Source organism: Rhodanobacter sp. OR87 (assembly GCF_000473345.1).
In the GTDB taxonomy this organism is placed as follows: domain Bacteria; phylum Pseudomonadota; class Gammaproteobacteria; order Xanthomonadales; family Rhodanobacteraceae; genus Rhodanobacter; species Rhodanobacter denitrificans.
The window spans coordinates 1-55455 of sequence record NZ_AXBJ01000023.1; the positions used below are offsets into that span (position 1 = coordinate 1).

Genomic DNA, 55455 nt, shown 5'->3' on the forward strand with positions numbered 1-55455 from the left:
GTCCGCTGAGCTGAGCGAAGGCCATGCACAAAAACTGGTCGAGGCAGCCAAAGCGTTTCACGTAGCGATCGCCGTCGTACTTCGCGACGAGGCGTCGGAACGTATGCATAGGCAGATGCCGCATGAGCTGCGTGAACACAAACTGGCCTTCGTGCATGGCGACGCCCTCCCCGTGAGGTCGTCCAGGTTGAGGCCTGCATGGTTGAAATCGCTAACACCCCGGAGCTGTCATTTTTTATCGCATGATCAATCGTTTACTGAGATCGCCGAGCAATTTCCCCGGACAGTACTGGCTTGCCCAAAAGAGAAGTACCCAAGAGAAAACGACACCCCGCTTGGCGCTTGCCGCCCATCCATGGGCGGCAAGTCCGTGAGGCGGGCCGGGCTTTTCGACAGAACATTCCTGTGCTGGTGAAAAGGAATCGGCATCCTGCCGATTCCCCCTGCGGGGCCTGTCGTCCCCACCTCACTCCCGCACAGGGGCCTCGGGTAGAGCAGCGCGCCATCCTGGCGCGCAACTTGGTACGCCACCGCTGCGCGGTGGCGGAAGAGCCGATCGCCAGAGCCTCTCCCTTGAACGCCATTCCCAAGTGTACGGATATCTCGATTCGGCCAAGAATGGTCGTTGGTAACTCCAACCTGGCCCCGTTCACTCCCGGGATAGAGCCTCGTCGGCGGCTGTGCGTGCGTGAATGGCGGTAGTGTCGAACAGAGGGACCTCGGAGTCTTGCTGGTTGACCAGAAGCGATATTTCCGTACACCCAAGAATGATGGCTTGTGCGCCCTGGGACGCGAGTATTCCCATGATTCTTCGATATTCGCCGCGAGACTCCGACTTGATGTTTCCCAAACACAGCTCTTCGTAAATGATGCGGTGAATAGTCTCACGGTCCTCCGCATCGGGAACGATGACCCGAAGGCCGTGACGCATACTCAAGCGGTCACGGTAGAAGGCCTGTTCCATGGTGAACCGCGTACCGATTAGGCCAACGGTTGAATGGCCCGCCCGTCTGATTTCGGCGGCCGTTGGATCGGCAATGTGAAGCAGTGGGATGGAGACGGCCGCCTCAATGGTGGAGGCCACCTTGTGCATCGTATTTGTGCACAGTATCAAGAAGGCTGCACCAGCTGCCTCAAGTGAGCGAGCAGCAGCGGCCAAAATGACTCCGGCAGCTTCCCAGTCACCGGCGCGCTGAAGTCGCTCAATCTCGTGGAAGTCAACACTGTAGAGGACGACCTTTGCCGAATGCAGACCGCCCAAGCGCTCTTTGATCGTATCGTTGATCTGACGGTAATAGGTAACGGTCGATTCCCAACTCATACCGCCGATAAGGCCAATCGTCTTCACGAACACTCCTGTACGAGAGCTTGTGATGCCCGACTCTGGAGTCAAGCGGCAAAGAATAAAGGGGCCAAGTTCATTTAAATCGTCGACTTCACGCCGCCTGAATCACAAATTCGCTGGCCGTGGCGATGGGCTGCACGTTACGCAGCGTGCGGCGCATTTCGACCAGACCATAGCGTTCCATCGTCTTGAGCGTCCGTGAAAGATTGCTGGGCGCGCGCCCGGTGAACTCGGCGAGCTGGCTCAGTGATTCGGGCTTCTGCTCCCTGATCACACGCAGCAACGCGCGGTTGTCGTCGGACAGCACTTCGGCCAGCGAGCGCATGGAGGTGAACCAGATCTTCGGCTCGTTGGGGCGTGGCTGATGATCGCCGCGCGCTATGGCCAGTGCGCGGGCGCGGATGGCTTGTTGGGATGCGATGCCGATGACCAGCTTTTTCATGATTTCGTTTCCTCAAGTACGCGATCGACTTCGTTGAAGAAGTCCTCCAGCAATTGCTGCGGGCTGGTGAATTCGTACGGTATGCCCTTGTCGCTGACGTGACGATGTCGATGGTCGTAGGCCAGACGCCGGCCTGCATGGCGCTTGCGCTTCGGTGGCTTGACGACATGCGCATTGTCGAAACCGAGCAACCGCGTGCCGTAGCGATCATGCAATGTCAGCGCGTAGCGTATGCCGTGTGGCACATGCTCGTTCGCCTCGATACGCCATGCCTCGATCTTGATCCAGTAACCGTTTCCCTGATCGTAGATCTCGCCGTTGAGCAACAGCAGCGTTTCCAGTCCCACGTCTTCCTTTGACATGACTATATATCATCCGATGATAACTTGAATGAATTCCGCCGAGGTTCGTGGCGGCTGGTCGCATGCCGCTCCATGAGCACGGAGTCAGGTTCGGCCGTTCCGACATTTGTCCGAGATCGGGAGCCGGCATGACGCCGGCTCTGCCAGTTACGTCACTTCGCCAACTGCACCAACACCCGATGCCAGAACTCCAGCCCGGCTTCGACCTCCGAAGCGGGCAGCTTCTCGTTGAGCCCGTGGGCAAACGTGTCGTCGGGCTTGGTGAAGGCGGCATCGATGCCGTAGCTGGGCACGCCGGCGTTGCGGAAGTACATGCTGTCGGAGGCGCCGGCGGACATGCCGGGTACCACTTCGACGCCGGGGAAGCGGGCGTGCACGGCGGCGGTGACGGCGGCGATCACGTCCTGGCGCAGTGGCGAGGCGGGGCTTTCCACCGGCGGGGGCGGCAGCACGGTGACGGTGGCGGACTGGTCGTTGATCACCTTGACCAGCGTGTCGCGCACGCTGTCGACCGGCGTGCCCGGGAAGATGCGGCAGTTGATGTTGACGCTGGCGCTCTGCGGCAGTGCGTTGAGCGCGTGGCCGCCGTTGAGCATGGTCGCCACGCAGGTGGTGCGGATCTGGCCGACGTAGGCGGGATCGGCGGAGATGGTGGCCGCCGCGGCGGCATCGTCGGGGCGGGCGGCGAAGCGGGTCATCGCCGCGCCCAGCGGGCCGGGCGTGTGGGCGCCGAGCGCACGCAGCGAGGCGAGCGTGATCTCGTTGCTGAGCGGCGGAAACTGGTAGCCGGCGACGCGGTCGATGATGCGCGCCAGCCGGTAGATCGCGTTGTCGTTGTTCGGTTCGCTGGAGTGCCCACCGGCCGAGGTCAGGCCGATCCGGAAGTCCGCATAGGTCTTCTCGGCGGCCTGGATCTGGTACAGCGCGGGCTTGCCGGTATCGGGATTCAGGGTGCCGCCGCCGGCGTCGGCGTTGAGCAGGAATTCGGCGTCGTGATAGCGCTTCGCCAGCTCGCGGGTCGAGGCCATGGTGGTCTCTTCGTCGCCGGACAGCAGCAGGATCAGGTCGTGGCGCGGCTTGAAACCCTCGCGCTTGAGCCGGATCAGCGTTTCGACCAGCACCACCACCGCGGTTTTCATGTCGGCGGTGCCGCGGCCGTAGAGGTAGCCGTTCTCCTCGATCAGGGTGAACGGGTCGCGGGTCCAGTCCGCGCGCTTGGCCGCCACCACGTCCATGTGCCCGGACAGCAGGATCGGCCTGCCTTCGCCGGTGCCGCGGTAGCGCGCGACCAGCGCGGCGGTTTCGCCCACCGGGATGATCTCCACGTCGCCGGCAGGGAAGCCGGCGGCCTTGAGCTTGTCCGCCAGATAGGCGGCCAGCACCGGCACCTGGTGCTCGCCCTGAACGGTGTGGATGCCGATGGCGTGTTTCAGCATGGCCATGGTTTCCGGCCGTGCCTCGGCGGCGCTGCCGGCGTGGGCCATGCCGATGCCGGCGCAGAAGACCAGCGCGGCCGCGGCGGCGGGCCCGAGTGCTCGTGGTGCTTTCATACAAGATCCCCTGTCGACGTCATGAACGAAGCACCGAGTATGCGCGACGTCTCGCACGCCTGCATCTGCCGCGCGGGTACCGCCTGCGCTGCTGTGCTAACCTTGCCGCCGCGCTGGCGGTGCTGCCGCCAGCGCGACACCCCTTGGGGAGTAGCCTGCCTCGCTGCGGCGGGGCGTCTTCGTCAACATGCTCGGCCCGTGCGGCCGTGGCGAAGACACCGATCCTGGTTGGCGAGACCAACGGCTGACGGCGCCACGGCGGTGGGGCGCGCCGTCGTGCCGTTGCGCCTGGCCCGACCGAATGGCAACCCATGAATCCCATTTCCATCCTGCTGCTCGGCTTTGCCATGTCCACCGACGCGTTCGCCGCGGCGATCGGCAAGGGCGCCGCCATGACCAAGCCACGGCTCAGCCAGGCCATGCGCGCCGGAGCGATCTTCGGCGTGATCGAGGCAATCACGCCGGTGCTCGGCTGGCTGCTGGGCAAGGGCGCCGCGCGCTACATCGAGGCCTGGGACCACTGGATCGCGTTCGGCCTGCTGCTGGTGCTGGGCCTGCACATGGTCTGGGCCGGACTGAAGCCGGATTCTGGCGAGCCGGTCGACGAGGCGAAGCAGCACGGCATCGTCGGCCTCGCCATCACCGGCCTGTCCACCAGCATCGACGCGCTGGCGGTGGGCGTGGGGCTGGCCTTCGTCAACACGCCGATCGCGGTGGTGGCGCTGGTGATCGGCCTGTGCACGTTCGGCATGGTCACGCTGGGCATCATGCTCGGCCACGTGCTGAGCGCGATGGTCGGCCGGCGCGCGGAGATCATCGGCGGCGTCATCCTGGTCGGGGTAGGCGCGGTGATCCTGTACGAGCATCTTTCCGCCTGACGGACGCCCATGAAAAACCCGGGGATCGCTCCCCGGGTTCCATGGTCCTGCCGTGTTGCCGGACGGCCTACAGCTTGTAGTTCACTCCGAGCATCACCGTGCGGCCCCAGGTGTCGTACTCCAGCGGGCGTGTTACCTGCACGCCATTGGGCAGGCCGGAGATCTGCACGCTCTTGTCCGCCGTGTTGCTGAGGTTGCTGACCTGAAGCAGCAGCGACAGGCCGTTCAGGCTGCCCTCGGAGAACGCATAGCCGAGCTGCAGGTCGGTCTGCCGGTTGGCCAGGATCTTGGTGTAGCCGAGCTGGTCGAACAGCGCCACCGCCTCGCCGGTGAAGGACGAGCGGTAGCGTTCGGCCACGCGCACCGACCAGCCGTACTTCTCATAGTACAGCGCCAGGTTGGCGACCTTGCGCGACAGGCCGGGCAAGGTCGAGGGACCGCCGGGGATCGACGAGATCGAATTCTTCGGAATGTTGCTGTTGGTCAGCGAGAAGTTGGCCTGCACGCCGAAGCCGTCCAGCGCCTGCGCCAGCAGGCCGCCTTCCAGCGCACCGGACAACTCCAGGCCCTGCATCTTGCCGCCGGTGCCGTTCAGCGGCATGGTGAACGAGCCCTTGTCGCTGGTCGCCGTCAGCGTGGGGTCGTTGTTGATGTAGTTCTTGAAATCGTGGTCCAGTACCGTCTGGTTGTAGATGTAGTTCAGCAGGTTCTTGTTGAACACCGCCGCGGCGAAGTAGCTGGACTTGCCAAAGTAGAACTCGTAGGAGAGGTCGGTGCCCACCGCCACGTACGGCTTCAGCTTCGGGTTGCCGCCGCTGCCGGACCACAGCACCTGGCCGGCGGCCGGGCCGTTCTGCACCTTCGACAGGCCGGCCGAGGTGGCGACCTTCTCGTCGTCGATGCGCCCGCGCGCCATGGTCTTGGCGAAGCCGAAGCGCAGGTACTGGCGGTCGGTAAGGTGCGCCACCAGGTTCAGGCTGGGCAGCACGTTGTTGTACTTCGTGCCGTCGTTGATGCTGCCGACCAGCGTGTCGCCATTGGTCTGCAGCGCGGTGGAGGACTGGTCGGTGCGCACGAACTGCACGCCCACGTTGCCGGTCAGCGGCACGCTGCCCAGCGTGGTCTCGATGTTGAACTTGGCGTAGGCCACCGGGACCTTCTCTTCCACCGTGTAGTTGCGGCTCCAGTCGCCCTGGCCGTTGCGCTCGGTCAGGTAGAACTGGTTCGCCAGCGCGCCCAGCACGTCGTAGCTGAGTATGCCGGGAATGCCGCCGTAGCCGAGCGAGGTCGGCGCCCACAGGAAGGCCGGGTTCACCGGCGCGCTGAAGTGGTTGTCGTAGGTGTCCCTGGTGGAGCCGTTGCCGTTCAACCAGGCGAACTGCACGTCGGCCTGCTTGGTCTTGGTGCGGTCGGAGTAGTTCACGCCCAGGTTCATGCTGCTGAAGATCCAGCCCAGCGGGTGGCTCACTTCCAGCCGCACCGCCTTGATGGTGTCCTTCTGGGTATCGAACTCCTGGCGGCCGTTGTAGCCGTAGCCATCCGGGTCGGTGAACACCACCTTGGACGGGTCGGCCAGGTTCACCGCCGGCGAGAAGTACGGGTAGCCGTTGCCGGCCGGGGTGCGGAAGTCGACGCTGGTGAACGCGCCGCCGGCCAGGCCGGTGAACAGGTAGGCGTCGTGCAGCTTCTTCTTCGCGCTGGAGTACGACAGGTCGGCGGTGGCGGTCCAGCCGTTGTCGAAGTCGTACTGGTTGTTCCAGCCGGCGGAGAACAGCTTGTCGTGTTCCTTGGTGTACTGGTTCTGCAGGATCGGCGCGATGCCGCTGATGGTGCCGGAGGTGACGATCGGGTAGGGCTGCGCCGGCGTGACGCCGACGTTAGAGTAGCTGACGTTGTCCCACGGGTTGCTCGACCACTGCGCGCCGTTGGTGAACTTCTTCTCGCCGAAGATGGAGTGGTACAGGTCCAGGGTGGAGTGGTAGTGGTCGCCCGGCGCCCACTCCAGCACGGCCATCAGGCCGCTGCGTTTCTGGTTCAGCGACTGCGCGCGCAGCTGCATGCCTTCCTGCGAGATCACGCCGTCGGGCATGCCGGGCGTGTGCGGCGCGCCCCAGTTGTCCTCGGCGCTGCCTGGGCCGTTGTTCATGCTCCACCACCAGGCCTGGTACTGCTTTTCCTGGATCGGCGAGTCGAGGTGGGCGAAGCCCACCGCCAGGCCCAGGGTGTGGTCGAAGAACTGGTTGATGTAGGAGATGCTGGCGCGGTGGCCCATGTCGCCGACGCCGCTGCCCGGGTTGAGCTTGCCGTTGGTGGTGTGCTCGCCGCGCAGGTTGACCGCGAAGGCGGGACCGGGCAGGTCCAGCGGCTTGATCGTGTGCAGGTCGACGGTGCCGGACAGGCCCTGGCCGATCAGGCTGGCATCGGGCGTCTTGTAGATCGCCACGCCGCTGATCAGCTCGGACGGGTACTGGTCGTACTCGACGCCGCGGTTTTCGCCGATGGTCGCCTGCTCGCGCCCGTTCAGCGTGGTGCCGGCAAAACCGGGGTCCAGGCCGCGGATCGAGATCATGTTGGCGCGGCCGTTCAGGCGCTGCGTGGCCAGGCCCGGCACGCGCGACAGGCTTTCGGCGATGCTGGCGTCCGGCAGCTTGCCGATGTCCTCGGCGGAGATCGCCTCGATGATGTTGTCCGAGTTCCGCTTGGCCTTCAGCGAGTTCTCGATGCTGGCGCGGATGCCGGTAACGATGACCGCGTCGAGGTTGCTGACCGTGTTCTCGGATTTCTTGTTCTTCTTGTCGGCGACCTTGGCGTTGGGACTGGCCGGTGCGGCCTGGCTGTCGGTCGGCTGCGGCGCCGGCTGCGGCGGCACCTGCTGGGCCGAGGCCGGAGCGCTCAGTGCCAGGCCGAGCAGCACGGCGGCGCAGGAGGCGGCCAACGGCCGCTGACGGAAACGGACGAACGGCGCACGCGGCGCCTGCGACATGCGGCAAGAATTCATGGAGTCCCTCGATCGAGATGGCGAGTGCCCCACCCGGCACTCGGGTGCCCGCGGAGGCGGATCTACGGGCAGGCTTATGCTACCGCTCGATCGTGCCCGGGTGTGCGTGCCTGTTTTTCCTGCATACATGTTCGAGGGAGTAGGCGGCGGGCGCTGCGATGCAGCATTCCGCGGTGCGGAACGTGCCAAGGCGTGAAGCGCTATTTCGCCTCCTTCTCCATCAGTTTCTCCACCATGCCGGCCGGTACCTCCTGGTAGTGGTCGAACTCCATGCTGAAGGTGCCGCGGCCGCGGGTGGCCGAACGCAGGAAGTTGATGTAGCCGAACATCTCGGCCAGCGGCACGAAACCCTGCACGAAGGCGGAGCTGCCCTTGTGGCCCTGGTCGCTGACGCTGCCGCGGCGGCGGTTGATGTCGCCGATGACGTCGCCGAGGTAGTCCGCCTCCATCACCACTTCCAGGTGCATGATCGGTTCCAGCAGCTTCGGCTTGCTGAGCTTCTGCGCCTCGCGGAAGCACTGCCTCGCGGCGATCTCGAACGCCAGCGCGGAGGAGTCGACGTCGTGGTACTTGCCGTCGATCAGGCGCGCCTTGAAGTCGACCACCTCGTAGCCGGCGACCTGGCCCTCCTGCGCTTCGGCCTTGACCGAGTGCTCGACCGCCGGGATGTACTCGCGCGGTACGCGGCCGCCGACCACCTCGTCGGAGAACACCACGCCCGAGCCCGGCTCGCCCGGCTCGAAGATCATCGTCACTTCGGCGAACTGGCCGGAGCCGCCGGTCTGCTTCTTGTGCGTGTAGGTGTGTTCGACGGTCTTGCCGAACGCCTCGCGGAAGCTGACCCGGGGCTTGCCCATGTTCGCTTCCACGCCCAGCTCGGTGCGCATGCGATCGATGGTCACCTCCAGGTGCAGTTCGCCCATGCCCTTGAGCACGGTCTCGCCGGTTTCCTGGTCCACTTCGAGCTTCAGCGACGGGTCGGCCTTGACCATCTTGTAGAGCGCGCTGGACAGCTTGTCGACGTCGTTGCGGTTCTTCGGTTCCACCGACACGCTGATCACCGGCTCGGGGAAGCGCATGCGCTCCAGCAGCGCCGGGTGCGCCGGGTCGGCCAGCGAGTCGCCGGTCTCGGTGTCCTTCATCGAGACGAAGGCGCAGATGTCGCCGGCGCGCACCTCGTCGATCTCCCGGGTGTCGTCGGCCTGCACCTCGACGATGCGGCCCACGCGCTCCTTCCTGCCGCGGGTGACGTTGAGCAGGGTGTCGCCCTTCCTGATCACGCCGGAATAGATGCGGCAGAAGGTGAGCGTGCCGAACTGGTCGTTGATCACCTTGAACGCCAGCGCGCGCGCCGGCGCGTCGTCGGTGACGGCCTGCTCGCCGACGACGTGGCCGTCCTCGTCGACCATCGCGATGCCGCCGTTCTCGCCCGGGTAGGGCAGGTAGTCGACCACCGCGTCCAGCAGCTGCTGCACGCCCTTGTTCTTGTACGACGAGCCGCACAGCACCGGCACCAGCGCGCCGGTGACGGTGCCCTGGCGGATGCAGCGCTTGAGCACCGCCGGGTCGAACTCGCCGGTGTTCAGCAGCCGCTCGAAGGCGTCGTCGTCCAGCGCCAGCGCGGTTTCCAGCAGGTCCTGGCGCAGCTTCGGCAGGTCGGCGATCCATGCGGTGTCGGCGCTGGCGCCGAACGTCAGCCGGGCCTTGAGCTGCTCCAGCGGCACGCTTTCCCACACGCTGTCCTTGTCGTCGGAGGCCCACAGATAGCCCACGCCGGCGACCAGGTCGGCCATGCCGACGAATTCGTCGCTGCTGCCCAGGGGGATTTGGCACAGCAGCGCGTTGGCGCCCAGGCGCTCGCGGATGCCCTTCACGCAATGCGCGAAATTCGCGCCGATGCGGTCCATCTTGTTGACGTAGCAGATGCGCGGCACCTTGTACTGGTCGGCCAGGCGCCAGTTGGTCTCGGTCTGCGGCTCCACTCCGGCGACGCCGTCGAACACCACCACCGCGCCGTCGAGCACGCGCAGCGAGCGGTTCACCTCGATGGTGAAGTCGACGTGTCCGGGCGTGTCGATCACGTTGATCTGGTGGCCCTTCCACTCGGCGGTCACCGCCGCCGACTGGATCGTGATGCCGCGCTTGCGCTCCTGCTCCATGTAGTCGGTGGTGGTGGAACCCTTGCCGTCCTTGGTGTCGTGCACGTCGACGATCTGGTGCTTGCGCCCGGTGTAGTAGAGGATGCGCTCGGTGGTCGTGGTCTTGCCCGCGTCGATGTGGGCGATGATGCCGATGTTGCGGTACAGGCTCAGGGGTTTCTTGCGGGCCACGGGCTGGACTCCGGAGAGGGGCTGCGCGAAGGCAGCGAGGGGATCGTTCACATGTTGCCCGGCGCGGGCTTTTTCAATGAGGAAACGGAGGGTTCCGGCCGCCGGTTTCCGGTAGGGAGCGGGCGCGTTACGCCGTCAGCAGATCCTCGTGGAACGCGCCGAACGGTTCCGTCGGGTGTGCGATCTGGATTTCCAGTATCCACAAACCGCCCGATGGCGATGCTTCCAGGTCGCCGAGATCGCCGCCCTGGTGGATCGCGTGCGGGAAGTCACCGACGCGGTGGCCCTTGATCGCGTGGTTGAGCCGCCAGCCCATCGCCTCGGCGCGTTCGCCGGCAAACGCATACAGCGCGTGGCCGCTCAGCTCTTGCGAGCGCCATGCCGTGGCCACTTCGCCGAACAGCGCACGCGCCGCCTCCGCGCAGGCCTGCCGCCCGGGAGCGTGGCCGACTATGAAGGTGTCGCCCACGTCGCCCTCGTGGCCGTCGAAGACCAGGCCGAGGTCGATGAAGTAGCTGTCGTTCTCGCCCAGCCGCACACCGGGGTCGGACGCCTGCCGGTAGGTTTTCACGGTGTTGGCGCCGATGCGGATGATCACCGGATGCCACAGCCGCTCGCAGCCCAGCGCGCCGAGCACCTCGCGCGCGGCAGCTTTCGCCTCGATCTCGCTGATGCCCGGATGCATGCGCGCGCGGATGCCGTGCAGCGCGGCCCAGCTCTTCTCGCGGGCGCGCTGCATCAGGGCGGGGTCGAAGCGTGCGCCGACGATTTCGCGCGGAAGGGAAGTCATCGGCCGGCGAGCCGTCAGGCGAGGTGGATCAGCACCAGGGCGATCGCCGCGGGCAGGGCCTGGAACAGCAGGATCTTCCGTGCCGCGGTCAGTCCGCCGTAGATGCCGGCGAGCAGCACGCAGCCGAGGAAGAACAGCTTGACGCTGAAGCCGGCGCCGCCGTTGCCGAGCAGCAGTCCCCACACCAGGCCGGCGGCGAGGAAGCCGTTGTACAGGCCCTGGTTCGCGGCCAGCGCCTTCGACTGTTCGGCGAACTCCGCCGTGGTGCCGAACGCGCGGCGGCCGGAGGGCCGCGTCCACAGGAACATCTCCAGGATCAGGAACCAGACGTGCAGCAGCGCGATCAGGCCGATCACGAGGTTGGCGGCGACGGACATGCGGTCTCCAGTGTGGTCGAGGCACGCGCCAGCGTAGCGCAGCTCGGAGCCGGTTCCCTATCTCCACGGGTTACGCGGAGACAGGGAGGGCTCAAGCAGCCTTGAACGTCACCACCAGCACGTCGCGGTGGGCCGGCCGGGTGGGGTCGAGCGGCGTGACCGGGGTGACCCCGTGGAATACGCGGCGGTCGTCCACCAGCGCCGCGTCGAAGGCGTGGGCGAGGGTGAAGCTGCCCAGCTCGCGGCCGTCCGACGCGTGGATGGTGGTGGTGCCGCGCTCGATGTTCTCGCGCTCGATCAGCAGCACCAGCACGTAGTCGACGCCGTCGCGGTGCACGCCTTCGGGGGTGGGCTCGCCGGCCTCGCCGGCACGCGCCTCGATGCGGAACTGGTGCACCTCGACGTGCCAGCGGAGCACGGCCGGCGCCAGCGCGCCGAAGCAGTCGCGGCAGAAGCCGAGGATGCGGCGCAGGCTGGCGCCGTCGGCGAACGCCGGCAGCACCGGTTCGAACCAGCGCTGGATGTCGCCCTGCAGCGGGTTGTACTTGAGGCTCTGGTAGTGCGGCTGATGCGCTTCGCGCCGGATGCCGCCGTCGGCATCGGCGGAGAACGTGGCATGCCGGCGCCGCCGGTGGCGGCCGCTGGCGGCGAGATAGGTGTCCGGCGCCAGCTCGTTCCAGCTGGCGGCGAACGCAGGCCAGTCGGTCAGGGCCTGCGCTTGCAGCAGGTCGCGCATGATGTCGGCGGTGACGAAGGCAAAGCCGTCGCGCTGCAGCCGGGTGTGCAGCGCGGACGTGTCGGGGTGGGGAGTCATCTGATCACGTTAGCAGGACGCGCATGAAGCGGCGATGGCTGCGTGCTTGCAGGATTCGCTTGTGTGGGAGGCGTTCGGGTGCAACAACAGCACGCGTAGGTTGGGGTGAGCGCAGCGAACCCCAACGACCCACCCGTGAAGGTACGCGTTGGGGTTCGCTGCGCTCACCCCAACCTACGGCGCTGGAAACGCCCGCGCCAGCCAGTCCGGCACGGGGATGCCTTTCCCGCGCAGGAAGGTCGGGTTGAACAGCTTCGCCTGGTAGCGCGTGCCGGCGTCGGCGAGCACGGTGACGATGGTGTGGCCGGGGCCGAGTTCGCGCGCCAGGCGGATCGCGCCGGCCAGGTTGACGCCGCTGGAGCCGCCGGTGCACCAGCCTTCCTCGGCCAGCAGGCGGTGCAGCAGCGGCACCGATTCGTCGTCCGGGATCGACCAGGCCAGGTCGATCGGCGCGCTGTCGAAGTTCGCGGTGACCCGGCTGGAGCCGATGCCCTCGCTGATCGAGTTGCCGCTGGCGATGAGCTCGCCGGTGTTGACGTAGCTGGCCAGTGCCGAGCCGGCCGGGTCGGCCAGCGCGATGCGCACGCGTGGGTTACGCGCCTTCAGCGCGCGGCCCACGCCGGCCAGGGTGCCGCCGGTGCCGGCGGCGCAGACGAAGCCGTCGACGCGGCCGCCAGCGCCCTGCCAGATCTCCACCCCGGTGGTGGCCTCGTGCCAGTCGCGGTTGGCGGTGTTGTCGAACTGGTTGGCGAACCACGCGCTGCCCGGGTCGGCCGCATTCGCCGCCTCGGCATGGGCGCGGGCCTGGTGCGCGTAGTGGTTCGGGTCCTTGTACGGCACCGCGGGCACCAGCCGCACCTCGGCGCCGGCGATGCGCAGCGCGTCGATCTTCTCGCGGCTTTGCGTCTCCGGCATGAAGATCACCGTGCGATAGCCGCGGCTGGCGCCGAGCAGGGCCAGCCCGATCCCGGTATTGCCGGCGGTGCCCTCGACGATGCTGCCGCCGGGGCGGATCCGGCCGCGCCGCTCGGCATCCAGCAGCAGGCCCAGCGCGGTGCGGTCCTTGATCGAGCCGCCGGGGTTGAGGAACTCGGCCTTGCCCAGGATCTCGCAGCCGGTCAGGGCGGAAGCGTGGCGCAGGCGCAGCAGCGGGGTGTGGCCGATGGCGGCGGAGAGGTCGGGCTGGATGCTCATGGATGAAGGTTTGGCGGAGGAGTGCCGATTCTGCTCCCTTCCTGCCGCATCCCAAAGGGATTTCCTTGGGTCTCAGGGTCGCCGCGGCGGATGACACGATCGAATAAACATATATACGCCTAGACGTTTAGACGTCTATTGACACGGCCACGTGAAGCCATCACTATCCGTCCCACTCATCGAGACCGGCTGAGGGACAGGCCCTTTGAAGCCGGGGCAACCTGCGGAGCGTTTCCGCCACGGTGCCAACTCCTGCGGAGGTGCTTCGGCATCCACCGGAAGATGGGCGTCATCCGGCTCGCGGCGGTCTGCCGCCGAATCCGCGGTTGGCGACCTCTCCGGTACTTCGCAGGGCGATGCCGACCGGAGAGAGTTCCATGACGTTCCTGCCCGAAACCCGCCGTACCGAAGCCAGCCAGGCCGCCTTTCCCGTTCTTCCCGAGCCGCGCGTGCGGCTGACCGCCCAGCGCAGCACGCGCCGGCTGCGGCTCAGCCCGAAGTACGGCAGCGGTCCGCGCGAGGTCGAGGTGAGCTACCTGTGGTGCGGCGCGGCGGGTGCGCCCACCGTGATCGTGCAGGGCGGCATCTCGGCCGACCGCGACGTCACCGCGCTGGACGGCGATGCCGCGCCGGGCTGGTGGCAGGCGCTGGTCGGCAGCGGCGCGGCGGTCGACCTGGAGCGCTGGCGCGTGCTGGCGATCGACTGGCTGACCCCCGACCAGCTCGGCGCCGGCTCGGTCTCCAGCGAGGACCAGGCCGACGCGCTGGCCGCGCTGCTGCGCGAGCTGGGCATCGCGCAGGCACACGCTTTCATCGGTTCGTCCTATGGCGCGATGGTGGCGCTGGCGTTCGCGGCGCGGCATCCGCGCAGCGTCGAGCGCCTGCTGCTGCTGGCCGGCGCGCACCGGCCGCACCCGCTCAGCACCGCGCAGCGCAGCGTGCAGCGCGGCATCGTGCGGCTGGGCCAGGCCAGCGGCCAGGCCGACGAGGCGTTGGCATTGGCGCGCCAGCTGGCGATCACCACCTATCGCGGCAGCGCCGAGTTCGGCCGGCGTTTCGCCGGCGGCCCGGAGTGGCGCGAGGAGCGTTTCCATTTCCCGGTCGAGGACTATCTGGCACACCAGGGCCGCCGCTTCGTCGAACGCTTCGACGCGGACCGCTTCCTCGCCCTGTCCGAGTCGATCGACCTGCACGACATCAAGCCCGAGCAGATTCCCACCCCGGCCACGCTGATCGGTTTCCCCTCCGACCGGCTGGTGCCGCTGGCCGACCTGTGCGAGCTGCAGCGCCGCCTGCATGGGCCAGCCACGCTGGAAGTGGTCGAGTCGCCGTACGGCCACGACGCCTTCCTGAAAGAACCCGAACAGCTCGCGCCGCTGCTGCGCGAAGCGCTGGCCTGATTCCCCGTCCCCGCACAACAAGCACCGGAGATCTCCCGATGACCGAGCCCGCCCCCTGTACCCGCGCCGTGCGCGCCGGGATCGAGAGCGACACCCAGCACGGCGCCGTGGTGCCCGCGCTGCACCTGTCGACCAACTACAGCTTCGCCGGCTTCGGCCGCAAGCGCGCGTACGACTACTCGCGCAGCGGCAACCCGACCCGCGACCTGCTCGGCGACGCACTGGCGGAACTGGAGCAGGGCGCCGGCGCGGTGGTGACCTCCAGCGGCATGTCGGCGGTAGCGCTGGCGCTGGAACTGGTGCCGGCCGGGGCCACCGTGCTGGCCGCGCACGACTGCTACGGCGGCACCTGGCGGCTGCTCGATGCGTGGGCGAAGAAGGGCCGCTTCCAGGTCGAGTTCGCCGACCTCACCGACAGCGTGGCGCTGGCTGCCGGCCTGGCGCGCAAGCCGGCGCTGGTGTGGGTGGAGACGCCGTCGAACCCGCTGCTGCGGATCACCGACATCCGCCATGTGGCGCAGGCCGCGCACGCGGTGGGCGCCTTGATGGTGGTCGACAACACCTTCCTGTCGCCGGCGCTGCAGCAGCCGTTGCTGCTCGGCGCCGACGTGGTGGTGCACTCCACCACCAAGTACATCAACGGCCACAGCGACGTGGTCGGCGGCGCGGCGGTGGCGCGCGACGCGGCGGTAGCCGAGCAGCTGAAGTGGTGGGCCAACTGCAACGGCCTCACCGGCGCGCCGTTCGACAGCTACCTCACCCTGCGCGGCCTGCGCACGCTTGGCGTGCGCTTGCGCCAGCACCAGGAGAACGCTGCGCGCATCGCCGAACAGCTGGACGCGCACGCGGCCGTGCGCAAGGTGTATTACCCCGGCCTGGCCGCCCACCCCGGGCATGCGCTGGCGGCGCGCCAGCAACAGGGTTTCGGCGCCATGCTGAGCTTCGAACTGGACGGCGACGTGGCGCAGATCGAGGCGTTCGTCGACGGCCTCGAATACTTCTCGCTGGCCGAATCGCTGGGCGGGGTGGAAAGCCTGATCGCACACCCGGCCAGCATGACCCACGCGTCGATGGCGCCGGAGGCGCGCCGCACCGCCGGCATCGCCGACAGCCTGCTGCGCCTGTCGGTGGGCATCGAGGATGGCGACGACCTGCTGCGCGACCTCGACGCGGCGCTGGTCCGAGCAGTAGCTGTACAGACGTCCAAACGCCGGGTGCTCGCATGAGTGCGGTACTGGCCGAACGCGCGGCGAGCGCCAGGAGCGAAGCGTCCTCCGCCATCGCGATCGTGCTGCTCGGCACCGGGGTGGTCGGCGGCGCGCTGCTGAAGCTGCTCAACACCTCCGCCGCGGGTTCGCTGCGACTGGTCGGCGCGGCGAACTCGCGCCGCCAGCAGACCGATCCGCTCAGCCTGGCCCAGCGCAACCTGCGCGAACAGCTGAACCAGCACGGTGCGCCGCGCGACAACGCCAGCCTGCTCGCGGCGCTGGACGGCAGCGCCGCGGCGGCGAAGGTGATCATCGACGCCACCGCCAGCACGGTGCTGGCGGCGCGTCATGCGGAGTGGCTGGCGCGCGGCTACCACGTGGTCACCGCGAACAAGGCGCTGGCCGGCGGCGAGTTGTCCGGCTGGCGTGCGCTGCAGGCGGCGCTGGCGAATGGCGGCTGCTACGGCGACTCGGCCACGGTCGGCGCCGGCCTGCCGGTGCTGTCCACCTTGCGCCGGCTGCGCCGCTGCGGCGACGGCCTGCTCACGCTCGAAGGCGTATTCTCCGGTTCGCTGTCGTGGCTGTTCAACCAGTACGACGGTAGCCGGCCGTTCTCCGAACTGCTGCGCGAGGCACGCCAGCTCGGTTACACCGAGCCCGATCCGCGCTCGGACCTGTCCGGCGAGGACGTGGCGCGCAAGCTGCTGATCATCGCGCGCAACGCCGGTTTCGCGCTGGGCACCGACGAGGTGCAGGTGGATGGCCTGGTGCCCGAGGCGCTGCGCGGGCTGGGCACCGAAGCGTTCCTGGCGCGGCTGGAGGAGCTCGACGCGCCGCTGGCCGCGCGCCATGCCGCCGCCAGCTCGCGCGGCTGCGTGCTGCGTTTCCTGGCGCGCCTCAACCAGCGCGGGCATGCCCGCGTCGGGCTGGCCGAAGTGCCGCTCACCCATCCCGCTGCGCGGCTGTACGGCACCGACAACCAGTTCGCGCTCACCACCACCCGTTACCACGCCCAGCCGCTGGTGATCCAGGGGCCGGGCGCGGGACCGGAGGTGACCGCGCAGGCGCTGCTGGGGGACGTGCTGGCGCTGGCCTGAGCGCTGCTCGATTCCCGTAGGTTGGGGTGAGCGCAGCGAACCCCAACACATCGCGGCGACGTTAAGCGTTGGGGTTCGCTGCGCTCACCCCAACCTACGCGTGTCCGCTCAAGCGGAGGGTTCGGCGATCGCCTCGACCTGGATGCGCAGCGTCACCGCCATGCTGAAGCCGTAGGGCTTGCCGGCGTCCATGCCGAACGCGTCGCGCTGGAACGTGGCCAGCGCATCGGCGCCGCACACTTCGCGTTTCAGCATCGGGTGCGGCACGCACTTGAAGCTGTCGATCTTCAGCGTCAGCGGACGGGTCACGCCGTGCAGGGTGAGCGTGCCGATCACACGGGTCGGCTTGCCGCCGACGAAATTGGCGAGCCGGCCCTTGTAGACGGCCTGCGGGTACCTCGCGGTGTCGAACAGCTCCGCACCCTGTGCCTTTTCATTGAGCTGGTCCTGGCCGAAGTCAGCGCTCTTCATGTCCACCACGACCTCGACCGTACCGCTGCCGGCCGTCTTGTCCAGCGTTGCCGTGCCGCGGCTGTGGTTGAACTTGCCGCGCCATACCGACAGCCCGCCGAAATGGTCGGCCTCGAAGCTGGGGTAGGTGTGGTCCGGGTCCAGCTGGTACTTCACCTCGGCGGCGTTGGCGGCGGCCAGCGACAACAGGGCGAGCAGGCCGAAGGCGTGGATGGCGGTGCGGAGCGTGGACGGCATGGGCGGTTTCCTTGGGTGGCGTGAGGGAGGTTGTGCGGGAGCGACGAACCAGGCGCCGCGATTTCGACAAGGCTACCTCGGGCGGTGGCAATGGTTCCGCGTTGCGCCGCCGGGCGGTTGCCGCCAATACTGCGGCGCATCCGGATTCCCGGACGCAGAGGAACACGACACGATGAATTTTCGTTCACCGGCAGCGCCGGCATGCCTGCCCGGCGGCCGCGCGGTCCACCCCCGCGAGCCTCGCGCATGAACATCCCGGCCAATCGCTGGTTCGCCCCCGGCGACATCAACGGCTTCCTCGGCCTGGTGGTGGACAACCTGTCCATCATGGGCTTCCTCGCCGCGGCGCTGATCGGCCTGTTCGGCTTTCCCGCGGACATCGTGTTCCTGCGCATGTTCCCCGGCACTGCGCTGGGCGTGCTGCTGGGCAACCTGGCCTATACCGCGATGGCGCGCCGGCTGGCCCGGCGCCGTGGCAGCGACGACGTCACCGCGATGCCGCTGGGGCTGGATGCGCCAACCAGCATCGGCATGGCGCTGCTGGTGCTCGGTCCGGCCTTCCTCGGCTTCAAACAGGGCGGCATGGACGCACACGCCGCGGGGATCGCCACCTGGCAGCTGGGCATGGCCTCGCTGGTGGTGATGGGCGTGCTGAAGTTCGTGCTGTCGTTCTTCGGCGCAATGGTGCAGCGGCACGTGCCGCGTGCCGGCCTGCTCGGCTCGATCGCCGGCATCGCGCTGGTGCTGATGGGCTTCCTGCCGCTGGTGGAAATCCTGAAGCTGCCGGTGGTCGGCTTTGCCGGTCTCGGCGTGGTGCTGTACGCACTGGTGGCGCACGGGCGGATGCCGTTCGGACTGCCGGGCGTGCTGGTGGCGTTCGTGCTCGGCGCGCTGCTGTACTACGGGCTCGGCCCGCTGGGCTGGCTGGGCGCGGGCTACCACGCGCCGGCGGCGTGGCAATGGCGTTTCGCGTTGCCGTGGCCGACCCTGCAGTGGGTGCAGGGGCTTGCGTACATCGTGCCGTACCTGCCGCTGATCCTGCCGTTCGGCCTGCTGATGGTGGTCGGCGGCATCAACGTCACCGAGAGCGCACGCGCCGCCGGCGACGACTACTCCACCCGCGACATCCTGCTGGTCGAGGCGCTGGCCACGCTGGCGGCCGGCTTCTGCGGCGGCGTGGCGCAGACCACGCCGTACATCGGCCAGCCCTCGTACAAGGCGATGGGTGCGCGCAGCGGCTACACCCTGCTCACCGGCATCGTGATCGGGTTGGGCGGCGTGTTCGGCTATCTGTCGAACCTGGTCGAGTTGGTGCCGCTGCCGGTGCTGGCGCCGATCCTGGTGTTCGTGGCGATCGGTATCACCGTGCAGGCGTTCGAGGCGACGCCGATGCGCTACGCGGCGGCGGTGGTGTTCAGCTTTTTTCCGGCGATCGCGCGGATGCTCACGATCAAGCTGAGCGACCCGGCCTACGTCTCGCCCGAACACTTCGCGCAGCTGTTCAACGACGGCACGCACGGCATCTCCGAGCTGGCGGTGATCACCGTGCTGGGCAACGGCTTCATCATCACCGCGATGGTCTGGGCCAGCTTCGTGGTGGCGCTGATCGACCGGCGCCCGTTGCGCGCCGCGCTGATCCTGCTGCTCGGCGGGGCGCTGAGCCTGTTCGGGGTGATCCACTCGGTGGAACTGTCCGGTGGCATCTACCTGCCGTGGCTGCTCGATGCGGCCTCGCGCAGCATCGTGTGGCAGTTCGCCGGAGCCTACGCGGTGCTGGCGATCGTGCTGGTGTTGCTGTCACTGGGCGGCCGCGGGCGGGCGGCCGTTCGCTGAAAACAAAAACGCGCGGCTGGTCGCCGCGCGTTCGGGTCGAACGGATGGCCGGGCTCAGCGCCCGGTGATGCGTTCCGCGGTCGCTTCATCCGGCGGTACCAGTGGCGCGTTTGGGTCGACCTTCGCCTCCAGTTCCGCCGCTTCCACCGACGGCGTGCGCCAGCCGGACTTCACGCCCCACAGGTAGAACACCAGGCCGATCACCGCGACCACGGCCAGATCCCAGCCGTAGGACAGGTAGCCCTTGCCGCCGAAGGTGGTGCTGCCGGCCCAGGAGACCAGGGCCAGCGTGGGCAGGTAGAACACCAGCCACCAGGCACCTTTCATCTGTCGCCCGAAATCGTGCCAGCCGGACTTGGCCTGGTAGTAAAAGTAAACCGGCAGCGCGACCACCATCAGCAGGATGATTTCGCCGGTCAGCGGCCACTTGGCCCAGTACAGCAACTCGGTGGACATGATGAAGGCGATCCCGGCCAGCACCGACAGGCCGCCCAGCCGCAGCGGACGGTGCAGCCCCGGTGCGGTGCGCCGCAGCGTCATCACGCTGACCGGGCCGGTAAGGTAGGAAATGATCGTGGCGACCGAGATCACCGCCGCCAGCGAACCCCAGCCGCGGAAGAAGAACAGGAACAGGAACGACACCGCCAGGTTCACCCACATCGCCGGGCGCGGAATGCCCCACTTCGGGTGCACGCGGCCGAGGATCTTCGGCAGCGTGCCGTTGCGCTCCATGCCGTAAAGCATCCGCGCGGTGGTGGCGGTATAGGTCATGCCGGTGCCGCTGGGGCTGATCACCGCATCGATGAACAGCAGCGTGGCCAGCCACTGCAGGCCCAGGATGATCGCCAGGTCGGCGAACGGCGAGCTGAAGTTGATCCCGTGCCAGCCGACGTTGGCCAGCATTTCCCGCGGCACCGCGCCAATGAACGCCACCTGCAGCAACACGTAGACCACCGTGGCCAGCAAGATCGAGCAGACGATCGCGAACGGGATGCTCTTGCCCGGGTTGCGCGCTTCGCCGGCCAGGTTCACCGGGCTCTGGAATCCGTTGAAGCTGAACACGATCCCGGCGATCGCCACGGCCGTGAGGATCGAGGGGAAGTCGGTCTTGTGCAGTTCACCGTGGATGCCGACGCTGAAATTCTCGGCATGGAAACCGCTGGCGATCAGCAGCACCGCGGTGAGCGCGGGGATGATCAGCTTGAACAGGGTGATCGCGGTGTTCGAGCGCGCGAACAGCTTGACGCTCCAGAAGTTGAACAGGAAATACATCACCACCAGCACCGCGGCGATCAGCAGGCCGTTGGTGCTCAGCTCGCCGTGGCCGCCCGGCACCTGGTGATACAGGTCCTTCGCCCACTGCCACTTCCACGACGACATGTACTGCGCCGAGGCCTCGGCCTCCACCGAGATCACCGAGACGATCGCGATCCAGTTCGCCCATGCCGCGATGAAGCCGACCAGCGAGCCGTGCGAGTAGTGACCGTAGCGCACCATGCCGCCGGACTCGGGAAACATCGCCCCCAGTTCGGCATAGGTCAGCGCCACCGTCATGATGATCGCCGCGCCGATCACCCACGCCCAGATCGCCCCCGGGCCGGCGATCTGCGCGGCGCGCCACGCGCCGAACAACCAGCCGGAACCGATGATCGAGCCCAGGCCGGTGAGCATCAGGGCGAACGGGCCGACGTCGCGGCGGATCTGGCTGGCTTGGGACATGGAATCTCCTGCGGAGGCGTCGGAGGCGCGAAAAGAGGGTGATGGTTGCAGAATTCGCTGCTCTATGTCACCCCGCAAAGGTCATGCGGGCTATCGAGGGCTCCGGGTTTTCCCTCTGCTGCAGGCGACGCAGGAAGCCTTTGCTCCTCCCCCTGCTTGCAGGGGGAGGCTGGGAGGGGGTGGGCTTTTCGCCCTGCTGCTTCAAGATCAAGAGCGACCCCTCCCCAACCCTCCCCTGCAAGCAGGGGAGGGAGCAACTTCCCCGGGAGTGCGCCGTCAGAGGGCCAGGCCACCTTGCGACTGCGCCGTCGGCGCGGCCCGTGCACGCGAGAACGCCAGCAGCTCGCCCAGCCGGGCGCCCTTTTCCCGCCAGTCGTAAAATAGCGATTCGCCGACCAGCGCGTAGTGCCACACGCGGCCGCCGCGCTGCTCCGCGTCCAGCGCGTTGATCCGCTCGCACCAGGTGGTGGCTGCCTTCAGCTTGCGCTGCACGTTCGGGTGCCCGACCTGCTGCTGCGCCTTGGTCTCCACCAGATAGATGGCGTCATTCGTGCGCACCAGGAAATCCGGGATGTAGAACGCGGGCAGGCCGTCGTCCTTGATGTAGCGCAGCCGCGCGAAGTCGTGGCGGTTCTCGCTGATCTTGCAGAACGCCTCGATGCCGGCGTCCGCCTGCGCCCACTCGATGAAGGCGCGCTCCAACCCGCCGCTGCGGGTCGGGTACGGCAGGCGCGTGTAGATGCACTTGGACACCTCCAGCGAAGCGCTTTCGCGCACCATCAGCTTCGTCACTTCCGAAAGACGGCGATGGTGCACCTCGGTGCTGCCGCGCACGGTGTGCTCCTCGGCGCGCACCAGCGCCAGGGCGAAGATCTTCACGATGTGGTCGAGCACCGGCTGCAGCAGCAATAGCCGCCAGCCCTCGCCCTCGAACGGCTCGAAGACTTCGCCGAACAGTCGCTCGCGGATGTAGTCGTCCAGCGCCGTGGCCAGCGCCGCGGTGTTCATTTGCAGATAGGGGCGGTCCAGGTGCGGGGAAACCTTGTTGCCCTTCGGCAGCGGGTGGCTCAGCGCCTGGCTCACCCGCCGGGTCAGCCTGGAGAGCAGCTCGTTGTAGCCGCTGACGTCCATCGCCACGCCGTCGACGCGGTAGTCGCCGAACAGCGTGCTGCTCTGCAGGTCCTGCGAGGTGAAGGTGTCGCCCTTGCCCAGCAGTTCGGCCAGCTTCGCGCGGCTCATCGCGCTGAAGCTCGGCAGCGCGGCGACGTCGATCGGCAGGTGTTCGATGCTGTCGTCCGCCTCGCGCAGGATGAACGGGATGGCGAAGTCATACTGCTCGTAGCCTTCGCGCAGCTCGGCAGCTACCAGGTCGCCGATGCTGCTGCCCTCGTCGTCGTCGCCGGTGCTGCCAACCAGGCCTTCGCGCATCAGCTCGTCGTAGAAGCTCTGGAACGCCGGATGCTCGACGATGGAGAGGATGTCGATCAGCGAGCCCGGCTCCTCGCCGCGGTTGATCCGCTCGCGGTTCTCGCGCTTGATGTCGGCGTACTCCGGGTCGCGCCACATCAGGCGCAGGCCGCGGCCGATGGTCTGCTCCAGCAGGATCTGCGCCTGGCTGGAACGCAGCGGCACGATCACGCAGATGTTGTTGACGTCGAAACCCTCGCGCAGCATCAGCACGCTGACGATCACCCGCGGCTGCGCGTGCCGGTCCACGTTGAACAGGCGCTGGCGCAGCGGCGCCCAGTCCTTCTCGCCCAGTTCGGCCTTCCTGCCGGAATCGACGGTGAGCACGTCGTCGTCATGCAGCCCTTCTTCGCACAGGAACCGTGCCACCAGCGGCGACACCGTGGTGTCCTCGCACACCACCAGCATCTTCGGGTGGCGGTCGGGGTCGAGTCGGGCGAAATCCGCCTCCAGCTTGCGCAGCTTCTGCAGGCCGGCGCGCAGCATCACGCGCTGGCCCTCGGCAAGCGCCACGTTGCCGTCGGCGTCGCGTTCGGCCTTGAACTCCAGCGGCAGCGCACCCAGCTCCTTGCGCTTGTCCAGCACCAGCGACTTCACCAGGCCCAGCCGCATCGCCGCCTTCAGGTCGAAGTCCACCACGATGTGCGGGAAGTACAGCTTGGCCTTCTTCCTGCCGCTGCCGACGTCGTTGTACGGCGTGGCCGAGAAATCCATCTGCACGAAGCGGCGGCCCTTGCCCGCGGCGATGACCGACAGGCTCTTCTGCCATTCGACCTCGCTGGTCTCGCCGCCCGATTTCAATTCATGGATGTGGTGCGCCTCGTCGTTGAACACCATCAGGTCGGGCAGGTCGGCGAGATAGCTCAGCACGTTGCCACGCGCCCAGCGCCGGTCCAGCACAGCGAGGCTGTTGCCGGTGGCGCGGCCCGGGGTCAGCGGCAGCACGTCGTAGGCCACGCGGGCGGCATCGGCGACCATGCCGGGCGTGTCGACCCGTGCGGCTTCCTCCTGCTCCGCTTCCTCCTCGGCCTCGCTGAGCAGGTGCCAGTTGGTGATCGCGATCATGCCGTTGCCGGTGGCCTTCAGGCCGATCTCCTGCTTCTGGCACACGTTGCCGCGCACGAACTGCGCAATGCGCTCGCGCCGCGCCGGTGGGGTGAACAGCTCGGCGTAACTGGCGATGTCGGAAGTGGCGAAGTCGCGGCTCTTGTCCTCGTTCTCCTTGCCGAGGAAGGCATCGAGCAGCCGCTCGTATACGATCAGCCCCGGCGCCACGATCAGGAAGCGGCGGGTGAAACGCGGGTCGTCGCGCCCTTCGTCCAGCGCTGCGGTCTTGTTCAGCAGTTGCCACACCAGCAGCGCCTGCAGCACCCAGGTCTTGCCGGTACCGGTGGCCATCTTCAGGCAGTACTTCGGGTGGCCGTGCTTGTCCTGCGCCACGTCGGCGAGCCGCGTGCCTTCGAGCAGCGCGTCGGCGCACACCTGCTGGTACAGGTCCTTCAGGTTCGGACTGGCCAGCACTTCGTGCGCCACGATCACGTTGAGGATCGCCTGCTTCTGGCCGGGGTGGAAATTGAACGTGCGCGACTGGCACGCGTCCTCCCCGAACCACCAGCGCAGCAGCTCGGCGGTCACCGGCGTCACCAGCTCGTAGAGGTCGGCGATGCCTTGTTCCAGGCCGAGGCACAGTTGCTCGGTGCGGCGGGTGAGCGCGGCCGCCAGCGCCAGCGGTTGAATCGGGTCAGCCATGATCTGGCTCCTTGTGCTTGCGAGCCATAAACATTTTGTTTATGGTTGGTGAGCAAATATCGACCGTGCCGACAGGAGTCACCGGGTGATAAGGAGCTTCGCTGACAAGGAAACCGCGCGACTGTCCGCGACCGGAACAAGCCGGCGGTTTCCGCCGGACATCGTGCGGCGGGCGCTGAGTCGTCTGAAATATTTGCATCTCGCCACCTGCCCCGAAGATCTGCGCGAGCCGTTTTCCAATCGTCTGGAAATGTTGAGCGGCAATCGCGCAGGTCAATGGAGTATCCGCATCAACGATCAGTGGCGGCTGTGCTTCCGTTTCGAGGGCGGCGATGCCTTCGACGTCGAGATCGTCGACTACCATTGAGGAATCAGAACCATGTCCATCCCCGCCACCACGAACGGCCTGCCGCCCATTCATCCGGGGGAACTCCTGGAAGAAATCCTGTCCGACCACGGCATGAGCCAGGCGGCATTTGCCCGGGCGATCGGCGTTTCGCCGATGCGTATTTCGCATGTCATCCGCGAGGAGCGCCCCGTCACGGCCGAACTTGCCCTGCGCTTTGGCCGCGCCTTCGGCCAGAGCCCGCAGTTCTGGATGAACATGCAGACCGACTACGACCTCAAGATCGCCGAGCGTGAACTGAAGGCGAGTTTGCGGAAAGTTCTGCCATTGGCGGCCTGAGTGCTTTTTGCCGTCATTCCCGCGGCTCTCAACAGCCGAATGGCTGGTCAAGCGGGAATCCAGTGACACCCAGCGGCCCAAGACGCTGGATTCCCGCCTTCGCGGGAATGACGAGGATTGGGGCGTCCCGCGGGTAATCACTTCCCACCCTCCGTCACCACCTGCACCACTTCGGCCTCGAAGCCGAACACGTCGACCACGCGCACGCAGACGCGCCGTTCTCCCTTCTTGTGCGGCACGCTGAAGCTCGCGGCGGTCACCACACGCAGCGGGTCGTCGTCGTTGGCGGTGTTGCCGCGATAGTCCTGCCACACCGAACGGAACACCGCGCCGTCGTAGTCCGGGTCCACCGCCCAGTACTCGATCAGCGCCAACGGTTCGGCGTTGGCCACCTTGAGCAGCTTCTTCCGGTTGTCCTCGTCCAGGTTGATCGCCTCGGGCGAGAGCAGCACGTAGTTGTCCAGCGTGACCTGCAACTGCTCCTCGTCGCCACTGCGCTGGCGGCGCACCGGTTTGATGGTGAGGTACTGCAGGCTGGAGAAACGCACCTGGCCGCGCAGCTTCTCGATGCCGCCCTTCTTGCGCAGGCGGTCGAGCAGGTCGGGCGGGATCACCAGCACTTCCAGCCGCGGGTCGTTCAGCGCGGTGATGCTCTGCCCGATCGACGGCTCGAAATTCCAGCCCAGCACCACCACCCGGTCCCAGCCGCCGAGCAGGTGCTCGCGCTGGGCGATCGCCTTGCGCAAGGTGGCGTCGCCGGTGAGCTTGTTCGGCGAATCCACCAGCACCAGGGTCTTCTTGCCGCCGTAGACCACCGCGCCGAGATTGCGCAGCGGGTTGTCCTCCGGCTGCAGCGGCAGCGCGCCGTACAGCGACAGCACGATCCCCGACAGGTCGCCCACGCGGAAGCTGCGCCCCAGCGAACTCTTCGCCGCCTCGACCTGGTAGTCGCCGATCGCCTGGTACAGGAACGGCTTGGCGCCCTGGTCGATCAGCCGCTTGCGCATGATCATGCAGGCGGGCTTGCCGAGGTCCGTGGTGATCCAGCGGCGGCCAAGCTTTTCGGCGACGGCGGCGCTGGTGCCGGAGCCGCCGTTGAAGTCGGCAACCAGTCCATCTTCTGGGCATGAGCTGCGAATGATTCGTTCCAACAGAGCCTCTGGCTTCTGTGTCGCGTAGTTCAGTCTTTCCGCACCGGACTTCGTCATCTTTATATCGGTCCATACTGACTGGACGGGCCTTCCGGGGCTTTCGTCGAGATACTGCTTGACGTAAGGCATACCAGTTTTGGAAAAGACAATTTTTCCCCTGCTGATCAGTTCATCAATAGTTTCCTGGCTGTATCGCCAATGGGTGCCCTGTGGCGGAGTTCTTGGCTCTCCGTTGAAGAAGCGGGCAGGCCCAGGTCCGGCCGCAGTTGCGGTGTTGAGCCAATAGCGCCGGCCTGTTTCTTCTTCTGCATTTCTGAAACGCTCTTGTATGTATTCGTCGTCGTATGGGGTATGCGTTTGAAAGAATGGGCGAGAGTTGGTCTTGCCGTAAAAAAATATAATGTCGTGGACGTTGCCAAATCTGTTGGAGTCGTTATGAGCGCCGGTGCGTTGCCATACGATTTCGTTGGCAAAAAAATCTTTGCCAAAAATTTCGTCCATCACGACCTTGACGTAATGCCCTACATGCCAATCCAGATGTGCATACATCGAGCCGGTGTCGGCGAGTAGCTCCCGCATCAGGATCAGCCGCGGTGTGATCATCGCCAGATACGACGCCGTGCCGTCCGACCAGGTATCGGAATACGCGAACTGCTCGATCACCGTCGGCTTCTGCTCCAGCTCGACGCCAGGCAGCGACACCTTGGTGCGGTAGTCGGCCTTGGAGTCGAACGGCGGGTCGATGTAGATCAGGTCGACCTTGCCGCGCAGGCTGGGCGTGTGTTCGTCGCCGGCCAGCAGGGCGGCCATTGCCAGCAGGTTGTCGCCGTAGATCAGCCGGTTGGTCCAGTCGGCCGTGCCTTCGTCGCCCAGGTGCGCCTGCCGGTTCGCCGCGGTGATCCAGTCGCTGTCGCGTGTGTCCTTCGACGGCAGCACCCACTCGCGCGTCTGCAGGCTGACCCGGTGGCGTCCTTCCAGGCTCTCCAGGATCTTCTCGGCCTGCTTGCGGCCTTCCCTGACGATCTCCGGCAGCTGTTCCAGCAGTGAATTGGTCACGCGGCCGTTCCCCATGCATTAACTACAAACGTTAATCATAGTGAACTCTATACGTGAACCGGTAGGCTGGACGGCAGCTAAGTTGCCATGGGATGAGCAACGAACGCGCCGAATTCTCGAAACGCCTGGCTGCCGCGATGCTCGCGCAGGGCCATGAGCCGCGCCCAGGGGTGCTGGTCACACAGTTCAACTTGCGCTTTCCGGGCACCTCGGTGGTGTTCCAGACGGCTTCGCGCTGGTTGAACGGCAAGGGGATTCCCGAGCAGGACAAGCTGGTCGTGCTGGCCGACTGGCTGAAGGAAAGCCCGGATTTCCTGCGGTTCGGCGATCGGGCCGTGCACGGAAAGCGTGGCGCCAGACAGGTCAAGGAAGAGGCGCCGACCTACGACGACCAGAAGGTCTTCGATATCTACCGGGCACTGCCGGCTGCGCAGCAGAAGGTCGTGTGCGACGTGATCCTTGCCTTGGCGGCACCGCCTTCGAGACGGTCGATCTCAATCAAGCGCCGCGCTGGCGCGAAAGCGGATAGCCGCCGATAGCCGAGTGGCCTCAAGTCGTGTAGGGCGGACACTGTCCGCCGCTCTGGATTCACAAAGCAAGAGCCGGCGGGCCGTGCCCGTCCTACGAAGCGTCGCTCACCGGCAGGGCTTCAGCACTCGATGACGTTGACCGCCAGCCCGCCGCGGCTGGTTTCCTTGTACTTGTCCTTCATGTCGCGGCCGGTGTCGCGCATGGTCTTGATCACCTTGTCGAGGCTGACGCGGTGCTTGCCGTCGCTCTTCAATGCCATGCGGCTGGCGTTGATGGCTTTCACCGAGCCCATCGCGTTGCGTTCGATGCAGGGGATCTGCACCAGCCCGCCGATCGGGTCGCAGGTGAGGCCGAGGTTGTGCTCCATGCCGATCTCGGCGGCGTTCTCGACCTGCATCACGTTGCCGCCGAGCGCGGCGGTGAGGCCGCCGGCGGCCATCGAGCAGGCCACCCCGACTTCGCCCTGGCAGCCGACTTCGGCACCGGAGATCGAGGCGTTTTCCTTGTACAGGATGCCGATCGCGGCGGCGGTGAGCAGGTAGTCGATGATGCCGTTCTCGTCCGCCTTCGGGCAGAAGCGCAGGTAGTAGTGGCCGACCGCGGGCACGATGCCGGCGGCGCCGTTGGTGGGCGCGGTGACCACGCGGCCGCCGGCGGCGTTCTCCTCGTTGACGGCCAGCGCGTACAGGTTGACCCAGTCCAGGATGGTCAGCGGGTCCTTCAGCGCGGCCTCGGGCTGGTTGCGCAGTTCCTCGGCCATCGCCGGCGCGCGCCGCGCCACGTGCAGGCCACCAGGCAGGGTGCCGGGCGAGCGCAGGCCGCGGGTGACGCAATCCTGCATGGCCTGCCAGATGGTCAGCAGGCCGGCGCGGGTTTCCGCCTCGGAGCGCCACACGCTCTCGTTCGCCATCATCAGCTGGGCGATGGTCAGGCCGTGCTGCTTGCACAGCGCCAGCATCTCGTCGCCGCTGCTGAACGGGTAGGGCTGCGCGGTGGTGTCGGCGACGATGCGGTCTTCCGCCGCCTCGTCGGTGTTGACCACGAAGCCGCCGCCGACCGAGTAGTAGTCGCGGCTGGCCAGCTCGCTGCCGTCGGCGTCGTACGCGGAAAAACGCATGCCGTTGGTGTGGAACGGCAGCTTCTGGCGCTTGTTGAAGACCAGGTCGGCCTTCTCGTCGAACGCGATCTCGCGCTTGCCGAGCAGGCGGATGCGGCCCGTGCCGCGGATGCGCTCGAGCGTGGCGGGGATCGCGTCGGGATCGACCGTGTCCGGGTGCTGGCCCTCGAAGCCCAGCAGCACCGCCTTGTCGGTACCGTGGCCGCGGCCGGTCATCGCCAGCGAGCCGTACAGTTCGGCGCGCACGCGCACGACGCGGTCGAGCACGCCCTTCTCCTCCAGCCAGTGTTCGGCGAAGCGCGCGGCGGCGCGCATCGGCCCCACCGTGTGCGAGGAGGACGGCCCGATGCCGATCTTGAACAGGTCGAATACGCTGACGGCCATGATGTGCTGCGAATGGGGAAGGGAAGCCGCTATTCTACGCGGGCCCCTTTCATTTGGCAGTCCGTTCGCCACCGCATGTCCGACCTGATCCTGTACCAGCGCGACTACTGCCATCTGTGCGACCTCGCCCTGGCCGTGATGGCCGAGGCACGCGCGCCCGATTTCGACAGCTTGTGGGTGGACGATGCGCAGGAACTGGAACAGCGCTACGGCACGCGCGTGCCGGTGCTGCGCGACACGCGCGATGGCCGCGAGCTGGATTGGCCGTTCGATGCCGCAGCGGTGCGCGCATTCCTCGCGAGGTGAGCTCCCTCCCCTGCGCAGCAGGGGAGGGCCGGGGTGGGGTTCGCTCTTGATCTTGATTGAAGGTCAAAAGCCTTACCCCCTCCTAGCCTCCCCCTGCGAGCAGGGGGAGGGACATGGAGCTATGCGCGGCGCGACTTCAACCGCCTGAGGATTTCCTCGCGCGCCTCGCGCAGGATCGAGTCGCGGTCGAGACTGGCCACGATGTTGGCGACGGCGCGCCTGGCACCGGCGTCGCCCCAGGATTTGCCGCCGACCAGGTAGCGTTCGGCGGCGCGGCCGATCAGCACGGTGGCGTACCAGCCGAGCGCACCCTGCGCCGCGGCGGTGAGCACGACCGAGAGGCCGGCGCTGACGCCTTTCAGTGCCGAGGCGACCAGTTGCATGCCCCAGATCGCGCCCATCAGCGCGGCCAGCTGCGCCGAGATCACCGCGACCAGCCGACCGGATTCGGCGCGGGTCAGCGGCAGGCCGTAGACGCGCGACAGCTGCACCACCATCGCTGCGTCCAGCCCCGCGGCGGCGAGCAGGTCGGCGACCGGGATCGGGTTCAGCGCCACCGCCACGCCCTTGGCGATGCAGTAGTTGTGGATCAGCTTCGCCGCCACGCTCTTGCGGGTTTCGGCGATGCGCGCGCTGACCTGGTCGGTGAGCCGGCCGGCATGGAGGCCGGCATTGATCGCCGACAGCGTCTTGCCTTCGCGTTGCGCGATCGCCAGCAGGCGTTCGCGCAGGGCGGCGACGTCGGGCGCGCGCGCTTGTTCGCGCACGTGTTCGTGGCCGCGCGCATCGACCTCGACCAGCCGTTGCGGCGCGGGCCGCGCGGCCACCGCCAGCACGTCTTCCGCGCGCACCAGCCCGGCCACGCGCTGGCGCAGGTGCGCCAGCAGGTCGGCCAGCTCGTCGGCGCCGTAGCGGTCGGCCTTGTTCAGCGCCAGCAGCAGCGGGCGCTGGGTGGCGGCGAGCGTCTTCAATGCGTCGAGTTCCTCGCGGGTGAGGTCGCCGTCGCCGACGAACACCACCAGGTCACTGACCTCGGCGACGTCGAACGCCAGCTTCTCGCGTGCCTCGCCGTCGAGCTCGTTGATACCGGGCGTGTCGATCAGCACCAGGCCGTCGTGCTGCGCCTCGTCGAGCACCGCGTGGTCGGCGCCGGTGGTGGTGCCGTGCAGGACGCCCACCGTGAATGCGTCGCGGCCGAGCAGGGCATTGCCCAGCGCCGACTTGCCGGTGGAGACGCGGCCGAACACGGCCACGTGCAGCTCGCCGCGCTCGAGCCGGTCCAGCATGGCCTCGATGCGCGCGAACTCGCCGGCCAGCTCGCTGCGCACCGCGGCCGGGATGGTCGGGTCGTCCAGTAGCGCGCGCAGGCTGTCGGCCACCCGGGTCGAGCCGCTGGGCTCATCTCGCGGCGGCGTGGCCATGCGGCGGTCGGGAACGACCCAGCCGCGCAGGCGTTGCCACAGCGTTTCGCGCGCCATCGCGGCGGCGTTACTTCGGTGCCAGCTGCAGGTGCGCAGTGACCTTCACCTCGCCGCCGATCACCGAGGTGTCGGCGTAGTCGCCGGTGCCCACGCCGAAGTCCAGCCGTTTCACCGTGCCGGCCACGTCCAGCGTGGCGCCGGCGGCCTGCGACTTGAACGTCACCTCGAGGCTCACCGGCTTGGTCACGCCGCGCAAGGTGAGCGTGCCGTCGGCGATCACCTTGCCGCCGCTGCGGCGGAAGCCGGTGGTGACGAAGTGCGCCTTGGGGAATTTCGCCACGTCGAAGAAATCCGCGCCGGGCAGCGCGCCGTCGCGGTCGCGGTCGCCGGTCTTCACGCTGGCCAAGTCCACTTCCACGTCGAACTTCGAGGTGGCGAGATTGGCCGCGTCGTAGCTGATCGCGGCGGTCCAGCGGTCGAAGCGGCCGTCGAACGATTCGCCCTGGAAGGTGTTGCTGAAGCCGAGCGTGCTGGATGCCGGCTGCACGGTGTAATCGGTGGCCGCGGCGAGGCCGGGCAGGGCGAGCGCCAGCAGCATGGCGAGACGTTTCATGAGGGATCTCCTTCGGAAGGGCCGCGTTCGCGCAGGCGGCCGAACGGCAGCATCCGGCGCAGCACGTTGTCGTGGTCGAACACATGGTGCCTCAGCGCGCCGCCGACGTGCGCCACCAGCACCAGGAGGAGGAACCAGAACAGGTACTCGTGCACGCCGTGCGCGAGATGGCGCAGCTCGTCGTTCTTCCCGACCAGCGCGGGCAGGTTGAACAGCTTGAACCACTGCAGCGGCTTGCCGGTAACCGAGTTGAACCACCAGCCGCTGAGCGGCAGCAGCACGATCAGCACGTACAGCACGCCGTGCGCGGCACGCGCCGCGAGTTGCTGCCAGCGCGGCATGGGCGCCTCGGGCGGGCGGCGGTCGGCCCAGCGCCACGCGATGCGCAGCAGTGCCAGCGCCAGCACGGTCAGGCCGATCGACTTGTGCAGGGCCAGCCAGTTGATCTTCTGCATCGGCGAGCGAGCCAGGTCCATCAGCAGGCCGAACAGGCCGTTGCCGAGGATGCCCAGCGCGATGATCCAGTGGAAGAACTTGGCGACCGAACCCCACTGGCGGTCGTTGCTGCGCAGGCTCATGGCGTTTCCTTGCGTGGTGGAACGGCGTGGTCGTCGCGGATCGCTTCCAGCTCCAGCCACACGCTGACGCTGGCGCCGATCGAGTTAGGGTTGGCGGTGATGCCGAAGTCGTTGCGATCCAGGCTGGCAGTGGCCGAGAAGCCGGCTACTTCGTGCAGCTCGTAGATGGTCTTGGCGGCGCGGTTGAAGGTGAACGCCAGGTCCAGCGGACGGCTGACGCCGTGCAGGGTCAGTTGCCCGTGCAGCACGCCATGCCGGTCGTCCCTGCGCTCCACGCCGGTGCTGCGGAAGTGCGCGTAACGATGGCTCGCGCAGTCGAGCAGGACCGATTTGCACACGGCCTGGTTCCAGTCGGCGTCGCCCATGTCCAGGCTGGCCAGGTCGACGTCCAGCTCGGTGGCCGCCGTGCTCCAGTCGTCCGGGTCGAAACGCAGCCAGCCGCGCGCGATGTGCAGCCGTCCGAACGGCCGCGAGTAGCCGTTGTGGCTGATGCTGAAGACGACCTGGCTGTGCACCGTGTCGTAGCGCCAGCCGGTTTCGCCGGCATGCGCCGCCAGCGGCAACAGGATCGCCGCAAGACACCACAGCCAGCGAATTGGGCGCAGTCGCAACATGCGGTGAAGTCTGGCCGATCGGCGGCGTGGCTGCCAGCGCTGGCGGCTGAACAATGGGTTGCCGTGGGGGATCCAATGGGGAACAGTCGGTGGATGCACGCCTCGGCCTCTGCTCTCCTTTTGAGCACGGGGCTTCAGCTCGCCGGGTACCTCTGAAGGGGCGCACCTTGTGCGCGATGCTGTTGCTCTTGGCGCATTCGAAGCGAATGGCATCGGAGGCAAGAGCTTTCGCCCTCCTTCGGAGGGCGAAAGCTCTTGCTCCTGCGCACCACAACCGAAGGAACCCTGCGACAGGGTGCGCTCCTGCAAGCGTATTGAAGGTGGAAACTCCCCGCTTCAGAAGAGCCCCGCGGCCAAGTTCCGGCAACCGTCAGAACGTGCGCTGCACCGAATACTCGGCCAGGGTCGCCAGGGCATCGCGGTGGGCCGAGGGTGGCAGGGCGGTGAGCGCTTCGCTGGCGGCGCGGGCGTGCCGCAGGGCGCGGTCGCGGGTGCGTTCCAGCGCGCCGGAGTCGCGGATCGCGGCGACGATGCGGTCCAGCGAGTCCAGCCCGCCGTGTTCGATCGCGTGGCGCAGCGACTGCGCCTGTTCCGGGCTGGCCTTCTCCAGCGCGTAGATCAGCGGCAGGGTGGGCTTGCCTTCGGCGAGGTCGTCGCCGATGTTCTTGCCGAGCGTGCCGGCGTCGCTGGTGTAGTCGAGCAGGTCGTCGGCGATCTGGAACGCGTAGCCCAGCTGCATGCCGTACTCGCGCAGCGCGGCCACCCGGCTGGCGGGCAGGCCGCCGAGCAGGCCGCCCAGTTCGGTGGCGGCGGCGAACAGCACCGCGGTCTTGCGTTCGATCACCGCCAGATACGCCGCCTCGCCGACGTCGGCGTTGCCGATGTTGAGCAGCTGCAGCACCTCGCCCTCGGCGATGGTGTTGGTGGTGTCGGCCAGGATGCGCATGATGCGCATGTCGTCCAGTTCCACCATCAGCTGGAACGAGCGCGAGTAGAGGAAGTCGCCGACCAGCACGCTGGCGGCGTTGCCCCACAGCGCGTTGGCGGTCTTGCGGCCGCGGCGCAGGTCGGATTCGTCGACCACGTCGTCGTGCAGCAACGTCGAGGTGTGGATGAACTCGATGATCGCGGCCAGCTTGACGTGATGTTCGCCGCGGTAGCCGGCGGCACCGGCGGCCAGCACGTGCAGCATCGGGCGCAACCGCTTGCCGCCGCCGGCGATGATGTGGTCGGCGATCTGGTTGATCAGTACCACGTCGGAGGACAGCCGCCGGCGGATCAGCGCGTCGACGCGCTGCATGTCGGCGGCGGCAAGTTCGCGTACCTGGGCGAAGTCGGCGGGGCGGGTGGCGTCGGCAGGCATCGAGTTCATGGGTGCATCGCAGCGGCGTAGGGCGTGATTATAGGGGCTGCAGGAATTTGCGCCGCGACATGTCACCACAGTCGTTGCAGGTGGCGCCCTCTATAATGCCGGGCATGTCTTTGGCGATGTGCACCCCCCAGTGAGCAAACTCTCCAGCCTCGAACGGCGCAGCGCGTTGACGCTGGCCTGCGTGATCAGCCTGCGCCTGTTCGGGCTGTTCCTGATCATGCCGGTGTTTTCGCTGTACGCGAAGGCGATGCCCGACGCCACCGGATTCATGATCGGACTGGCGCTGGGTGTCTACGGCATCGGCCAGGTGCTGCTGCAGATTCCGCTGGGGCTGCTGTCGGACCGGATCGGGCGCAAGCCGGCGATCACGCTGGGGCTGATCCTGTTCGCCATCGGCGGGTTGATCGCGGCGATGTCGCACACGCTGGCCGGCATCGCGGTCGGCCGGGCGGTGCAGGGCATGGGCGCGGTGGCCGGCGCCGGCATCGCGCTGGCGGCGGACCTGACCGCGGAGGAAAACCGCGGCAAGGCGATGGGCATCATCGGCGTGTCGATCGGGCTGGCGTTCCTGTTGGCGCTGATCCTGGGGCCGCCGCTGGAGGCCGTCGCCGGGCTGCCCGGGCTGTTCGCCGCCACCTCGATCCTGGCGCTGGCCTCGCTGGCGCTGCTGTGGCTGATCGTGCCCACGCCGACGCGTGCACGCGCGCCGGCCGCGGCGGGCGTCGCCGCCGTGCTGGCGATGCTGCGCGACGGTCGCATGCTGGTGCTGAACGGCTCCGTGTTTTTCCTGCATGCGCTGCTCACCGCCAGCTTCGTCGGTCTGCCGCTGCTGCTGGCGAACACCCTGCAGCTGCCGGTGAACCGGCACTGGGAGCTGTACCTGCCGGTGATGACGGTGGCCGCGTTCGTGATGGGCGCGAGCCTGCACCACATGCGCGAGGTCGCGCAGAGCCTGCGTATCGTGATGGTGTGCGTGGTGGCGATCGGGCTGGCGCTGCTCGGCTTCGCGCTGTCCGGCAGCCACTTGGTGGCGTTCGGCGTGGCCGCGGCGGTGTTCTTTTCCGCCTTCAACCTGCTGGAAGCGGCGCTGCCCAGCCTGGTCTCGCGGCTGGCGCCGGAGCATCTGCGCGGCGCGGCGATGGGCGCCTATTCGACCAGCCAGTTCATCGGCGCGTTCGTCGGCGGCGCGCTTGGCGGCATCGCGCTGGGCCGGCTCGGGCCGGACGGCGTGTTCGCCAGCGCCGCGGCGCTGACCTTGCTGTGGCTGCCGCTGGTGGTGGCCGGGGCGCGCCGGATCGATCGCGCCGCCGCGGTGGCGGGCGTCGCCGCGTAAGCCGGTACGGCGGCGGTTTGCAAAGGCCGCCGGGCGGCCCAATCATGAGCCTCGGCGGCGTGGCCGCGGCCTGCATCGGGTACCGCTTTGATGGCTCATGAAATGCTCGCGCTGATCGCGCACTACGGCGTGCTGCTGGTGTTCCTCAACGTGCTGGTGACCCAGCTGGGCGCGCCGGTGCCGGCGGTGCCGACGCTGGTGGTGGCCGGTTCATGGGCGGCGGTCGGCGGGCCGTGGGTGCTGGCCGGCACGATGGCGGTGGTGGTGGCCGGTTGCCTGCTCGGGGATTCGGCCTGGTACGCCGCCGGCCGGCGCTACGGCGCCGGCGTGATGCGCCTGTTGTGCCGCGTCTCGCTGTCGCCCGACTCGTGCGTGCAACGCTCCGAGCTGCGTTTCCAGCGCTGGCGTGGGCAGGTGCTGCTGGTTGCCAAGTTCGTGCCGGGGTTGTCGACCGTGGGCTCCTCGCTGGTCGGCGCCATGGGGCTGCGCTGGCCGCTGTTCGTGCTGTTCGACGGGTTGGGCTCGCTGCTGTGGGCCGCGCTGTGGACCGGGTCGGGTTATGCCTTCGCCGCGCAGGTCGACAAGCTGCTGTCCGCCGTGGCCAGCGCCGGAGCGCTGGCGATCCAGCTGCTGCTGGTGCTGCTGGCGCTGTACGTGCTGGCGCGCTGGTGGCAGCGGCACCGCCTGCTGCGCACGCTGCGGATGGCGCGCATCACGGTCGAGGAACTGCACCGGGCGATGGCCGCCGAACGTGCCCCGGTGGTGGTCGACGTGCGCCCGCAAGCCTCGCGCCAGCTTGATACGCGCGTCGTTCCCGGCGCACTGCTGGTCGATGCGCAAGGCATCGACCGCACCGTGCACGACATCCCGTTCGACCGCGAACTGGTGCTCTACTGCAACTGCCCGAACGAAGTGTCCGCGGCCAGGGTGGCCAAGATCCTGATGGCGCAAGGTTACCGCCGGGTGCGCCCGTTGCTGGGCGGGCTGGAGGCGTGGGATGCGGCCGGTTATGGGGTCGACCATCTGCCGACCGCCGGCGATTCGGGCGACTCGCCGGCGGCGGGTGCGACGCTGGCCTGAAGCGTCGCCCGGTACGCACGACGGCCCGGGCAGGCACCCACGCCGGCGTCAGCTTCCGGCTGCTGGACTGGGTCCGTCCCGCGGTTATGATAGCCAGCCTGATCCACCACTCCGGCCGCAACCCCTCGCAGAATTTGCGGCCGGCTCAACCGAGGACACATCCATGGCACGTGGCGTCAACAAAGTCATCCTGATCGGCAACCTGGGCTCGGACCCCGAGGTGCGCAGCACCGGCAGCGGCACCACGGTGTGCAGCTTCAGCCTGGCCACTTCCGAGTCGTGGACCGACAAGCAGAGCGGCGAAAAGCAGGAACGCACCGAGTGGCACCGGATCAAGATCTTCGGCCGCCTCGGCGAGATCGCCGGCGAGTACCTGAAGAAGGGCCGCCAGGTCTACATCGAGGGTTCCATCCGCACTGACAAGTTCACCGGCAAGGATGGCGTGGAGAAGTATTTCACCGACATCATCGCCAGCGAGATGCAGATGCTCGGCAGCAACGAGGGCGCCGGCGCTGGCGGCGGTTACCAGCGCGAGCGCCCGCAGGGCGGCCAGCGCCAGGGCGGCGGCTACGGCGGCGGCCAGTCGCGCGGCAACGACGACCGCGGTCCGTCGCGCCCCTCGCCATCGGCCCCGGCCGACAACGGTTTCGCGGATGACGAGATCCCGTTCTAGGACACCCTACGAGGCTTGTCGCCTTTCCCTGACGGCCCGCCTCTGGCGGGCCGTTTCCGTCAGGGGGCGGCCTTCTCTTCGTTGCGCAGGCGCGCCACGGCCGACGCGGCATTCACCTGCAGCGTGCCGTCGGAAAGCCGGCTGCTTTGCAGCAGCAAGTCGTGCATCGAACGCGCGTCCAGTCCGGGCGCCATGGCGAGCAGCAGGGCAGCGATGCCGCTCACGTGCGCGGCGGCCATGGACGACCCGGAAGTGAAGTCGTAGCCGCCGTCCGGCTGGGTGGTCAGGATGTCGTTGCCGGGTGCGCTCAGTACCCCCGGCGGCGCTCTCGATGCGTTGCTGCTGCGCACGACGATGACTCCCGGTGCACGGTCGGGAAAGCCGGCGGCGTTGCCGTCCGGCGGCATGGCCGTGATCACGATGCGGCCCTGCTCCAGCAGCCGGGCAAGCAACTGGTCGAGCAGCGGATCAGCCGGGCCGCCCAGGCTCAGGTTGATGATGCGGGTATCGGTGTCGATGACCGCCGCCAGGGCCTTGGCCAGGGTGAAGGTGTTGCAGCGGGCGCCGGCGCCGGGCAAGGGCGGATACCAGCATGCCTTGTAGATGCTGAGCCGGGCCTTGGGCGCCATCCCCACGATGCCCTGGTGGTTGTCGGCGTCGGCGGCGATGACGCCGGCGACCTCGGTGCCATGATTGTCGCGGTCGAACGCCGCGCGATCCGCGTCGACCAGGTTGCGGGTGTCGCGAATGCGTCCGCGCAGGTCGGGGTGGGTCAAGTCGACGCCCGTATCGACGATCGCGACATCGACCTCGGCGCCCTGGCTGAGGTCGTGCGCGAGTGCCGCATCGGTTTCGACGAAGCCGCGCTGCAAGTCGGCATAGGGATCGTTGTAGTGGTGGGCGCCCTGCCGTGGCGGATCGGCGTAAACGGAATAATCCTGCAGTGGCTGGGCAAGCCGCACCCGGGCGTCTGCCGCAAGTGCCTTGAGCAGGGCGGCGCGGGGTATGCCGGGGGCCGGCGTCAGCACGATGCAGTACAGGTCGAGCGCCTTGACCGGCCAGCCGGTGACCTCCTGCCAGCCGTAGGTTCTCTTCAGCGCCGCGAGCGTCGATGCCGCCCGCTGGCCAACCCCATAGTTTGCGGACGGGACATAGCCCAGCACGCTGGAACCGGCATGCGTGGCGGGAGGGGCCAGCGGGTTGGCGACGGCCAGCACGATGTCGCGCCGGCTGTCCATGGCGGATGCGCTGGCCACGGATGAACGGTGCGGATCGGCGGGGTCATCGGCCGGCGCCGCGGGCCGCAGGTGCGCACAGGCACTCAGGGTCATCGCCGCGGCGAATACGATGGCCCCATGCTTCATGGTGTGGTGGCGACGGGCTCCGCCAGGCGGATGCCGTGGGTGGCGCGCAACTGCTGCAGCACATGCTGCTCCGTCGTGGTGGTGCTTCGCGGTACGACGGTATAGGCGCCGACGTCGTTGGGGCCATCCACCACCTGCAAGCCGAGGGTGTGCAGCAGCGCGTCCCAGTCGGACAGCTTCATGGCCGCATCAGGCACGACGCGGATCGAACCCGGGGTGGCCGGCCGGGGCGCCTCGCTGAGGGTGCGGTAGTGCGGGCGGCCGCCTTCCGACCACAGCTTCGTGCCCAGCGCACCGATGCCGATGGCCTGGATCAGCACCACGGCGGCCAGGGCGCGGGTCAGCCGGCTTGCCGTGCGTGAACGAAACGGCGCCTCCAGCGGAGCCGGCGCGTCGAGGCGGCCCAGCAAGTGTTTCAGCCCGACGTTGGCGTCGAGGGGGATATCGGAGGGCAGCGACATCGCCAGTTGCAGGCGGCTCTGCTGCGCAAACTCGGCGCGGCACGCTTCGCAGTGCACGAGGTGGCTCATCAGCGCTTCGCCCTGCTCCCGCGGGGCGCTGCCCTGCAGCACCCAGGGCATGGCTTCCCAGGCGCGGGCGCAGTCGCGACCGGAACTCGTCTGGAACATCATGGCGCGCCCTCCTTGCGTATCGGCAATTCTCCAGCCAGGGAGGGAAGCACGTTACGCAGTTTCACGCGCGCGTGGAACAGCCGCGCCTTCACCGTGCCCACGGGGCATTGCATGATGGCGGCCACTTCATCCAGGGAATGCCCCACGCCGTAGACCAGCTCGACCACGACCCGCTGGTCCACCGACAGGCAGCCGAGGCCCTTGCCCAGCCAGTCGCGCAGTTCGCGGTCTTCGCCCGGGTCGTGGGCGGGGACGCGATCTTGCCCCAGCGTGTCGTCGGCGACGGGTTCGTCGCCATGCTGGCGCAGTGCCTTGAGCCCGCAGCGGTAGGCAATGCCCATGATCCAGGTGGAAACGCGCGAGTCGCCGTGGAAATTGTCCGCCTTCTGCCAGGCGATCCAGAAACAGTCGTTGATGACCTCCTCGATGACGTCGGGTCGCCGCGTCAGTCGGGACAGGAAGCGGCACAGCCTGCCGTGGTAGCCGCGGTAGAGCACCGCCAACGCGGCACGGTCGCCCATCGACATGCGCTGGAGCAGCATGCGGTCGGTGGCGTCAGCGTCGGTATCAGCGTCGTTCATGTGGCTTCGCGGGGTGGTCGGAACGCGGTCGGTCCATGCGTGAGTACCGTTTCGGCCGGTAAAGGTTGCCAGCGGATCAGAAGGACCGCGAGAGCGTGGCGATCCAGGGCTGCGCGCCCATGTCTCGCGTCGACCATCGCGATCCCAGGTCGGTCATGACGCGATCGAGCTCCAGCCGCCATGCGCCATCGACCCACATCAGCCCGACGTGGCCGTAGCGGTAGAAGCCTTCGCCATCGCCGGGCCGGTAACGCCCATATTGGCGGTAGTGGCTGTACCGCGCGGGCGGGACGTGGGCAACGCCCGCTCCGGCGGAAACGAAGGCATGCTCCGTCAACGGCCAGTGGAAATCGAGATCGGCGGCGGCACGCGTGCGTCGATCCGCGGAGCCGATGCTGCGGCTGGCCGACAGGCCGAACGTCAGGATGTCCCGGTACAGCCAGTTGACCCCGGCTTCGCCGCGGTCGTAGGCGGTCGAGCGGGCGTCGCCGGAATAGCGGTAGTAGAGCACGCTGGCCTGCATCTGCCAGTCGCCGGAAAGCGGCCAGTGGCGCGAGCCCTGGAGCAGGGTTTGGACGATGCGCCCCGGCGAACGGACTTCGGCACTTGCGGACAGGCCCACCGACCAGCCTGTCGACGAGATCCACGAGGCAGCCGCCTGAACGGCGGGCGTGGCCGGCGTGATCGCCAGGCCGCGGTCGACCAGCTGCGAACCGAGTGCGACCGTACCGGCCATCCTGGCCGACTGGGCGTGCAGCAGGGCGGGATGGGCTGCGGCCACCGCCACGGCAAGCAGGCCCAGCCCCATGCGGGCAAGGCAGCGGCCGCGGGTGCCGACGTCAAGGCGGGCGGGCCGGACCCGGTGCCGGTGCGGCACGATTCCTGCGCTGCGTGGACCACATGCCGCCGTGGAATCTACCTGCGGCTCGAACGCAGGCCGGCGCGCGCCGTCGCGGCGACGTGCGCCAGAGGCCTTGAGCGCGGGACAGGTGAGCCACATCGCGTCATTGTTCGATTGGTCGAGTACGGCGGCGCCCCATGGCATGGCCGCACCACGAAAGGCATGCACGCCTTATAACCGAATCTGCGCGGGAAGGGGTGCCCTCTCTCCATGGACGATGCCCGGAGGTGGCACGGGTATCGTCGGCCGGCTGCGGGAACGGCACCGGCCTCCGCACGGGCAAGGCGGACGGCCCCGTGGGTGCCCGGCGAACGGGGCCGGCCACGCGGCAATGCTCTTGCGCGCCTTCAGAATGCCGCGCTCACGGAGATCGTGAAGGCGTTCAGATCCCTCGCGTTGGTCACCGGCGCCCCGGGCGGCGCGCCGAAGATGTTGTTGCGGGCGCCGTTGAAGCGGCTGAAACGGAACCAGGTGGCGTAGATCCTCAGATTGGCCAGGGAGCTGAAGGATTCCTTGCCGAAAGGTACCCAGAACACGCTGACGAGGTTGCTGGTGGTATCGGGACTGCCGTACGGGACGTAGCGGGCGGGGTCGCGCGAACCCGTGCTCACCATGCGGGACAGCGCGATGCCGTAGCTTTGCCTGAAGGTGTAGATGGCGGTGGCGATCTGGTCGCGGGCCGAGCCCTGCGGCAGCGCGAGCAGGCCCGGAACCACGGGACTGGCAGGCGTGCTGCCGTAATCGCGCTTCTCGAAGATGTTCACGTAGCTGAGCTGCAGGATGTTCTGCCGGTTGCCCAGATACTGGTAGGTGAGGTCGTAACCCAGGTCGGTGATGTCGTCGGCGGGGCCCAGACGGGGCCGCTGGCGCCGGGTGGTCAGGCCCACCACGCCGGCCGAGACGAACTGGGCCTTGAACTCCTTCATGTAGGCGAAGCGGAAGTATCCGGTGTCGCTGAACTTGCCCGGATCGCCGCCGACCGAATAACCCAGCCGATCCTGCACGGACGTCTGCAACGCGTTGTAGGTGCCGACTTCGCCGTACCAATCCGAGTCGTACAGGGCGTAGACCGTGGCGCCGATGACGCGGTTGGCCGGTGCGCCGGGGCTGGACAGGTTCAGCAGGGTCCCGGTGACGCCGGGTGGACCCAGGGTCGAAGCGGCCGGCAGCACGGCGAGGGGGTCGTTGAACCCCGGATTGTTGTTGACGCTCACGCCGAGCGTCAGATCCTTGCCGCCCAGCTTGAGCGCCTTGGCGACGAAGCGCAGGTCGAGGTTGCTCAGCCTGGTGTTGTACTTGCCGTTGCCGACATTGTCGGTCTCGATCTTGACGAAGCCGCCCACGTGATCGGTCAGTCGCCCGGCCAGGTAGATGTCGGCTTCGGTCAGTCGGCTCTTGCTGTCGCCGCGCGCCGGGTTGGTGCGGGCCGCCACGAGTTGCGCGGCCACCGGCAGCGCGTCGCCGATGTTCGCGTCGGTGTATCCGTTGAGCTTGAAACGCATGCCGACCGGCGTCAGCCCCGGCCCGTTGTCGCCGCCGCCATAGGCGCTGGAGTGGCAGACCGCGCAGACGTAGCCGGTTTGCCGGGCAAACGAGGGAACCGCCTGGACGGCGTTGCTGGCGAACAGCAGCAGGATCGCGAGGCCGTGCCACAGAAGGTTCCCGCGGCGGCCGGTTTCGGGTCGGGTCGGAAAAGGCAGCATGGGCTCTCCTTGGGGCCTGATCGGATGCGGCGATGCACGGGCCACGCGCCCGTCAGCGATGCTGCCCCGGCCGTACCGGCAGACCGCTGCAAGATGCGGGTAAGTGCCGGCCGGGCCGCCAAAGGTTGCGCACGGCGCCTGGCCGCGCCGGTGACGGCACCCGACCCGGCGGCAGGCCGTGCGGCGCCGGCGATCCGCCGCCCGCTGCCCGGCGCAACCTTTGTCCAGTCGGGCGGCACTCAAGCCTGTAAGTCGCCATCCCATGATTTGCAGCCGGGTCCGACCCATGGAAATCCAACGCATCCAGTTGCACAAACATGGCGACAGCCGCGGCATGCTCGTCGCGCTGGAACAGGACGGCGATGTGCCCTTCGCGATCCGGCGCGTGTACTACATCTTCGCCACGAAGAACGGCGTGCATCGCGGCCGGCACGCGCACCGCCATCTCAGCCAGCTGGCGGTGGCGGTGCGCGGAGCGGTCACTTTCCTGCTGGATGACGGCAGCGGCGCGACGGAGATCGTGCTCGACGATCCGGCCCAGGGCCTGCTGCTCGGCAGCATGGTGTGGCGGGAGCTCTACGACTTCAGCGACGACTGCGTGCTGATGGTGCTGGCCGACCACCCGTTTGATCCGGACGACTACATCACCGACTACGACCAGTTCCTGCGCGAGGTGAACGGCGCCATGCAACTGGAGGGTGCGACGGCATGTCAAGGCCGCTAGTCCTGATCGGCGCCGGCGAGTTCGCGCAGATCGCCTGCGAGTACTTCGAGCACGACAGCGACTACGACGTGGCGGCCTTCGGCGTCGAACGCGCCTATCTGACGCAGCCGCGGCTGGCGGGCCATCCCGTGGTGGCCTGCGAAACGCTGGAGACGGACTACCCGCCGGGCGAGGTGGAGGTGTTTGTCGCGATCCCCGCCAGCCAGCTCAACCGGCTGCGCACGCGCCTTTACCAGGAGCTGAAACGCCGGGGCTACCGCTTCGCCACCTATGTCAGCACGCGCGCGTTCGTGTGGCGCAATGCCGAAGTGGGCGAGAACAGCTTCATCTTCGAAGGCAACGTGATCCAGCCTTTCGTGCGCATCGGCAACAACTGCATCCTGTGGAGCGGCAACCACGTGGGGCACCGCACGGTCGTGCACGACAACGTGTTCATCGCCTCGCACGCGGTCGTTTCGGGCTACTGCGAGATCGGCGCCGGCAGCTTCGTCGGCGTGAACACCACCTTCAACGACCATGTGAAGGTGGCGCCCGACAACGTGATCGGCTCCGGCGCGCTGGTGACGCGCGATACCGAGCCGGGCCGGATCTACGTCGGCTCGCCGGCGCGCGCCGTGCCGGACAAGTCCAGCTTCGACGTGAAGCTTTGAATGCCCATGGCCGCGTGGAGGAAGAAGGGGCTGGTATTCGACACCGCGCGGCATGGCGTGGGCGGCTGGATGCGCCACTCGGCGCTCACGCCGACCCCGTATCGCATCGACGGCGAGCGCATCCGCGTCTACGCGGGCTTTCGCGATGGCGATGGCGTCAGCCGCATCGGCTATGTCGACGTGTGCGCGGACGACCCGGCCACGATCGTGCGCGTCAGCGCCGAACCGGCGCTCGACGTCGGCCGGGGCGGGTGTTTCGACGACAACGGCATGATCCTGGGCGACGTGGTCGACGCGCCGGGCGGCCTGCACCTGTTCTATGTCGGCTTCCAGCACGTGGCCAGGGCCAAGTTCCTGGCCTTTACCGGTCTGGCGATTTCGACCGATGGCGGCGAGCACTTCCGGCGCGTGCAGGAGACGCCGATCCTGGATCGCGCGCCCGGCCGCAGCACGATCGGCGCAGTGCATTCGGCCATCCATGAAGGTGGCCGCTGGCGGCTGTGGTACGCCGTGGGCGACGACTGGGAAATCATCGGCGGCAAGCCGTTTCCGCGTTACCACATCCGTTACGCGGAGACCGATGATCTGCGCGCCATGCCGCACGAAGATCGGGTCTGCCTGCTGCCGCGCGGCAGCGAGTACCGGATCGGGCGGCCGCGGGTGTACCGGCTCGGCGGCGGCTACGTCATGTACTTCACGCGAGGCAACCTCAGCGGCGAATACTTTCCCGGCATGGCCTGCAGCGACGACGGCATCCGCTGGGAACGCCGCGACGATGCGCTGGGCCTGGGCCTGTCCGACAGCGGCTGGGACTCGCGGACCATCTGCTACCCCGCGCTGATCCGTCAGCGCGACAAGCTGCTGATGTTCTACAACGGCAACGACATGGGCGTGGATGGCTTCGGCGTGGCCGAAGCCCTCGTGTCGCACCTCGACGGTGGCGCCGATGCTGGCGGTTAGGCGCTACGTTCCCGCCGATGCCGACGCCTGGGACGCCCTGGTCGAGCGCTCCAGGAACGGCAACCTGCTGCACCGGCGCGGCTACATGGATTACCACGCCGATCGCTTCGTCGACTGCTCGCTGGTCGTCGAGCAGCATGGCCGGATCGTGGCGGTGTTCCCGGCGGATATCCGCGACAAGCTGGTGACCAGTCATGGCGGGCTCACCTATGCCGGACTGATCCGCGGCCAGGCCCTGCGTGCCGACGCGACGCTCGCCGTGTTCGGACAGATGGCCGATGCCTACCGTGCGCTGGGCGCGCAGCGCATCGTCTACAAGGCGGTGCCGCACGTGTTCCATGCGTACCCGGCCGAGGAGGATCTTTACGCGCTGCAGCGCATGGGTGCCCGGCTGACGCGTCGCGACCTGTCCTCGGTGATTGCGCTGCAGGAACCGTTCCAGTTCACCGAACCGCGCCGGCGCGCGGTCAGGAAGGCGGGGCGGGCAGGCATCAGCCTGCAGGTCGGCACCGATCCGGCGTCGTTCCACGCGCTGCTGTCGGAGGTGCTGCGCCAGCATCACGTCGCGCCTACCCACAGCCTGCAGGAGCTACGCCTGCTGCAGGCACGCTTCCCGCGGCAGATCGTGCTGCACGAGGCGCGCCGGGAGGGTGTCCTGCTGGCGGGCGCCCTCGTCTACGATCTCGGCCGGGTGGTGCATACCCAGTACCTGGCCGCAGCGGAGGAGGGGCGCCGGCTGGATGCGCTGAGCTTCCTGCTCGCCGGGCTGATCGGCAGCACGTATGCGGACCGGCGCTACTTCTCTTTCGGCATTTCCACCGAACAGGCCGGGGCGGTGCTCAACAGCGGGCTGGTGACGCAGAAGGAATACTTCGGCGCGCGCGGCATCGTGCACGATTGCTACGAGTGGCCGCTGTGATGGGTCCCGACGTGATGCAGAACGCACCGGCGGAAGCCGCCCCGGGTGACGTCCCGTTCCTGAGCCTCCGGGAAGTCAATGCGCGTTACGCCGACGAGCTGAAGGCTGCCGCGGCACGCGTCATCGATTCGGGCTGGTATGTGCTCGGCGACGAGCTCGTCGCCTTCGAGCGGGAGTTCGCCGGCTGGTGCGGCGTGCGCCATGCCGTGGGCGTGGGCAACGGCCTGGATGCGCTGTCGCTGATCCTGCGCGGCTACAAGGAACTCGGCGTTCTCGGCGAGGGCGACGAGGTCGTGGTGCCCGGCAACACGTTCATCGCCAGCTTCCTGGCGATCAGCGAGAACCGGTTGGTGCCGCTGCCGGTGGAGCCCGATGCGGCGACGTTCAACCTCGATCCGGCCTGCGTGGAGGCGGCGATCGGACCGCGCACGCGCGCGATCATGGCGGTGCATCTGTATGGCCAGCTGGCCGACATGCCGGCGCTGGCGGCGCTGGCCCGGCGGCGCGGCTTGCTGCTGATCGAAGACGCGGCGCAGGCGCACGGCGCGCTGCGCGACGGGCGCAGGGCCGGCACGTTCGGCGACGCGGCGGCCTTCAGTTTCTTCCCGGCCAAGAACCTCGGCGCGCTGGGCGACGGCGGCGCGGTGGTGACCGGCGACGTGGCGCTGGCGCGGCGGGTCGCGGCGCTGCGCAACTACGGTTCCGAGGTGAAGTACCGCCACCTCTGCCAGGGGCTGAACTCGCGGCTCGACGAGATGCAGGCGGCGATGCTGCGGGTGAAGCTGAAGTATCTCGATGCGGACGTGGCCTGGCGCCGCCGGGTGGCGCATCGCTATCGCGACGGCATCCGCCACCCGCGGATCAAGTTGCCCGACGCGGTGCGCGAGGAACAGCACGCCTGGCACCTGTTCGTGGTGCGCTGCGCCGAGCGCGATGCGCTGCAGCGGCACCTGCGCGCACACGGCATCCAGGCCCAGGTGCATTACCCGGTGCCGGCGCATCGGCAGCCCGCGTATCCCGCATTGCGCAGTGCCCGCCTGCCGCTGACCGAGCGACTGTGCGACGAGGTGTTGAGCCTGCCGCTGGGGCCGACCCTGGGCGATGACGGCGTGGCGCGGGTGATCGATGCCTGCAACGCGTTCGGAGGCGGGGCATGAACATCGTGCGCGCCGGTTTCTACACCAGCCTCGCGACCGCCGCGCGGCTGCTCGCCGGGCTGGTGGCGATCAAGCTGGTGGCGTGGTTCGCCGGCCCCGAGGGCGTCGGCCGGCTCGGCCAGTTCATGAGCCTGATGTCGCTGCTGGCGGTGCTCGCCGGCGGCGGCATCAGCGCGGCCATCGTCAAGTATGTCGCCGAGTACCGCGACGATCCGCCCCGGCTGTCGCGCCTGCTGTCCGCCGCGCTGTGCTACGCGTTCTGCGCCTCCTGCCTGATGGGCGGCGCGGCGCTGCTGCTCAGTCGGCAGCTCGCCGCGTGGCTGCTGGGCGACCTGGGCTATGCCGGCCTGATCCGCGTGCTCGCCGTCGCGCAGCTCGGCATCGCGCTGCTCAACTACATCCTCGCGGTGGTCAACGGCTTCATGGACGTGCGCCGGCTGGCCTTGATCCAGGCGGGCGGGGCGCTGGTCGGCATCGTGATGATGATCTGGCTGGCGCGCTGGCTGCATCTGTATGGCGCGCTGCTGGCGCTGGTGCTGGGCCAGCTGCTGTGGCTGGCGATCGCCTTGCCGGCGTGGTGGCGCAGCTCGTACTTCCGCCGCCGCATGCTGCGGCTGCACTACGACCGCGAGATGACCTTGCGGCTGGCCACGTTCTCGGTGATGACCCTCACCTCCGCCCTGCTGCCGCCGCTGGTCAACATCGCCGTGCGCGACCATCTCGCGCTGCAGTTCGGCTGGGAACGGGTCGGCTACTGGCAGGCGGTCAGCAAGGTGTCGGACGCCTATCTGCTGTTCTTCACCGCGGCCATCAACATCTACTACCTGCCCAAGCTGGCCTCGACGCACGGCCGCGAGGCGCTGCTGGCCGAGCTGCGCAGCGCCGGTCGCCACGTCCTGCCGGCGGTCATCGTGCTGGCGGCCATGGTGTATGCGCTGCGCGGATGGGTGACCCGGCTGCTGTTCACGCCGGAGTTCGCCGCCGCCAACGCGCTGTACGGCCCGCAACTGGTCGGCGACGTCATCAAGGTCGCCTCCTTCGTCCTTTCCTACCTGATGCTGGCCAAGGCGATGACGGCGCTGTTCGTCGTCTCCGAATGCGTGTTCGCGGCCAGCTACCTCGCGCTGGTCTGGGTGTTTGCCGCGCGCTACGGCCTGGTCGGCGCGATGTACGCCTTCGCGGTCAACTACCTGCTGTATCTCGCCTTCAACCTGCTGGTTGCCCGGCGTTACCTGGGAGGGCTGCGACGATGAGCGGCGACGTACCGGCGAACACGGCGGCGCTGCCGCTGGTGTCCGTGCTGATTCCCGCGTTCAACCACGAGCGTTTCGTGCGGCGCTGCCTGGACAGCGTGCTGGAGGATCCGTATCCGGCCAAGGAGCTCATCGTCATCGACGACGGCTCGACCGACCGCACCGCCGAACGGATTGCCGACTGGGTCGCAACGCATTGCATGGATATCCCGATCGAGTACGTGCATCGGGACAACCGCGGCATCGCGGCGACGCTGAACGAACTGGCGGCGCGCGCGAACGGCGAGTTCCTGCGCCCCGGCGCCAGCGACGACTACCTGCTGCCGGGCGGTCTCGATGCCCAGGTGCGCTACTTGCTGGCGCATCCGGACAAGGGCGCGGTGATCGGCGATTCGGTCGTCGTCGACCAGGACGGCAACCGGCTGCACGACAGCGGCATGGGCCTGCTTCGCGGCGGCAGCAAGAGCCTGTACCGCTCCGACGACGGCATCCGCCGCGCGATCATCAGCCACTGGGCCATCGGCGGGCCGGTGGCCTTGATGCGGCGGAGCGCGCTGGACACCGTCGACCGCTGGAGCGAAGGCTTGCGCATCGAGGACTGGGATTTGTTCCTGCGCCTGGCGGCCCGCGACGCGCTCGGCTTCATCGACGTCAGCGTCTGCGCCTACCGCATCCACGGCGCGAACCTGAGCCGGACGCGGCACACCGCCACGCGGATCGGCAACCTCGCCGAGTCGCGCCAGGTGGCGCTGCGCCGGGCGTGCCTGTTCGACGAGCCGTACCGGACCCTGCTGCGGGCACAGGCGCACCACATCGGCGCCAAGATCGCGTTCCTGCAGGGACGGCCGTGGTCGCTGGCGCGGCATCTGCTCGCCTGGTCGTGGCTGCGACTGCTGTCGAAGCTGCGGCCTTCATCCGGACGCCATGGCGTGGAGGCGGCATGAAACGGTTGCTGTGCCTGCCGTCGGCCTATCTCGCGCTGCCGCTCCTGTTGGCCTGCGCGCTGACCCTGCTCACCTACGATCTCCCGGTCGACTACCTGCAGGGCCTGCTGCTGCTGGCGGTGGTTGCCGCGGCGATCGGCTGGTTCGACGTGCAGGCGCGGATCAGGATTCCGCCGGCCTCGCGCTTTCGCGCGCACAGCTACGCCGGCACCCGCGATGCGTTCGTGGCACTGGCCTTCGCGGAGCTGGTCGCGGCTTTCTGCGTGCTCGACCTGGCGCTGTTCCCGATTCCGCTGTTCGGCAACCCGTCGTCCTACGCCGTGATGAAGGATGGGCACGAGCACGTCCGGCACGTGTCGGACATCTGCTGGGTGCTGCCGCCGATCGGGCTGTTGTGCGCCAGGAAGCGGTGGCTGCGCAACACGCTCATCGGCATCGGCTTCCTGTTTCCGATCCTGGTGATCGACCGCAACCGGGTGTTCGCCACGGTGTTCGCGTTCGCGCTGGTGATCCTGCTGCGCCGGGACGAGGCCAGGCCGGTGCCGTGGAAGGCCGTCGGTTTGCTCGGCTTCGCCGGCGTCAGCGTGTTCTCGCTGCTCGGCATGCTGCGCTCCGGGCCGCTGGACTACCTCACCTTGCCGTTCAGCGCGATGTACCGCGCGGCGCCGGAAGGCATCAAGTGGCTGCTCCTCTACGCCACCGCCGGGCCGTACAACTTCAGCGCGATCCTGGCCAAGCACTACGGCAACGCCAGCTTCCTCATCCACCAGGTCGTGCCGCTGAGCGGTTCCGTCGCCACCGCGGGCACGGGCATTCCGCTGGATGCGCCGACCATCAACGTGGGCACGGAGTTCTTCCCGTTCCTGATGGCGTTCGGCCCGGCCGGCGCGGTGGCCGCCGCCGTCGTGCTGTACGTGATGCTGCGCTGGAGCGTGTCGCGGCTGCGCGCCACGGTGTCGCTGTTTTCCCTGCTGATCTTCCTGCGTGTTTCCTACGTCTGCGTGATGGCGCCGTTCGCGCCGCAGGCCTACACGTGGACGAACGCCGGCTTCATCGGCCTGTGCCTGGTCATGCAGGTTGTCGCGGCCTGGCTGCCGAACCGGCGGACCCGCGTGCCGATCGTGTCTCCTTCCTCTCCCCAGTGAGTGCCCGACCATGGAACAAGACGAAATCTACCTGATCGACCTCTGGCGGATCTTCACCCGCGGCTGGATCTGGTTCGCGGGCGTGCTGATCCTGACCCTGGCCGGCACCTATGCCTTCGCGCACCTGGTGAAGCGCCAGTGGCAGGCGACCGCGTGGATCCAGATCGCCCAGGTCGGGCAGGTGCCGCCGGGCCAGGATCCGAAGGTCGAGCCGCTGTTGCGCGTGATCGAGCGGCTGGAGCTGGTGCCGTTCGAGAACGAGATCCTGGAAGGCGCCGGCCATGCGCGCGATTCGTCCGTGGCAAGGCTTTATCGCAAGAGCCTGAAGCTGGAGCCGATGCCCTATGCCGGCCCGCTGGTCCGCCTGACCGTGCGGGCCTATTCCCGCGAGCAGGCGGCCGAACTGGCCACGGCGACGGTGGTCCGCTTGGCCGCGGTCCACCGGCGCCTGGAAGAGGCGCCGCTGCAGGCGGCGCGCGCGCGACTGGCCCGCATCGAGGCCGACCTGCAGGTCGCCGAGGGCGACCTGGCCCGCTATCAACGGGCGGCCGCACCGGGCAGCAGGGATGCGCAGGGTGCGGTGCTGGCCAGCCTGCTGCTGGCGAACAAGAACGAGGAGATCCGCGGCTTGCGGCAGGCGCGGATGGATCTCATGGAACGCCTCGGCCCGAGCTACACCTATGCGACGTCGATGATGTGGCCGGTCTACGTGCCCGACAAGCAGGCCTTCCCGAATCCCGAACTGACCTGGGGCATCGGCCTGCTGCTGGGCTTGCTGCTGGGCGCATGCGCGGCCGTGGCGAGGGCCGGTCGACGGCGGGGGGCCTGAACCCGGCGATGCATGCGCGGCCGGCGCCGTTCAACCAAACCGGCGCCGGCGCGCACTCACGGAGCGGATCCATGAAGTGCCGGGGCCGACCCGTGACGGGGTCGGCGGTGTCGCGGTGAAGGGAAGTCTGCCTCACGGTGGGACGGAGTTCGTTCGATATGCGTGGACTGCACAAGCTGCGCCCCGGGCACCGCGCCGTGCCCGCCGGAAGCGCCCGCCAGCACCCGCGGCACTCGCCGCCGGACGAGGCACAGCTGCTCGACACGCAGCGCGCGTTCGACAGTGTCGCCGCCGACTACGACGGGCCCCGCGGCAACAACGAGCTGATCCAGCGCATGCGGCTGATCCTGTGGGATACCGTGCACAGCGTCGTGCCGCCTGGCGCGCGCCTGCTGGACCTGGGCTGCGGCACCGGCATCGACGCGCTGGAGTTTGCGCGGCGCGGCTTCCATGTCGTCGCCACCGACTGGTCGCCGCTGATGGTCGAACGCACGCGGGCGCGGGCGGCGGCCGCGGCCATGCAGTCGCGCGTGACGGTCGCGCACCTCGGCATCCAGCAACTCGCCCGGCTCGACGACGAGTTCGACGGCATCTATTCGAACTTCGGCCCGCTGAACTGCGTGCCGGACCTCGGCGCCGTCGCCACCGAATGCGCGCGCCTGCTGCGCCCCGGCGGCAGCCTGGTGTTCTCGGTGATGGGCCGGATCTGTCCGTGGGAGCTGGGGCACTACGCCCTGCGCGGCCGCTTCAGGCGCGCCGGCGTGCGCGCCGCGCGTGGCGCGACGGCGGTGGGCATGAACCGCCACACGATCTGGACCTGCTACTACCTGCCGCGCGAGTTCTACCGTGCCTTCAGCGGGCAGTTCTCGCTGCAGGGCTATCGCGCGCTGGGCCTGTTCCTGCCGCCGCCCTACCTGGTGGACTACTACCGCCGCCGGCGCCGCTGGTGCGAGCGCCTCGGCCGGCTCGACGATCGCCTGGGCGCGCTGCCGCTGCTGCGCGACATGGGCGACCATTTCCTGATCGTGCTGCGACGGCGCTGAGTCGATGGACGTTCTGCAGGCCGCGATGGATGTCAGCTTGTGCCGGGCCGTCTCGGTCACGCCCGCGGGCCGCTCGCGCATGCCGCTGCCGATCCGGGGCGGGCGGATCGGCGCGTCGCTGGCGGCGCGGGCGTACCGGCTCGACCTGCGCGACCATCTGCTCTTCCCCGGCCTGATCAACGCGCACGAGCATCTGCACGTCAACACGGTGCCGCCGCTGCCAGCCCGCGCGCCATTCCCGAACAGCTATGCCTGGATCGCCGCGTTCCGGGCGCACTTCGAGGAGCCGGCGGTGATCGCCGCGCTGCGGGTGCCGAAGGCGCTGCGGCTGCGCCACGGCGCGCTGAAGAACCTGCTTGCCGGCACCACCTGCGTGGCGCATCACGACCCCTGGCATCCGGCGCTCGACGAGCCGGATTTCCCGGTCGGCGTGCTGCGCGACTACGGCTGGAGCTATGCGCTGGGCTGGCCCGATTACGGTCCGCCGGCGCGGTCGAGCTTCGCCGCCACGCCCGCCGACCGGCCCTGGCTGATCCACCTGGCCGAAGGCACCGACGCGATCGCGCAGGCGGAGCTGGCCCGGCTCGACGAGATGGGTTGCCTGGCGGCGAACAGCGTGCTGATCCACGGCGTCGGCCTGCGCGAGCGCGACGTCGACCGGGTGATCGAGCGCGGCGCGGCGGTGGTCTGGTGTCCGACCAGCAACCGCAACCTGCTCGGGCGCTCGCTGGACCCGCGGCGCCTGTGCGCGGCCGGACGGCTTGCGCTGGGCAGCGACTCGCGGCTCAGCGGTGCCCGCGACCTGCTTGACGAAATGCGCGGCATCGTCGCCCGCGGCGAGCTGGGCGCCGGGCCGTTGCTGGACCTGGTCACCAGCCAGGCCGCGCGTATCCTGCGGCTGCCCTCCGGCGGCAGCCTGGCGCCGGGCGCGCCGGCGGACCTGGTGATCGTCGAGGACCGCGGCGGCGACGAGCGCTGCGGCCTGGTCGGCATCGAGCGCAGCCGGATCCGGGCGGTGGTGCGCCACGGCGTGCCGCGCATCGCCGATCCGGATTTCGCCGAATGGTTCGACGTCGCCGGCATGGACGCCGTGCCGGTGACGCTGGACGGCAGACCGAAACTGCTGGCCAGGCCGCTGGCCGACCCTGCGCTGGTGGCGCTCGAACCGGGGCTCGCACTGGCCGCCGCGCACCGCGCGCACGACCTCGCCATGGAGGCCGGCCAGTCGTGACGACGCGTCCGCCGATGCTGCTGCCGGCCGAGGCGTATGCCTTGTGGGCAGCCAGTTACCCCGCGCATGCGCACAACCCGGTGATGCAGGCGGAGGAGCGCGCCATGCTCGGGCTGATGCCGGCCACGCTGCGCGGGCAAGCCGTGCTCGATGTCGGTTGCGGCAGCGGACGCTACATGCTGCATGCGCTGCGCCGTGGTGCGGCGCGCGTGATCGGCGTGGATCTGTCGTCGCCGATGCTCGCGCGCGCCGGCGTCGAGCTGGCCGCCTGGCAGGCCGCCGCGGACATCGACCTGGTGCAGGGCAGCCTCGAAGCGCTGCCGGTGCCGGATGCGCGGGCGAACCTGACCCTCTGCGGCCTGGTCGTCGGCCATCTCGACGACCTGCAGCACGCGCTGGCCGAGCTGTGCCGGGTGACCCGGCCCGGCGGCACGCTGCTGTGCAGCGACGTGCATCCGATCGGAGATGCGCTGGGCTGGCTGCGCGACTTCAAGTCGGACGGCCGGCACTACGCCGTGCGGCACACGCGGCACCTGTACGGCCACTGGCACGCGGCCTGCGCCGCGCTCGGGCTGCGCATCGAGCAGGTGCTGGAGCCGATGCTCGACCCGGCCGACATCCCCGCCGGTGCGCGTTTCGACCGCGCCGCGCTGGCGGTTCCCGTGGCGCTGGTGTTCCGGCTGCGGCGCGAGCCGTGATTCCCTCGTCCTGCAGGCCCTTGCCATGACCGATGCGGCACGCACGCTGTTGATCAACCCGACCATCACCTCGCGGCGCAGCGCGCGCTTCCCGTTGTCCCTGCTGCACCTGGCGGCCGCGCTGGAGCGCAGCGGCCACGACAGCCGGATCATCGACGGCAACGTCGACCGCGATTTCGTCAACGACGCCTTGCGCGCGCTGGAGCAGGGCGCGTTCGACGCGGTCGGCGTCAGCGTCATGGGCGGCCCGCAGCTGGCGCCGGCGATCGCCGTCTCCACCGCGATCCGCGCACGCTTTCCGGCGCTGCCGATCGTCTGGGGCGGCTATTTCCCCACGCTCAACCCGGACGCGGCGCTGGCCGCGCCCTACGTCGACTACGCGGTGCGCGGGCAGGCCGGGGAAACCCTGCCGGAGCTGATCGCCGCGCTGGACGGCAGGGCCGAGGCGAAGCTGGCGACGATCGGCGGGCTGTCGTGGAAACAGGGCGGCGCGGTCGTGCACAACCCGAACCGCCGTTTCACCCTGGCCGACCACGGCCGGGTGCTGCCCTACGACAAGCTCGGCGACCCGCGGCGCTACCTGGCGCGCACCTATCTCGGCCGCCGCACCGTGGCGCACCAGGCGTCGGTCGGCTGCCGCTTCCGCTGCACCTTCTGCGGCGTGGCCGCGATGTTCGGCGGCACCACCGTGCTGCCGGCGGCGCAGCAGCTCGAACGCGATCTGAGCTACCTCAAGCACACGCTGGGCGCGGACTCGGTGCAGTACTTCGACAACAATTTCTTCGATCGCGAGCGGGACATGCTGCCGCTGCTCGAAGTGATGGCCCGGTTCGAGATGCCGTGGTGGTGCTTTGCCCGCGCCGACGCCCTGCTCAACCTGTCGGAACAGGCGTGGAAGCTGGTGCGCAAGAGCCGGCTGCGGATGGCGTACATCGGCGCGGAGTCGCCCAATGGGCAGATGCTCAAGGAGATCCGCAAGGGCACGCGGCCGGACCAGACCATGGCGGTGGTGGAGTTGTGCCGCCGCCACGGCGTGATCCCCGAGCTGTCCTTCATGGTCGCGCCGCCGGAGAACACGGCCGAGGAGACCGAGCACACCTTCGAGTTCATCCGCGCGCTGAAGCGGGTCAATCCGCAGTCGGAGGTCGTCATCTACGTCTACACGCCGCTGCCGGAAAACAGCCGGCACGAGCAGGACCGCGCGCGGCGTCCGGCGAAACCGCTGTTCGGTCTCGACGGCGAACCGGTGGTGTTTCCGACCACGCCGGAGGAGTGGGCGCAGCCGCGCTGGGTCGACTACACCTGCCATGCCGACGCGCCCTGGCTCGACGACCGGCTGCGCCGGCGCATCCGGGATTTCGTCACCGTGCTGCGCTGCCGCTTTCCCACCGTGCAGGACCTGCGCTCGCCGCCGTGGGCCAAGCGCAGCCTGAGCGCGATGGCGCTCTGGCGCTACCGCTACGGCAGGTACGACCGGCCGTGGGAACTGGAGCTGGCCAACCGGCTGGTGCGCCTGCGCATGCCGCAGGTCTCGGGCCTCTAGCCG

General features: G+C 68.3%; 51 protein-coding genes and 1 riboswitch. Of the genes, 25 read left to right on the plus strand and 26 right to left on the minus strand.

Annotation, left to right across the window (positions count from 1 at the left end; all coding sequences use genetic code 11):
• The 5 genes from RHOOR87_RS19965 to RHOOR87_RS0115180 form a co-directional block, all read right to left on the minus strand.
• Positions 1–157: DUF4372 domain-containing protein (locus RHOOR87_RS19965; RefSeq protein WP_155950953.1), on the minus strand; the 157-nt coding region annotated here is incomplete at its 3' end.
• A gap of 492 nt (positions 158–649) precedes the next feature.
• Positions 650–1348 carry an aspartate/glutamate racemase family protein gene (locus RHOOR87_RS0115165; RefSeq protein ID WP_015446828.1) on the minus strand — a complete coding sequence of 233 codons (699 nt, stop codon included), beginning with the start codon at positions 1346–1348 and terminating at the stop codon, positions 650–652.
• 88 nt (positions 1349–1436) lie between these two features.
• Entirely contained in the window at positions 1437–1787 is a 351-nt protein-coding gene (locus tag RHOOR87_RS0115170; protein ID WP_015446829.1) for a helix-turn-helix domain-containing protein, read from the minus strand.
• On the minus strand, positions 1784–2134 hold the full coding sequence (locus RHOOR87_RS0115175) for a DUF6516 family protein (RefSeq protein ID WP_231381806.1): 351 nt from the start codon (positions 2132–2134) through the stop codon (positions 1784–1786). The genes RHOOR87_RS0115170 and RHOOR87_RS0115175 overlap by 4 nt, the downstream gene beginning before the upstream one ends.
• A gap of 167 nt (positions 2135–2301) precedes the next feature.
• Complete coding sequence (locus tag RHOOR87_RS0115180) at positions 2302–3699, minus strand: M20/M25/M40 family metallo-hydrolase (RefSeq protein WP_015446831.1); 1398 nt, start codon at positions 3697–3699, stop codon at positions 2302–2304.
• Positions 3700–4010: 311 nt separating this feature from the next.
• Here RHOOR87_RS0115180 and RHOOR87_RS0115185 point away from each other — a divergent pair, with 311 nt between their 5' ends.
• Positions 4011–4577 (plus strand): manganese efflux pump MntP family protein, encoded by a 567-nt coding sequence (locus tag RHOOR87_RS0115185; RefSeq protein ID WP_007510803.1) that lies wholly within the window; start codon positions 4011–4013, stop codon positions 4575–4577.
• Positions 4578–4644: 67 nt separating this feature from the next.
• Here the strand turns inward: RHOOR87_RS0115185 and RHOOR87_RS0115190 are convergent, their stop codons facing one another.
• The 6 genes from RHOOR87_RS0115190 to RHOOR87_RS0115215 all read right to left on the minus strand — a co-directional run bounded on the left by RHOOR87_RS0115190 (position 4645) and on the right by RHOOR87_RS0115215 (position 13080).
• Positions 4645–7560, minus strand: coding sequence for a TonB-dependent receptor (locus tag RHOOR87_RS0115190; RefSeq protein WP_085999882.1), 2916 nt, complete (start codon positions 7558–7560; stop codon positions 4645–4647).
• A gap of 215 nt (positions 7561–7775) precedes the next feature.
• Positions 7776–9905, minus strand: a complete 2130-nt coding sequence (gene fusA, locus RHOOR87_RS0115195) for an elongation factor G (RefSeq protein WP_027485484.1) — start codon at positions 9903–9905, stop codon at positions 7776–7778.
• 127 nt (positions 9906–10032) lie between these two features.
• Positions 10033–10695 carry a M24 family metallopeptidase gene (locus RHOOR87_RS0115200; RefSeq protein ID WP_007510796.1) on the minus strand — a complete coding sequence of 221 codons (663 nt, stop codon included), beginning with the start codon at positions 10693–10695 and terminating at the stop codon, positions 10033–10035.
• A 14-nt stretch (positions 10696–10709) separates the two neighbouring features.
• The gene (locus tag RHOOR87_RS0115205; protein ID WP_007510794.1) at positions 10710–11072 is read right to left on the minus strand and encodes a DUF1304 domain-containing protein; all 363 of its coding nucleotides are present in this window, start codon (positions 11070–11072) and stop codon (positions 10710–10712) included.
• A gap of 91 nt (positions 11073–11163) precedes the next feature.
• Positions 11164–11886: a 2OG-Fe dioxygenase family protein gene (locus RHOOR87_RS0115210; RefSeq protein ID WP_015446834.1), complete on the minus strand. Its 723-nt coding sequence runs from the start codon at positions 11884–11886 to the stop codon at positions 11164–11166.
• 174 nt (positions 11887–12060) lie between these two features.
• On the minus strand, positions 12061–13080 hold the full coding sequence (locus RHOOR87_RS0115215) for a cysteine synthase A (protein ID WP_007510777.1): 1020 nt from the start codon (positions 13078–13080) through the stop codon (positions 12061–12063).
• A 173-nt stretch (positions 13081–13253) separates the two neighbouring features.
• Positions 13254–13369, plus strand: a riboswitch (SAM riboswitch).
• An 88-nt stretch (positions 13370–13457) separates the two neighbouring features.
• Here RHOOR87_RS0115215 and RHOOR87_RS0115220 point away from each other — a divergent pair.
• From RHOOR87_RS0115220 to RHOOR87_RS0115230, 3 genes are read left to right on the plus strand one after another with little or no spacing between them, the layout of a single operon-like run.
• Complete coding sequence (locus RHOOR87_RS0115220; RefSeq protein ID WP_007510775.1) at positions 13458–14480, plus strand: homoserine O-succinyltransferase; 1023 nt, start codon at positions 13458–13460, stop codon at positions 14478–14480.
• A gap of 38 nt (positions 14481–14518) precedes the next feature.
• Complete coding sequence (gene metB, locus RHOOR87_RS0115225) at positions 14519–15706, plus strand: cystathionine gamma-synthase (protein ID WP_007510773.1); 1188 nt, start codon at positions 14519–14521, stop codon at positions 15704–15706.
• Positions 15703–16785 carry a homoserine dehydrogenase gene (locus RHOOR87_RS0115230; RefSeq protein ID WP_015446836.1) on the plus strand — a complete coding sequence of 361 codons (1083 nt, stop codon included), beginning with the start codon at positions 15703–15705 and terminating at the stop codon, positions 16783–16785. The genes metB and RHOOR87_RS0115230 overlap by 4 nt, the downstream gene beginning before the upstream one ends.
• Positions 16786–16893: 108 nt before the next feature.
• Here the strand turns inward: RHOOR87_RS0115230 and RHOOR87_RS0115235 are convergent, their stop codons facing one another.
• Positions 16894–17493 carry a YceI family protein gene (locus RHOOR87_RS0115235; RefSeq protein ID WP_027485485.1) on the minus strand — a complete coding sequence of 200 codons (600 nt, stop codon included), beginning with the start codon at positions 17491–17493 and terminating at the stop codon, positions 16894–16896.
• A 246-nt stretch (positions 17494–17739) separates the two neighbouring features.
• Here RHOOR87_RS0115235 and RHOOR87_RS0115240 point away from each other — a divergent pair, with 246 nt between their 5' ends.
• Positions 17740–19326 carry a hypothetical protein gene (locus tag RHOOR87_RS0115240; RefSeq protein WP_027485486.1) on the plus strand — a complete coding sequence of 529 codons (1587 nt, stop codon included), beginning with the start codon at positions 17740–17742 and terminating at the stop codon, positions 19324–19326.
• Positions 19327–19380: 54 nt separating this feature from the next.
• Here RHOOR87_RS0115240 and RHOOR87_RS0115245 read toward each other — a convergent pair whose 3' ends face one another.
• Entirely contained in the window at positions 19381–21045 is a 1665-nt protein-coding gene (locus RHOOR87_RS0115245; protein ID WP_027485487.1) for an APC family permease, read from the minus strand.
• 276 nt (positions 21046–21321) lie between these two features.
• Positions 21322–24261 carry a DEAD/DEAH box helicase family protein gene (locus RHOOR87_RS0115250; protein WP_027485488.1) on the minus strand — a complete coding sequence of 980 codons (2940 nt, stop codon included), beginning with the start codon at positions 24259–24261 and terminating at the stop codon, positions 21322–21324.
• Between the two features lie 85 nt (positions 24262–24346).
• Between RHOOR87_RS0115250 and RHOOR87_RS0115255 the strand changes: the two genes are divergently transcribed.
• Complete coding sequence (locus tag RHOOR87_RS0115255) at positions 24347–24628, plus strand: type II toxin-antitoxin system RelE/ParE family toxin (RefSeq protein WP_027485489.1); 282 nt, start codon at positions 24347–24349, stop codon at positions 24626–24628.
• A gap of 12 nt (positions 24629–24640) precedes the next feature.
• Positions 24641–24946 (plus strand): HigA family addiction module antitoxin, encoded by a 306-nt coding sequence (locus RHOOR87_RS0115260; RefSeq protein WP_007510746.1) that lies wholly within the window; start codon positions 24641–24643, stop codon positions 24944–24946.
• Between the two features lie 137 nt (positions 24947–25083).
• On the opposite strand, the gene RHOOR87_RS0115265 is transcribed toward RHOOR87_RS0115260, so the two are convergent.
• Positions 25084–27153, minus strand: a complete 2070-nt coding sequence (locus RHOOR87_RS0115265; RefSeq protein ID WP_027485490.1) for a site-specific DNA-methyltransferase — start codon at positions 27151–27153, stop codon at positions 25084–25086.
• A 92-nt stretch (positions 27154–27245) separates the two neighbouring features.
• Here RHOOR87_RS0115265 and RHOOR87_RS0115270 point away from each other — a divergent pair, with 92 nt between their 5' ends.
• On the plus strand, positions 27246–27692 hold the full coding sequence (locus tag RHOOR87_RS0115270; RefSeq protein ID WP_027485491.1) for a hypothetical protein: 447 nt from the start codon (positions 27246–27248) through the stop codon (positions 27690–27692).
• 110 nt (positions 27693–27802) lie between these two features.
• On the opposite strand, the gene RHOOR87_RS0115275 is transcribed toward RHOOR87_RS0115270, so the two are convergent.
• Positions 27803–29185, minus strand: a complete 1383-nt coding sequence (locus tag RHOOR87_RS0115275) for an L-serine ammonia-lyase (protein WP_027485492.1) — start codon at positions 29183–29185, stop codon at positions 27803–27805.
• 75 nt (positions 29186–29260) lie between these two features.
• On the opposite strand from RHOOR87_RS0115275, the gene RHOOR87_RS0115280 reads away from it, so the two are divergent.
• Positions 29261–29491, plus strand: a complete 231-nt coding sequence (locus RHOOR87_RS0115280; protein WP_027485493.1) for a glutaredoxin family protein — start codon at positions 29261–29263, stop codon at positions 29489–29491.
• A 119-nt stretch (positions 29492–29610) separates the two neighbouring features.
• On the opposite strand, the gene RHOOR87_RS0115285 is transcribed toward RHOOR87_RS0115280, so the two are convergent.
• The 5 genes from RHOOR87_RS0115285 to RHOOR87_RS0115305 all read right to left on the minus strand — a co-directional run bounded on the left by RHOOR87_RS0115285 (position 29611) and on the right by RHOOR87_RS0115305 (position 34089).
• The gene (locus RHOOR87_RS0115285; RefSeq protein ID WP_027485494.1) at positions 29611–30969 is read right to left on the minus strand and encodes a GTP-binding protein; all 1359 of its coding nucleotides are present in this window, start codon (positions 30967–30969) and stop codon (positions 29611–29613) included.
• Positions 30970–30979: 10 nt separating this feature from the next.
• Positions 30980–31525 (minus strand): YceI family protein, encoded by a 546-nt coding sequence (locus RHOOR87_RS0115290; protein WP_027485495.1) that lies wholly within the window; start codon positions 31523–31525, stop codon positions 30980–30982.
• A complete protein-coding gene (locus RHOOR87_RS0115295) occupies positions 31522–32103 on the minus strand; it encodes a cytochrome b (protein ID WP_027485496.1) in 582 nt (193 codons plus the stop codon). Before RHOOR87_RS0115295 ends, RHOOR87_RS0115290 begins: the two co-directional genes overlap by 4 nt.
• Complete coding sequence (locus RHOOR87_RS19310) at positions 32100–32717, minus strand: YceI family protein (protein WP_043795686.1); 618 nt, start codon at positions 32715–32717, stop codon at positions 32100–32102. The genes RHOOR87_RS0115295 and RHOOR87_RS19310 overlap by 4 nt, the downstream gene beginning before the upstream one ends.
• A gap of 370 nt (positions 32718–33087) precedes the next feature.
• Positions 33088–34089: a polyprenyl synthetase family protein gene (locus RHOOR87_RS0115305; protein ID WP_015446849.1), complete on the minus strand. Its 1002-nt coding sequence runs from the start codon at positions 34087–34089 to the stop codon at positions 33088–33090.
• Positions 34090–34219: 130 nt separating this feature from the next.
• Here RHOOR87_RS0115305 and RHOOR87_RS0115310 point away from each other — a divergent pair, with 130 nt between their 5' ends.
• The 3 genes from RHOOR87_RS0115310 (at position 34220) to ssb (ending at position 37175) form a co-directional block, all read left to right on the plus strand.
• A complete protein-coding gene (locus RHOOR87_RS0115310) occupies positions 34220–35422 on the plus strand; it encodes an MFS transporter (protein ID WP_027485497.1) in 1203 nt (400 codons plus the stop codon).
• Positions 35423–35524: 102 nt separating this feature from the next.
• Entirely contained in the window at positions 35525–36502 is a 978-nt protein-coding gene (locus tag RHOOR87_RS0115315) for a DedA family protein/thiosulfate sulfurtransferase GlpE (RefSeq protein ID WP_196802031.1), read from the plus strand.
• 163 nt (positions 36503–36665) lie between these two features.
• Positions 36666–37175 carry a single-stranded DNA-binding protein gene (gene ssb / locus RHOOR87_RS0115320; protein WP_007510721.1) on the plus strand — a complete coding sequence of 170 codons (510 nt, stop codon included), beginning with the start codon at positions 36666–36668 and terminating at the stop codon, positions 37173–37175.
• Positions 37176–37234: 59 nt separating this feature from the next.
• On the opposite strand, the gene RHOOR87_RS0115325 is transcribed toward ssb, so the two are convergent.
• The 5 genes from RHOOR87_RS0115325 to RHOOR87_RS0115345 form a co-directional block, all read right to left on the minus strand.
• Positions 37235–38539, minus strand: coding sequence for a S8 family serine peptidase (locus RHOOR87_RS0115325; protein ID WP_027485499.1), 1305 nt, complete (start codon positions 38537–38539; stop codon positions 37235–37237).
• Positions 38536–39171, minus strand: a complete 636-nt coding sequence (locus tag RHOOR87_RS0115330; RefSeq protein WP_027485500.1) for a hypothetical protein — start codon at positions 39169–39171, stop codon at positions 38536–38538. Before RHOOR87_RS0115330 ends, RHOOR87_RS0115325 begins: the two co-directional genes overlap by 4 nt.
• Entirely contained in the window at positions 39168–39752 is a 585-nt protein-coding gene (locus RHOOR87_RS0115335) for a sigma-70 family RNA polymerase sigma factor (RefSeq protein ID WP_027485501.1), read from the minus strand. Before RHOOR87_RS0115335 ends, RHOOR87_RS0115330 begins: the two co-directional genes overlap by 4 nt.
• Before the next feature lie 76 nt (positions 39753–39828).
• Complete coding sequence (locus RHOOR87_RS0115340; protein ID WP_231381807.1) at positions 39829–40797, minus strand: hypothetical protein; 969 nt, start codon at positions 40795–40797, stop codon at positions 39829–39831.
• 203 nt (positions 40798–41000) lie between these two features.
• Positions 41001–42356 (minus strand): hypothetical protein, encoded by a 1356-nt coding sequence (locus RHOOR87_RS0115345; protein WP_007510710.1) that lies wholly within the window; start codon positions 42354–42356, stop codon positions 41001–41003.
• Positions 42357–42642: 286 nt separating this feature from the next.
• On the opposite strand from RHOOR87_RS0115345, the gene RHOOR87_RS0115350 reads away from it, so the two are divergent.
• From RHOOR87_RS0115350 to RHOOR87_RS0115410, 13 genes are all read left to right on the plus strand, one after another.
• Positions 42643–43080 (plus strand): FdtA/QdtA family cupin domain-containing protein, encoded by a 438-nt coding sequence (locus RHOOR87_RS0115350; RefSeq protein ID WP_007510708.1) that lies wholly within the window; start codon positions 42643–42645, stop codon positions 43078–43080.
• A complete protein-coding gene (locus RHOOR87_RS0115355; RefSeq protein WP_007510706.1) occupies positions 43065–43730 on the plus strand; it encodes an acetyltransferase in 666 nt (221 codons plus the stop codon). The genes RHOOR87_RS0115350 and RHOOR87_RS0115355 overlap by 16 nt, the downstream gene beginning before the upstream one ends.
• Before the next feature lie 6 nt (positions 43731–43736).
• Positions 43737–44690 (plus strand): hypothetical protein, encoded by a 954-nt coding sequence (locus tag RHOOR87_RS0115360; RefSeq protein ID WP_027485502.1) that lies wholly within the window; start codon positions 43737–43739, stop codon positions 44688–44690.
• Positions 44677–45609, plus strand: a complete 933-nt coding sequence (locus RHOOR87_RS0115365; protein WP_027485503.1) for a GNAT family N-acetyltransferase — start codon at positions 44677–44679, stop codon at positions 45607–45609. Before RHOOR87_RS0115360 ends, RHOOR87_RS0115365 begins: the two co-directional genes overlap by 14 nt.
• Positions 45609–46766, plus strand: coding sequence for a DegT/DnrJ/EryC1/StrS family aminotransferase (locus tag RHOOR87_RS0115370; RefSeq protein WP_007510699.1), 1158 nt, complete (start codon positions 45609–45611; stop codon positions 46764–46766). Before RHOOR87_RS0115365 ends, RHOOR87_RS0115370 begins: the two co-directional genes overlap by 1 nt.
• Complete coding sequence (locus RHOOR87_RS0115375; protein WP_027485505.1) at positions 46763–48019, plus strand: O-antigen translocase; 1257 nt, start codon at positions 46763–46765, stop codon at positions 48017–48019. Before RHOOR87_RS0115370 ends, RHOOR87_RS0115375 begins: the two co-directional genes overlap by 4 nt.
• Positions 48016–48963, plus strand: coding sequence for a glycosyltransferase (locus RHOOR87_RS0115380; RefSeq protein WP_007510694.1), 948 nt, complete (start codon positions 48016–48018; stop codon positions 48961–48963). Before RHOOR87_RS0115375 ends, RHOOR87_RS0115380 begins: the two co-directional genes overlap by 4 nt.
• On the plus strand, positions 48960–50108 hold the full coding sequence (locus RHOOR87_RS0115385) for a hypothetical protein (protein ID WP_027485506.1): 1149 nt from the start codon (positions 48960–48962) through the stop codon (positions 50106–50108). The genes RHOOR87_RS0115380 and RHOOR87_RS0115385 overlap by 4 nt, the downstream gene beginning before the upstream one ends.
• A 10-nt stretch (positions 50109–50118) precedes the next feature.
• Positions 50119–50937: a Wzz/FepE/Etk N-terminal domain-containing protein gene (locus RHOOR87_RS0115390; RefSeq protein ID WP_027485507.1), complete on the plus strand. Its 819-nt coding sequence runs from the start codon at positions 50119–50121 to the stop codon at positions 50935–50937.
• A 158-nt stretch (positions 50938–51095) separates the two neighbouring features.
• Entirely contained in the window at positions 51096–51980 is an 885-nt protein-coding gene (locus RHOOR87_RS0115395; protein WP_027485508.1) for a class I SAM-dependent methyltransferase, read from the plus strand.
• A gap of 4 nt (positions 51981–51984) precedes the next feature.
• On the plus strand, positions 51985–53211 hold the full coding sequence (locus RHOOR87_RS0115400; RefSeq protein ID WP_027485509.1) for an amidohydrolase family protein: 1227 nt from the start codon (positions 51985–51987) through the stop codon (positions 53209–53211).
• A gap of 14 nt (positions 53212–53225) precedes the next feature.
• A complete protein-coding gene (locus RHOOR87_RS0115405; RefSeq protein ID WP_043795690.1) occupies positions 53226–53909 on the plus strand; it encodes a class I SAM-dependent methyltransferase in 684 nt (227 codons plus the stop codon).
• Between the two features lie 25 nt (positions 53910–53934).
• Positions 53935–55452 (plus strand): radical SAM protein, encoded by a 1518-nt coding sequence (locus RHOOR87_RS0115410; protein ID WP_027485511.1) that lies wholly within the window; start codon positions 53935–53937, stop codon positions 55450–55452.
• Positions 55453–55455 lie beyond the last annotated feature (3 nt).

What these genes read in the sequence shown, in the direction of transcription:
- RHOOR87_RS0115270 (WP_027485491.1), top strand. Translation starts at nt 27,246, where the DNA reads ATGAGCAACGAACGCGCCGAATTCTCGAAACGCCTGGCTGCCGCGATG.
- RHOOR87_RS0115260 (WP_007510746.1), top strand. Translation starts at nt 24,641, where the DNA reads ATGTCCATCCCCGCCACCACGAACGGCCTGCCGCCCATTCATCCGGGG.
- RHOOR87_RS0115235 (WP_027485485.1), bottom strand. Translation starts at nt 17,493, where the DNA reads ATGCCGTCCACGCTCCGCACCGCCATCCACGCCTTCGGCCTGCTCGCC.
- RHOOR87_RS0115355 (WP_007510706.1), top strand. Translation starts at nt 43,065, where the DNA reads ATGTCAAGGCCGCTAGTCCTGATCGGCGCCGGCGAGTTCGCGCAGATC.
- RHOOR87_RS0115205 (WP_007510794.1), bottom strand. Translation starts at nt 11,072, where the DNA reads ATGTCCGTCGCCGCCAACCTCGTGATCGGCCTGATCGCGCTGCTGCAC.
- RHOOR87_RS0115395 (WP_027485508.1), top strand. Translation starts at nt 51,096, where the DNA reads ATGCGTGGACTGCACAAGCTGCGCCCCGGGCACCGCGCCGTGCCCGCC.
- RHOOR87_RS0115280 (WP_027485493.1), top strand. Translation starts at nt 29,261, where the DNA reads ATGTCCGACCTGATCCTGTACCAGCGCGACTACTGCCATCTGTGCGAC.
- RHOOR87_RS0115180 (WP_015446831.1), bottom strand. Translation starts at nt 3,699, where the DNA reads ATGAAAGCACCACGAGCACTCGGGCCCGCCGCCGCGGCCGCGCTGGTC.
- RHOOR87_RS0115250 (WP_027485488.1), bottom strand. Translation starts at nt 24,261, where the DNA reads ATGGCTGACCCGATTCAACCGCTGGCGCTGGCGGCCGCGCTCACCCGC.
- RHOOR87_RS0115385 (WP_027485506.1), top strand. Translation starts at nt 48,960, where the DNA reads ATGAAACGGTTGCTGTGCCTGCCGTCGGCCTATCTCGCGCTGCCGCTC.
- RHOOR87_RS0115345 (WP_007510710.1), bottom strand. Translation starts at nt 42,356, where the DNA reads ATGCTGCCTTTTCCGACCCGACCCGAAACCGGCCGCCGCGGGAACCTT.
- RHOOR87_RS0115350 (WP_007510708.1), top strand. Translation starts at nt 42,643, where the DNA reads ATGGAAATCCAACGCATCCAGTTGCACAAACATGGCGACAGCCGCGGC.
- RHOOR87_RS0115215 (WP_007510777.1), bottom strand. Translation starts at nt 13,080, where the DNA reads ATGAGCATCCAGCCCGACCTCTCCGCCGCCATCGGCCACACCCCGCTG.
- RHOOR87_RS0115330 (WP_027485500.1), bottom strand. Translation starts at nt 39,171, where the DNA reads ATGATGTTCCAGACGAGTTCCGGTCGCGACTGCGCCCGCGCCTGGGAA.
- RHOOR87_RS0115360 (WP_027485502.1), top strand. Translation starts at nt 43,737, where the DNA reads ATGGCCGCGTGGAGGAAGAAGGGGCTGGTATTCGACACCGCGCGGCAT.
- RHOOR87_RS0115370 (WP_007510699.1), top strand. Translation starts at nt 45,609, where the DNA reads ATGGGTCCCGACGTGATGCAGAACGCACCGGCGGAAGCCGCCCCGGGT.
- RHOOR87_RS0115220 (WP_007510775.1), top strand. Translation starts at nt 13,458, where the DNA reads ATGACGTTCCTGCCCGAAACCCGCCGTACCGAAGCCAGCCAGGCCGCC.
- RHOOR87_RS0115410 (WP_027485511.1), top strand. Translation starts at nt 53,935, where the DNA reads ATGACCGATGCGGCACGCACGCTGTTGATCAACCCGACCATCACCTCG.
- RHOOR87_RS0115325 (WP_027485499.1), bottom strand. Translation starts at nt 38,539, where the DNA reads ATGAAGCATGGGGCCATCGTATTCGCCGCGGCGATGACCCTGAGTGCC.
- RHOOR87_RS0115340 (WP_231381807.1), bottom strand. Translation starts at nt 40,797, where the DNA reads ATGCCATGGGGCGCCGCCGTACTCGACCAATCGAACAATGACGCGATG.
- RHOOR87_RS0115210 (WP_015446834.1), bottom strand. Translation starts at nt 11,886, where the DNA reads ATGACTCCCCACCCCGACACGTCCGCGCTGCACACCCGGCTGCAGCGC.
- RHOOR87_RS0115200 (WP_007510796.1), bottom strand. Translation starts at nt 10,695, where the DNA reads ATGACTTCCCTTCCGCGCGAAATCGTCGGCGCACGCTTCGACCCCGCC.
- RHOOR87_RS0115285 (WP_027485494.1), bottom strand. Translation starts at nt 30,969, where the DNA reads ATGGCGCGCGAAACGCTGTGGCAACGCCTGCGCGGCTGGGTCGTTCCC.
- RHOOR87_RS19310 (WP_043795686.1), bottom strand. Translation starts at nt 32,717, where the DNA reads ATGTTGCGACTGCGCCCAATTCGCTGGCTGTGGTGTCTTGCGGCGATC.
- ssb (WP_007510721.1), top strand. Translation starts at nt 36,666, where the DNA reads ATGGCACGTGGCGTCAACAAAGTCATCCTGATCGGCAACCTGGGCTCG.
- RHOOR87_RS0115190 (WP_085999882.1), bottom strand. Translation starts at nt 7,560, where the DNA reads ATGTCGCAGGCGCCGCGTGCGCCGTTCGTCCGTTTCCGTCAGCGGCCG.
- RHOOR87_RS0115305 (WP_015446849.1), bottom strand. Translation starts at nt 34,089, where the DNA reads ATGAACTCGATGCCTGCCGACGCCACCCGCCCCGCCGACTTCGCCCAG.
- RHOOR87_RS0115245 (WP_027485487.1), bottom strand. Translation starts at nt 21,045, where the DNA reads ATGTCCCAAGCCAGCCAGATCCGCCGCGACGTCGGCCCGTTCGCCCTG.
- RHOOR87_RS0115405 (WP_043795690.1), top strand. Translation starts at nt 53,226, where the DNA reads ATGCTGCTGCCGGCCGAGGCGTATGCCTTGTGGGCAGCCAGTTACCCC.
- RHOOR87_RS0115365 (WP_027485503.1), top strand. Translation starts at nt 44,677, where the DNA reads ATGCTGGCGGTTAGGCGCTACGTTCCCGCCGATGCCGACGCCTGGGAC.
- RHOOR87_RS0115275 (WP_027485492.1), bottom strand. Translation starts at nt 29,185, where the DNA reads ATGGCCGTCAGCGTATTCGACCTGTTCAAGATCGGCATCGGGCCGTCC.
- RHOOR87_RS0115290 (WP_027485495.1), bottom strand. Translation starts at nt 31,525, where the DNA reads ATGAAACGTCTCGCCATGCTGCTGGCGCTCGCCCTGCCCGGCCTCGCC.
- RHOOR87_RS0115380 (WP_007510694.1), top strand. Translation starts at nt 48,016, where the DNA reads ATGAGCGGCGACGTACCGGCGAACACGGCGGCGCTGCCGCTGGTGTCC.
- RHOOR87_RS0115390 (WP_027485507.1), top strand. Translation starts at nt 50,119, where the DNA reads ATGGAACAAGACGAAATCTACCTGATCGACCTCTGGCGGATCTTCACC.
- RHOOR87_RS0115400 (WP_027485509.1), top strand. Translation starts at nt 51,985, where the DNA reads ATGGACGTTCTGCAGGCCGCGATGGATGTCAGCTTGTGCCGGGCCGTC.
- RHOOR87_RS0115240 (WP_027485486.1), top strand. Translation starts at nt 17,740, where the DNA reads ATGAACATCCCGGCCAATCGCTGGTTCGCCCCCGGCGACATCAACGGC.
- RHOOR87_RS0115185 (WP_007510803.1), top strand. Translation starts at nt 4,011, where the DNA reads ATGAATCCCATTTCCATCCTGCTGCTCGGCTTTGCCATGTCCACCGAC.
- RHOOR87_RS0115295 (WP_027485496.1), bottom strand. Translation starts at nt 32,103, where the DNA reads ATGAGCCTGCGCAGCAACGACCGCCAGTGGGGTTCGGTCGCCAAGTTC.
- RHOOR87_RS0115170 (WP_015446829.1), bottom strand. Translation starts at nt 1,787, where the DNA reads ATGAAAAAGCTGGTCATCGGCATCGCATCCCAACAAGCCATCCGCGCC.
- RHOOR87_RS0115375 (WP_027485505.1), top strand. Translation starts at nt 46,763, where the DNA reads ATGAACATCGTGCGCGCCGGTTTCTACACCAGCCTCGCGACCGCCGCG.
- metB (WP_007510773.1), top strand. Translation starts at nt 14,519, where the DNA reads ATGACCGAGCCCGCCCCCTGTACCCGCGCCGTGCGCGCCGGGATCGAG.
- RHOOR87_RS0115315 (WP_196802031.1), top strand. Translation starts at nt 35,525, where the DNA reads ATGCTCGCGCTGATCGCGCACTACGGCGTGCTGCTGGTGTTCCTCAAC.
- RHOOR87_RS0115335 (WP_027485501.1), bottom strand. Translation starts at nt 39,752, where the DNA reads ATGAACGACGCTGATACCGACGCTGACGCCACCGACCGCATGCTGCTC.
- RHOOR87_RS0115230 (WP_015446836.1), top strand. Translation starts at nt 15,703, where the DNA reads ATGAGTGCGGTACTGGCCGAACGCGCGGCGAGCGCCAGGAGCGAAGCG.